Annotated in this window: 57 protein-coding genes and 1 riboswitch; of the genes, 4 read left to right on the top strand and 53 right to left on the bottom strand. The window is 29.7% G+C overall.

The genetic code is table 11. The features are described 5' to 3' along the window. Window positions 1-211: 211 nt before the first annotated feature. The 4 genes from codY to ACFWTK_RS02330 all read right to left on the bottom strand — a co-directional run bounded on the left by codY (window position 212) and on the right by ACFWTK_RS02330 (window position 5,969). Entirely contained in the window at window positions 212-991 is a 780-nt protein-coding gene (gene codY, locus ACFWTK_RS02315) for a GTP-sensing pleiotropic transcriptional regulator CodY (protein ID WP_415874526.1), read from the bottom strand. Between the two features lie 212 nt (window positions 992-1,203). After that, entirely contained in the window at window positions 1,204-3,279 is a 2,076-nt protein-coding gene (gene topA, locus ACFWTK_RS02320) for a type I DNA topoisomerase (RefSeq protein ID WP_415874527.1), read from the bottom strand. A 71-nt stretch (window positions 3,280-3,350) separates the two neighbouring features. After that, on the bottom strand, window positions 3,351-4,430 hold the full coding sequence (gene dprA, locus ACFWTK_RS02325) for a DNA-processing protein DprA (RefSeq protein WP_415874528.1): 1,080 nt from the start codon (window positions 4,428-4,430) through the stop codon (window positions 3,351-3,353). A gap of 18 nt (window positions 4,431-4,448) precedes the next feature. After that, entirely contained in the window at window positions 4,449-5,969 is a 1,521-nt protein-coding gene (locus ACFWTK_RS02330) for a YifB family Mg chelatase-like AAA ATPase (protein WP_415874529.1), read from the bottom strand. Window positions 5,970-6,159: 190 nt separating this feature from the next. Between ACFWTK_RS02330 and ACFWTK_RS02335 the strand changes: the two genes are divergently transcribed. Then, window positions 6,160-6,528, top strand: a complete 369-nt coding sequence (locus ACFWTK_RS02335) for a YraN family protein (RefSeq protein WP_415874530.1) — start codon at window positions 6,160-6,162, stop codon at window positions 6,526-6,528. Window positions 6,529-6,581: 53 nt separating this feature from the next. On the opposite strand, the gene ACFWTK_RS02340 is transcribed toward ACFWTK_RS02335, so the two are convergent. The 20 genes from ACFWTK_RS02340 to pta all read right to left on the bottom strand — a co-directional run bounded on the left by ACFWTK_RS02340 (window position 6,582) and on the right by pta (window position 23,859). Further along, entirely contained in the window at window positions 6,582-7,373 is a 792-nt protein-coding gene (locus ACFWTK_RS02340; RefSeq protein ID WP_415874682.1) for a ribonuclease HII, read from the bottom strand. Between the two features lie 38 nt (window positions 7,374-7,411). Then, window positions 7,412-8,254: a ribosome biogenesis GTPase YlqF gene (ylqF, locus tag ACFWTK_RS02345; RefSeq protein WP_415874531.1), complete on the bottom strand. Its 843-nt coding sequence runs from the start codon at window positions 8,252-8,254 to the stop codon at window positions 7,412-7,414. Window positions 8,255-8,340: 86 nt separating this feature from the next. Next, the gene (gene rplS, locus ACFWTK_RS02350) at window positions 8,341-8,688 is read right to left on the bottom strand and encodes a 50S ribosomal protein L19 (protein ID WP_415874532.1); all 348 of its coding nucleotides are present in this window, start codon (window positions 8,686-8,688) and stop codon (window positions 8,341-8,343) included. A gap of 170 nt (window positions 8,689-8,858) precedes the next feature. Further along, entirely contained in the window at window positions 8,859-9,572 is a 714-nt protein-coding gene (gene trmD / locus ACFWTK_RS02355) for a tRNA (guanosine(37)-N1)-methyltransferase TrmD (protein WP_415874533.1), read from the bottom strand. Next, window positions 9,569-10,057, bottom strand: coding sequence for a ribosome maturation factor RimM (rimM, locus tag ACFWTK_RS02360; protein WP_415874534.1), 489 nt, complete (start codon window positions 10,055-10,057; stop codon window positions 9,569-9,571). The genes trmD and rimM overlap by 4 nt, the downstream gene beginning before the upstream one ends. 82 nt (window positions 10,058-10,139) lie before the next feature. Further along, window positions 10,140-10,367 (bottom strand): KH domain-containing protein, encoded by a 228-nt coding sequence (locus tag ACFWTK_RS02365; protein ID WP_061857472.1) that lies wholly within the window; start codon window positions 10,365-10,367, stop codon window positions 10,140-10,142. A 19-nt stretch (window positions 10,368-10,386) separates the two neighbouring features. Further along, complete coding sequence (gene rpsP / locus ACFWTK_RS02370; RefSeq protein ID WP_415874535.1) at window positions 10,387-10,644, bottom strand: 30S ribosomal protein S16; 258 nt, start codon at window positions 10,642-10,644, stop codon at window positions 10,387-10,389. Window positions 10,645-10,672: 28 nt separating this feature from the next. Further along, window positions 10,673-12,028: a signal recognition particle protein gene (gene ffh / locus ACFWTK_RS02375; RefSeq protein ID WP_415874537.1), complete on the bottom strand. Its 1,356-nt coding sequence runs from the start codon at window positions 12,026-12,028 to the stop codon at window positions 10,673-10,675. 10 nt (window positions 12,029-12,038) lie between these two features. Continuing rightward, window positions 12,039-12,386, bottom strand: coding sequence for a putative DNA-binding protein (locus tag ACFWTK_RS02380; protein WP_415874538.1), 348 nt, complete (start codon window positions 12,384-12,386; stop codon window positions 12,039-12,041). Between the two features lie 75 nt (window positions 12,387-12,461). Further along, on the bottom strand, window positions 12,462-13,373 hold the full coding sequence (ftsY, locus tag ACFWTK_RS02385; RefSeq protein ID WP_415874539.1) for a signal recognition particle-docking protein FtsY: 912 nt from the start codon (window positions 13,371-13,373) through the stop codon (window positions 12,462-12,464). 24 nt (window positions 13,374-13,397) lie between these two features. Next, complete coding sequence (smc, locus tag ACFWTK_RS02390) at window positions 13,398-16,955, bottom strand: chromosome segregation protein SMC (protein ID WP_415874540.1); 3,558 nt, start codon at window positions 16,953-16,955, stop codon at window positions 13,398-13,400. Window positions 16,956-17,169: 214 nt separating this feature from the next. Further along, window positions 17,170-17,430, bottom strand: a complete 261-nt coding sequence (locus ACFWTK_RS02395) for a stage V sporulation protein S (protein WP_061857478.1) — start codon at window positions 17,428-17,430, stop codon at window positions 17,170-17,172. Between the two features lie 62 nt (window positions 17,431-17,492). Next, entirely contained in the window at window positions 17,493-18,584 is a 1,092-nt protein-coding gene (locus ACFWTK_RS02400) for an elongator complex protein 3 (protein ID WP_415874541.1), read from the bottom strand. Then, a complete protein-coding gene (rnc, locus tag ACFWTK_RS02405) occupies window positions 18,577-19,284 on the bottom strand; it encodes a ribonuclease III (RefSeq protein ID WP_415874542.1) in 708 nt (235 codons plus the stop codon). The genes ACFWTK_RS02400 and rnc overlap by 8 nt, the downstream gene beginning before the upstream one ends. Before the next feature lie 62 nt (window positions 19,285-19,346). Then, the gene (acpP, locus tag ACFWTK_RS02410; RefSeq protein WP_061857481.1) at window positions 19,347-19,580 is read right to left on the bottom strand and encodes an acyl carrier protein; all 234 of its coding nucleotides are present in this window, start codon (window positions 19,578-19,580) and stop codon (window positions 19,347-19,349) included. Between the two features lie 89 nt (window positions 19,581-19,669). Next, window positions 19,670-20,668: a phosphate acyltransferase PlsX gene (plsX, locus tag ACFWTK_RS02415; RefSeq protein WP_415874543.1), complete on the bottom strand. Its 999-nt coding sequence runs from the start codon at window positions 20,666-20,668 to the stop codon at window positions 19,670-19,672. An 89-nt stretch (window positions 20,669-20,757) separates the two neighbouring features. Next, on the bottom strand, window positions 20,758-20,940 hold the full coding sequence (rpmF, locus tag ACFWTK_RS02420; RefSeq protein ID WP_415874544.1) for a 50S ribosomal protein L32: 183 nt from the start codon (window positions 20,938-20,940) through the stop codon (window positions 20,758-20,760). Window positions 20,941-20,954: 14 nt separating this feature from the next. Continuing rightward, window positions 20,955-21,455, bottom strand: coding sequence for a YceD family protein (locus tag ACFWTK_RS02425; RefSeq protein ID WP_415874545.1), 501 nt, complete (start codon window positions 21,453-21,455; stop codon window positions 20,955-20,957). Window positions 21,456-21,579: 124 nt separating this feature from the next. Next, window positions 21,580-22,779, bottom strand: coding sequence for an acetate kinase (locus ACFWTK_RS02430; protein WP_415874546.1), 1,200 nt, complete (start codon window positions 22,777-22,779; stop codon window positions 21,580-21,582). 87 nt (window positions 22,780-22,866) lie between these two features. Then, on the bottom strand, window positions 22,867-23,859 hold the full coding sequence (gene pta / locus ACFWTK_RS02435) for a phosphate acetyltransferase (protein ID WP_415874547.1): 993 nt from the start codon (window positions 23,857-23,859) through the stop codon (window positions 22,867-22,869). A gap of 210 nt (window positions 23,860-24,069) precedes the next feature. On the opposite strand from pta, the gene ACFWTK_RS02440 reads away from it, so the two are divergent. After that, window positions 24,070-25,272, top strand: a complete 1,203-nt coding sequence (locus tag ACFWTK_RS02440; RefSeq protein ID WP_415874548.1) for a nucleotidyltransferase — start codon at window positions 24,070-24,072, stop codon at window positions 25,270-25,272. A gap of 91 nt (window positions 25,273-25,363) precedes the next feature. Beyond that, complete coding sequence (gene ylbJ, locus ACFWTK_RS02445) at window positions 25,364-26,581, top strand: sporulation integral membrane protein YlbJ (RefSeq protein WP_415874549.1); 1,218 nt, start codon at window positions 25,364-25,366, stop codon at window positions 26,579-26,581. Here the strand turns inward: ylbJ and ACFWTK_RS02450 are convergent. The 6 genes from ACFWTK_RS02450 to ACFWTK_RS02475 all read right to left on the bottom strand — a co-directional run bounded on the left by ACFWTK_RS02450 (window position 26,561) and on the right by ACFWTK_RS02475 (window position 32,343). Further along, window positions 26,561-27,088, bottom strand: coding sequence for an ATPase (locus ACFWTK_RS02450; protein ID WP_415874550.1), 528 nt, complete (start codon window positions 27,086-27,088; stop codon window positions 26,561-26,563). The two genes, ylbJ and ACFWTK_RS02450, sit on opposite strands and share 21 nt — an antisense overlap. 13 nt (window positions 27,089-27,101) lie before the next feature. Beyond that, the gene (gene coaD, locus ACFWTK_RS02455) at window positions 27,102-27,584 is read right to left on the bottom strand and encodes a pantetheine-phosphate adenylyltransferase (RefSeq protein ID WP_415874551.1); all 483 of its coding nucleotides are present in this window, start codon (window positions 27,582-27,584) and stop codon (window positions 27,102-27,104) included. A gap of 1 nt (window position 27,585) precedes the next feature. Beyond that, window positions 27,586-28,143 carry a 16S rRNA (guanine(966)-N(2))-methyltransferase RsmD gene (gene rsmD / locus ACFWTK_RS02460; RefSeq protein ID WP_415874552.1) on the bottom strand — a complete coding sequence of 186 codons (558 nt, stop codon included), beginning with the start codon at window positions 28,141-28,143 and terminating at the stop codon, window positions 27,586-27,588. A gap of 95 nt (window positions 28,144-28,238) precedes the next feature. After that, a complete protein-coding gene (gene recG, locus ACFWTK_RS02465) occupies window positions 28,239-30,275 on the bottom strand; it encodes an ATP-dependent DNA helicase RecG (RefSeq protein ID WP_415874553.1) in 2,037 nt (678 codons plus the stop codon). 48 nt (window positions 30,276-30,323) lie between these two features. After that, complete coding sequence (locus ACFWTK_RS02470; protein WP_415874554.1) at window positions 30,324-31,982, bottom strand: DAK2 domain-containing protein; 1,659 nt, start codon at window positions 31,980-31,982, stop codon at window positions 30,324-30,326. Window positions 31,983-31,995: 13 nt separating this feature from the next. After that, entirely contained in the window at window positions 31,996-32,343 is a 348-nt protein-coding gene (locus tag ACFWTK_RS02475; protein ID WP_415874555.1) for an Asp23/Gls24 family envelope stress response protein, read from the bottom strand. Window positions 32,344-32,540: 197 nt separating this feature from the next. On the opposite strand from ACFWTK_RS02475, the gene rpmB reads away from it, so the two are divergent. After that, entirely contained in the window at window positions 32,541-32,732 is a 192-nt protein-coding gene (rpmB, locus tag ACFWTK_RS02480) for a 50S ribosomal protein L28 (protein ID WP_415874556.1), read from the top strand. Window positions 32,733-32,958: 226 nt separating this feature from the next. Here rpmB and ACFWTK_RS02485 read toward each other — a convergent pair whose 3' ends face one another. From ACFWTK_RS02485 to ACFWTK_RS02595, 23 genes are all read right to left on the bottom strand, one after another. Further along, complete coding sequence (locus ACFWTK_RS02485; protein WP_415874557.1) at window positions 32,959-33,594, bottom strand: thiamine diphosphokinase; 636 nt, start codon at window positions 33,592-33,594, stop codon at window positions 32,959-32,961. A 1-nt stretch (window position 33,595) separates the two neighbouring features. Then, window positions 33,596-34,246 carry a ribulose-phosphate 3-epimerase gene (rpe, locus tag ACFWTK_RS02490; protein WP_415874558.1) on the bottom strand — a complete coding sequence of 217 codons (651 nt, stop codon included), beginning with the start codon at window positions 34,244-34,246 and terminating at the stop codon, window positions 33,596-33,598. Then, entirely contained in the window at window positions 34,240-35,109 is an 870-nt protein-coding gene (rsgA, locus tag ACFWTK_RS02495; RefSeq protein ID WP_415874559.1) for a ribosome small subunit-dependent GTPase A, read from the bottom strand. The genes rpe and rsgA overlap by 7 nt, the downstream gene beginning before the upstream one ends. Window positions 35,110-35,130: 21 nt before the next feature. Next, window positions 35,131-37,086 (bottom strand): Stk1 family PASTA domain-containing Ser/Thr kinase, encoded by a 1,956-nt coding sequence (gene pknB / locus ACFWTK_RS02500; protein WP_415874560.1) that lies wholly within the window; start codon window positions 37,084-37,086, stop codon window positions 35,131-35,133. After that, window positions 37,064-37,837, bottom strand: coding sequence for a Stp1/IreP family PP2C-type Ser/Thr phosphatase (locus ACFWTK_RS02505; RefSeq protein ID WP_415874561.1), 774 nt, complete (start codon window positions 37,835-37,837; stop codon window positions 37,064-37,066). The genes pknB and ACFWTK_RS02505 overlap by 23 nt, the downstream gene beginning before the upstream one ends. Before the next feature lie 34 nt (window positions 37,838-37,871). Continuing rightward, on the bottom strand, window positions 37,872-38,903 hold the full coding sequence (gene rlmN / locus ACFWTK_RS02510) for a 23S rRNA (adenine(2503)-C(2))-methyltransferase RlmN (protein WP_415874562.1): 1,032 nt from the start codon (window positions 38,901-38,903) through the stop codon (window positions 37,872-37,874). An 11-nt stretch (window positions 38,904-38,914) separates the two neighbouring features. Further along, on the bottom strand, window positions 38,915-40,246 hold the full coding sequence (gene rsmB / locus ACFWTK_RS02515) for a 16S rRNA (cytosine(967)-C(5))-methyltransferase RsmB (RefSeq protein ID WP_415874563.1): 1,332 nt from the start codon (window positions 40,244-40,246) through the stop codon (window positions 38,915-38,917). 19 nt (window positions 40,247-40,265) lie between these two features. Continuing rightward, on the bottom strand, window positions 40,266-40,943 hold the full coding sequence (locus tag ACFWTK_RS02520; RefSeq protein WP_415874564.1) for a zinc metallopeptidase: 678 nt from the start codon (window positions 40,941-40,943) through the stop codon (window positions 40,266-40,268). A 34-nt stretch (window positions 40,944-40,977) separates the two neighbouring features. Beyond that, a complete protein-coding gene (gene fmt / locus ACFWTK_RS02525) occupies window positions 40,978-41,907 on the bottom strand; it encodes a methionyl-tRNA formyltransferase (protein WP_415874565.1) in 930 nt (309 codons plus the stop codon). Between the two features lie 4 nt (window positions 41,908-41,911). Next, window positions 41,912-42,367: a peptide deformylase gene (gene def / locus ACFWTK_RS02530; RefSeq protein WP_415874566.1), complete on the bottom strand. Its 456-nt coding sequence runs from the start codon at window positions 42,365-42,367 to the stop codon at window positions 41,912-41,914. Between the two features lie 40 nt (window positions 42,368-42,407). After that, window positions 42,408-44,609, bottom strand: a complete 2,202-nt coding sequence (gene priA / locus ACFWTK_RS02535) for a primosomal protein N' (protein ID WP_415874567.1) — start codon at window positions 44,607-44,609, stop codon at window positions 42,408-42,410. 55 nt (window positions 44,610-44,664) lie between these two features. Next, complete coding sequence (coaBC, locus tag ACFWTK_RS02540; protein WP_415874568.1) at window positions 44,665-45,855, bottom strand: bifunctional phosphopantothenoylcysteine decarboxylase/phosphopantothenate--cysteine ligase CoaBC; 1,191 nt, start codon at window positions 45,853-45,855, stop codon at window positions 44,665-44,667. A gap of 1 nt (window position 45,856) precedes the next feature. After that, the gene (rpoZ, locus tag ACFWTK_RS02545; protein ID WP_061857507.1) at window positions 45,857-46,078 is read right to left on the bottom strand and encodes a DNA-directed RNA polymerase subunit omega; all 222 of its coding nucleotides are present in this window, start codon (window positions 46,076-46,078) and stop codon (window positions 45,857-45,859) included. Further along, on the bottom strand, window positions 46,059-46,715 hold the full coding sequence (gmk, locus tag ACFWTK_RS02550; RefSeq protein ID WP_415874569.1) for a guanylate kinase: 657 nt from the start codon (window positions 46,713-46,715) through the stop codon (window positions 46,059-46,061). Before gmk ends, rpoZ begins: the two co-directional genes overlap by 20 nt. Beyond that, window positions 46,712-46,987, bottom strand: coding sequence for an extracellular matrix/biofilm regulator RemA (remA, locus tag ACFWTK_RS02555; RefSeq protein ID WP_415874570.1), 276 nt, complete (start codon window positions 46,985-46,987; stop codon window positions 46,712-46,714). Before remA ends, gmk begins: the two co-directional genes overlap by 4 nt. Before the next feature lie 17 nt (window positions 46,988-47,004). Continuing rightward, entirely contained in the window at window positions 47,005-47,886 is an 882-nt protein-coding gene (locus ACFWTK_RS02560) for a YicC/YloC family endoribonuclease (protein WP_415874571.1), read from the bottom strand. A 131-nt stretch (window positions 47,887-48,017) separates the two neighbouring features. Beyond that, complete coding sequence (locus ACFWTK_RS02565) at window positions 48,018-49,169, bottom strand: aminotransferase class I/II-fold pyridoxal phosphate-dependent enzyme (RefSeq protein ID WP_415874572.1); 1,152 nt, start codon at window positions 49,167-49,169, stop codon at window positions 48,018-48,020. 257 nt (window positions 49,170-49,426) lie between these two features. Continuing rightward, a complete protein-coding gene (locus ACFWTK_RS02570) occupies window positions 49,427-50,788 on the bottom strand; it encodes an NCS2 family permease (protein WP_415874573.1) in 1,362 nt (453 codons plus the stop codon). Between the two features lie 73 nt (window positions 50,789-50,861). Next, a riboswitch (purine riboswitch) is annotated at window positions 50,862-50,961 on the bottom strand. Window positions 50,962-51,016: 55 nt separating this feature from the next. Beyond that, a complete protein-coding gene (locus tag ACFWTK_RS02575; protein WP_415874574.1) occupies window positions 51,017-52,033 on the bottom strand; it encodes an asparaginase in 1,017 nt (338 codons plus the stop codon). A gap of 192 nt (window positions 52,034-52,225) precedes the next feature. Continuing rightward, entirely contained in the window at window positions 52,226-53,704 is a 1,479-nt protein-coding gene (gene spoIVA / locus ACFWTK_RS02580; RefSeq protein WP_415874575.1) for a stage IV sporulation protein A, read from the bottom strand. Window positions 53,705-53,840: 136 nt separating this feature from the next. Then, complete coding sequence (locus ACFWTK_RS02585) at window positions 53,841-54,836, bottom strand: NAD(P)H-dependent glycerol-3-phosphate dehydrogenase (RefSeq protein ID WP_415874576.1); 996 nt, start codon at window positions 54,834-54,836, stop codon at window positions 53,841-53,843. A 1-nt stretch (window position 54,837) separates the two neighbouring features. Next, a complete protein-coding gene (gene der / locus ACFWTK_RS02590; protein WP_415874577.1) occupies window positions 54,838-56,154 on the bottom strand; it encodes a ribosome biogenesis GTPase Der in 1,317 nt (438 codons plus the stop codon). 3 nt (window positions 56,155-56,157) lie between these two features. After that, on the bottom strand, window positions 56,158-57,501 hold the full coding sequence (locus ACFWTK_RS02595; RefSeq protein WP_415874683.1) for a DUF512 domain-containing protein: 1,344 nt from the start codon (window positions 57,499-57,501) through the stop codon (window positions 56,158-56,160). Window positions 57,502-57,671 lie beyond the last annotated feature (170 nt).

A 57,671-nucleotide genomic window follows, 5' to 3' on the forward strand; every position in this document is an offset into this window, starting at 1 on the left:
TTTTACCTCCATTGCTCTATTATGGAAAACCTTATATAACAGGCACCATTCCATAAAATAAGCAATGTGTGTTTTTCATCCTTATGTAGTATATCACATGAAATAATAGCGTTCAACAAAAAAATATAAAAAAAGTTTTATTTTATTAAAAAATAAGCATAGTATAAAATAAAGAATAGAGTTATCTCTATCCTTTATTTTATATATTTTCCTATTTTATCTTTTTTAATTCATCTAACAGCTTGTCATTTAATATTTTAATATGAGTGCCTTTCATTCCTAAAGATCTAGATTCGATTACACCTGCACTTTCAAATTTTCTTAATGCGTTTACTATTACCGATCTAGTGATTCCAACTTTATCAGCTATTTTAGAAGCAACTAATAATCCCTCATTGCCATCTAATTCATTAAATACATGTTCTACAGCCTCTAGCTCTGAATAGGATAATGTTCCTATGGCAAGTTGTACTACTGCTTTCTTTCTCGCTTCTTCTTCAAGTTTGTCGCTTTTAGATCTTAATATTTCTAATCCTACTATAGTTGAACTGTATTCGGCTAAAACTAAATCTTCATCGGTAAAACTTTTTTCAAATCTTGTAAGAAATAAAGTTCCTAGTCGTTCTCTATTGCCAACAATAGGAACAATAGTAGAAAGTTTTCCTTCCATTTCTGCTGGTTTAGTTTCATCAAAGGAAGATTTTCCTTCATTCTCTATGTTAGCTATAGTCTCATGAATACTTAATAATTTAGAGTTAAAATTTTCAGGAAACTTTTTTTCGTTTAATACTTTTTCTTTAACACTCTGGCATTCTGCATCTTTAAAGAATTCATATCCTAATATTTTACCTTTTCTACTTATTATATAAACATTGCATTCTAAGACTTCGCTAAGCGAAGCACAAATATCATCGAATACAACTGGTTCAGCTCCTGTTTTTTGCAGTATTTTATTAAGCCTTCGTATCTTGTTCAATAATTCTGAAGCCATTTGTACCTCTCCTTTTTGATACATTTTTAGTTGCAAAGCAAATTTTTATTATTTTTTAAATATTTAGAATTGTTGCAACTACTTAAAATATAATAGCATAGTACAAAATAGATTTCAACATTATCTTTATTAAATTCGACATGAATTTTATTTTACGTTTGCACTAAACTTATCATTTTTTATTAAATTTAGTATTCCAAAATAATATAATTTTACTCTTTTATTTTGAATTTGCACTCTTTGTTTGAGCATTCAATATACTCACCTTGAGACTTGTTTTGCCTTTTCACCATAAAACTTCCACATGATGGACATTTTTTATCAACTGGTTCAAACCAACTTACAAATTTACACTCTGGATAATTACTACATCCATAGAATTTTTTACCTTTTCTGCTTTTTCTTAATACAATTTTACTATTACACAGAGGACAAGGCACATCCAATTCTTCTATTATTGGTTTAGTATTTTTACATTCTGGATAGCCAGGACAAGCTAGAAAATCACCAAATCTTCCTTGTTTTATTACCATATTTCTTCCGCACTTATCACATTTTATATCTGTAACCTTATCCTCTATTGTAATTTTAGCAATCTCTTTTTCTGCTATTTCTATACACTTTCTCAATGGCATGTAAAATTCATCTACAACCTGTTTCCAGTTCTCTTGTCCTTCTTCTATGCTGTCCAACTTATTTTCCATTTCCGCTGTAAATTCAACATCTACTATTTGTTTAAAATATTCACTCATAATATTATTTACAATAAATCCAAGTTCTGTAGGCACTAAAGTTTTCTTTTCTCTTTCAACGTACTTTCTATCTATTAAAGTAGAAACAATAGGAGCATAGGTACTAGGCCTACCTATTCCATTTTCCTCTAGGGTCTTTACTAAGGTTGCCTCAGAAAATCTAGATGGCGGTTGAGTAAAATGTTGTTTACCTTCTATATTACTTTTTATAAGTATTTCTCTTTCTTTTAATTCTGGGAATTTTATGTTTTCGTCTTCTTCATCTACTTCATATTTATAAACTTTCATAAATCCATCAAATTTAATATTAGAGCCAGTAGCCTTTAACATATATGGTCCATTTTCAACATTTATAGACATAGTATTCATTATGCAATCTGCCATTTGACTAGCAATAAATCTTTTCCATATTAGGCTATATATTTTATATTGCTCTGGTTTTAAACTATTTTTAATTTTTTCAGGATCTAATTCTATATAAGTTGGTCTGATAGCTTCATGAGCATCTTGTATATTTTTCTTGCCTTTGTAACTTCTAGTTGTTTTAGGAACATACTGTTCACCAAAATTATTTAAAATAAATTCTTTTCCACTTTTTTGTGCTTCTTCAGATATACGAACAGAGTCTGTTCTCATATAAGTTATCAACCCTATTGTTCCAAGTCCTTCTATATCTATACCTTCATATAATTGCTGTGCTATAGACATAGATCTTTTCGTAGAAAAATTCAACTTCTTATAAGAATCCTGTTGGAAAGTACTTGTTGTGAAAGGTGGTAAAGGCTTTCTATTTTTTAATGACTTCTTTATACTTTTTACCACATATTGACCTTTATCAAGTTCTTCTATGATTTTTATACTTTCTTCTTTATTAGCTATTTCTAATTTTTTGCCATCTTTAGAGTATAACTTAACAATACACGTTTTTTTAGATTCTTCACTTTTTAATTCACATTCAATAGTCCAGTATTCCTTAGGCTCAAATCTTTTAATTTCATCTTCTCTATCACATATCATCTTTAGAGCCACAGACTGTACCCTTCCAGCACTTAAACCCCATTTGACTTTTCTCCACAATATTGGACTAATCTGATATCCTACTAATCTATCTAAAACTCTTCTAGCCTGCTGTGCATCTACTAAGTTTAAATTAATTTGCCTTGGCTTCTTTATAGCAGCTTTTATAGCATTTTTAGTTATCTCATTAAATTCGATTCTGCATTTATCATTTTCACTTATTTTTAAAGCTGTGGCAAGATGCCATGATATAGCTTCTCCTTCTCTATCAGGGTCTGTTGCAAGAAACACCTTTTCGCTTTTTTTAGCTTCTTTTTTTAATGTATTTAGCAGTTCTCCTTTGCCTCTTATTGTTATGTATTTAGGGTTATAATTATTATCTATATCCACTCCTAATTGACTTTTTGGCAAATCTCTAATATGTCCCATGGAAGCTTTTACAATATAATTCTTTCCTAAATATTTTCCTATAGTTTTAGCCTTTGCTGGAGACTCTACTATAACTAATTTCTGACCCATACTATCCCCTCCGTTAATTTAGGTTCTTTATAATAAACGACTTTAAAGACTTTAACACTATTATATTAGCTTTAAATTTTTTTATTATTCCTTACATAGTAGTTTCCACTCAAACACATTATTTCATCTTTTAGCTGCAATTCAAATAATACCTCATATAATTGTTTTATGTCAATCTTAGTTATTCTTAAAACCTCATCAAAATGTATTGGAGAACTTTTTATACTATCATACACTATTTTCTCACTTGGATTCATTTTTTTATTATCATCTACAATAGAATTTACTTTGTCTATTTTTAAAATATCATAGATATCTTCCACGCATGTTAAAACATATGCACCATCTTTTATTAATTTATTTGTTCCCTTGCTTTGATTTGCAAAAATATCTCCTGGAACTGCCATAACATCTTTACCTTGATCTAGTGCTGATCCAGCTGTAATTAAGGATCCACTCTTTTCTCCAGCTTCTACTACAATTACAACATCACTTAAACCACTTATAACCTTATTTCTTATAGGAAAATTATAAGGATAAGGGCTAGTTCCTGGAATAAATTGAGATATGATACATCCGTTATTAACTATATCTTTAGCTAAATTTAAATTTTCTCTAGGATAAATAATATCGATCCCACTGCCCAAAACAGCACAAGTATAAGAATTGTTTTCTACACATTTTTTATGTGCTGCAGTGTCTATTCCTTTAGCCATTCCACTAATTATATTTATATCGTTTTGGCACATATGCTGAGCTATTATATTAGTAACATTTATACCATAACTAGTACATTTTCTGGAACCTACTACAGCTACATTATGCTTTTTATTTAAACTTTTTATATCTCCTTTAAAAAACAGCATATATGGTGAATCATCATATTTCTTTAATCTTTTAGGATATAGATCATCTGTTATTGTAACTGTTCCTATACCCCCATTTATTATGATATTTTTTATATGATTAATCTTTTCTATATCCCAGGCTTTTCTTAATATAATTTTAGTTTCATTACTCATACAGTCATTTTGTTCATCGTTCATACTATAATACCATATATTTTCCACGTTTTTAAAACTATTTAGCAACTTATTTTTAGTGATATAAGATAATTTTGATAAGGCATACCAAATCTCATAATCGTTCATATTCTCTCTCCTTATAGTCTATACAATATTTTTATCTAGAAATTTTCTGTATTGTAAAGCTTCTATTACATCTTCTTTAGAAATATTATTTCTATTTTTTAAATCTGCTATAGTCCTTGATACTTTCAATATTCTACTATAGCCTCTAGCACTTATCTTAAATTTTTCATAAATCTTTTCAATTATTGATTCTGCTTGCATATCAAGTTTGCAGTATCTTTTCAGTAACTTGTCGTTCATTTGAGCATTACAATATATCGCTTCGTTGTTAAATCTATCTTTTTGGATTTTTCTCGCTGCTTCAATCCTTTCTCTAATGCACTTAGACGTCTCACTAACTCTTTTACAGTTTAAATCTCTGTAAGAAACAGGATTAACTCCAATAAACATATCTATTCTATCTAATAATGGTTTTGAAAGTTTATTTATATATCTTTTTATGTCATGATCGCTGCATGTACAGCTCTTTATTCTACTACCATAAAATCCACACGGACAAGGGTTCATGGCTCCAACAAGCATAAAATTAGCAGGATACTTGACACTGCCATTAGCCCTTGATATATTTACAAACTTATCTTCAAGTGGCTGTCTTAAAGCCTCTAAAGCCCTTTTATTAAATTCTAATATTTCATCTAAAAACAAAACACCATTATGAGCCAAGGAAATTTCCCCTGGAATAAGCTTATTTCCTCCTCCTACTAGCGAAATTTGAGATGAGGTATGATGAGGGCTCCTAAAAGGTCTATCTTTTATGAGTCCATCCAATTTATCTATTTTATTGGATATGCTATATATTTTTGTTACCTCTAAAGCTTCTTCATAACTCAACTTAGGAAGTATTGTAGGTATTCTTTTTGCTATCATAGTCTTACCACATCCTGGTGGACCATACATTATAATATTGTGTCCTCCAGCAGCCGCTACTTCTATAGCTCTTTTACAACTTTCTTGACCTAATACATCACTAAAATCATAATTGTAGTTAGTAGATGTAATTACATTTTGACATTTATAAGGCATTAAATCACCATATGTTAAAAATTCCGCTACCTGCTTTAAGTTTTCAAATGGATATATTTGCGCATCTTTAACAACTCCACATTCTTCTGCATTCTCTAACGGAATTACAAACTTTAAGATGTTTTTATTTACAGCATCAATTACGATTGGCAGAGCACCTTTAATTCTTTTTAGTTCTCCTAACAGCGATAATTCTCCCATAAATAGAAACTTTTCTATATTTTTATCAGATACTTGATTAGTAGCTACTAATATGGCTAAAGCTATAGGTAAATCTAATAGAGACCCTTCTTTCTTTAAGTCTGCAGGTGCTAAGTTCACAGTTATTCTTTTTAATGGAAAATCAAATCCAGAATTTATTATAGCTGATCTTACTCTTTCTTTAGACTCTTTCACAGAAGTATCTGGTAATCCTACTATATTAAATGAAGGAAATCCATTTGTAATATCAATTTCTACATCAATTACTGTACCATTAACACCTATAAAAGTAGCTGAATTAATTTTTATTGCCATATAATCACCTCTTATGAGATTATTGACATATTTAATGTTTATATAATTATTAATACTAAAATTTTTGGTTTACATTTTTAATTTAATTTACATAATAATTATTATGTAAATTAAATATTTCAAAATAAATGAATTATAAATATAATTAATGGATAAAATCTAAAGATAACTTATTTTGGAGTGTGATTTTATGAAATGCTATAACAAAAATATAGGTGATTACGGCGAAGATTTATCTGTAAAGTATTTATCAAACTTAGGATATAAAATTCTAAATAGAAATTTTAAATGTAAACTTGGTGAGATTGATATAATAAGTATGCTTGAGAGCGATAATCGAATATGTTTTACAGAAGTCAAAAGCAGATATACTTCCTCATATGGTTTTCCTTTTGAAGCTATAACATATAGAAAAATAAAAAGAATAAAGGCTGCAGCTGAATTCTACATAATGGTAAATAATTTAAAAAATTTGGATTTTAGATTTGATGTAATAGAAGTGTTTTTTAATAATTTGAATGACTCTTATTGTTTAAACTTAATAGAAAATGCCTTTTGAGTTCAATAAAATCACTATGATACTTGTTTTATCTTATCATAGTGATTTTATTTTTAAACCATACTAAGTATATTTTTTAGAAAACTCTTTCTATGTATAGGTGTATATCCAAATTTTCTTATAGCTTCTATATGAGTTTTTGTGCCATATCCCGCATTTTTTTCGAACCCATACTCAGGATACAAAGCCGCATATTCCTTCATTAAATCATCTCTATAAACTTTTGCTATTATAGACGCACAAGCTATAGAGGCACTTTTAGCGTCGCCTTTTATTATAAATTCATTTTTTATATTACAGTTTTTTATACTATATCCATCTGATAAAACTAAGGTCGGTTGTACTTTTAAGTTCATTGTTGCTCTTTTTAAAACTTCATTATTACACCATGCAATTCCTTTATTGTCTATCTCTAAATTATCTAATTCTGAAATACAGTAACTAACAGCTTTTTCTTTAATTATATAAGAAAGTTCTTTTCTAGTATCAGGTGATAATTTCTTTGAATCATTAATTTTCAGTATTAAATCCTTATCATTTTCATAATTTAAATTTAATATAACTGAAGAAGCAACTATAGGCCCAGCTAAAGGTCCTCTACCGACCTCGTCAGCTCCAGCAACATATCCTTGTACTCCAAAACTTCTATCAAAATCATACATATTTTTTACTCTCAGAATTTCATTTTTCCTATTTTCAAAGTTTTTATAAACGATATCTCCTAGCTTTTGAATAGTTTTTCTGCTGTCATTTTTTAGATTGTTTACTAGTTCTATATAATTCAAATCTCCATTCTCTTCTTTTAAAATATAAGAAACATATTTTTTTACTTCTTCAGATTTCATTTTATCTATTTGTAACTTATCAATATTAATCACTCACATCACGGCCTTTCTAAAGAAATAGCTCCTAACTTACCTCCTCTAAATTCATCTAAAATCATAACTGATACCCTATTATAATCTATATTACCACCTGATATGACTGCCCCTCTTTTCCTTCCTATGTTATTCATATTCTCAAGAGTGTCCTCACTTAAAAATTCCAACTTATATCTTTGTTTTAATCTGTCAGGATAATCCTTCTGAAGTCTTTCTATAAGCTTAAATGCTAATGTTTCAATATCCATTATTTCATCTTTTATAGCTCCTGTAAAAGCCAAATTTAATCCAACTTCTTCATCCTCAAATTTTGGCCATAGAACTCCTGGTGTATCTAAAAGTTCTATTCCAATATTAGTTTTAATCCACTGCTTGCTTCGTGTTACTCCTGGCTTATCTCCAACTTTAGCTCTATTATTATTTGCCATTCTGTTTATAAACGAAGATTTTCCTACATTAGGTATGCCAACTACCATAGCACGTGTAGTTATATTGGTTAGTCCTTTTTCTCTTAGTTTGTCATGTTTTTCTTTTAACAAACTATTTATAATAGGTTTTATATTACCTAATCCCTTACCATTAATACTATTAACACTTGTAACTTTTACTAAGTCCGTAGACAACTTATTTATCCATTGCTTAGTTATATTATCTTCTGCAAGATCGCTTTTGTTTAATAAAATGATCCTAGGTTTATTTCTGCATATATCATCAATATCAGGATTAGAACTAGATCTTACAATTCTAGCATCCCTAATTTCTATAACAACATCTACAAATTTTAAGTTTTCTTTTATTTCTTTTCTTGTTTTAGCCATATGGCCAGGAAACCAATTTATTGGCAAGATTCTCATTCCTCCTCTTTTTAATATCATTTTATGTATGTTATTATATTCAGAATATAAAAAAAGGGACTGTTTAGTCCCATTTTTTATCTAATTATTTCTTTAACTTTTGCAGCTTTACCTACTCTATCTCTTAAGTAGTAAAGTTTAGCTCTTCTAGCCTTACCTCTTCTTACCACTTTTATTCCCTCAACTAATGGAGAATTAATTGGGAATGTTCTTTCAACGCCAGTACCATAAGCAACTCTTCTTACAGTAAATGTTTCTCTTATTCCGCCATTTTGTTTCTTAATTACTGTTCCTTCAAATGCTTGAATTCTTTCCTTATTACCTTCCTTAATTCTTACATCAACTCTTACAGTATCTCCTACGTTAAATTGTGGTAAATCTTTTTTCATTTGTTCAGCTTCAATTGATTTTATAATATCTAACATGTGCATTCCCTCCTTCAATATTTTTTGACGTTCATATCTTATATAGATACTAGATAGAGGACCGCCCGTACTAGCACAAAGTATATTCTACCATAAGCAAAAACATATATCAATATTTTATTTAATAATTTGACAATAAATTATTAAATATTTATATAATATCTACATATCTATAACTCTTCATCAATTAGCTTTTTATCTTCTTTAGATAAAGATATTTTATTAAATAAATCCGGCCTTAATTTTTTTGTTATAATAAGAGACTGTTTTCTTCTCCATTTTCTTATATTTTCATGGTGCCCTGATAATAATACTTCTGGTACCTTTTCTCCTTCAAAACACTCTGGCCTAGTATACTGTGGATATTCTAATACTCCATTATAAAATGATTCTTCCATAAAACTTTCACTTGAAGCCAAAACACCTGGAATAAGTCTACAAATACTATCTACAATTGGTATGCAAGCCATTTCTCCTCCAGTCAATACAAAGTCTCCTAATGATATTTCTTCATCTATATATTTGTAAATTCTTTCATCTATACCTTCATAATGACCACATAAAAAAATGATTTCATCCTCTTGGGAAAACTTTTTTGCCATTTCTTGATTAAAAGTTTTACCTCTCGGTCCTAAAAATATTACCTTTCCTTTATTCAATTTTTTTATGCTTTTGACAGCATCAACTATAGGCTGTGGTGTCATAACCATTCCTGCACCACCTCCATAAGGATAATCGTCAACCTTCTTATGTTTATTAGTAGAGTATTCTCTTATATTGTGAGTATTTATCTTAATTATATTGTTCTTTATAGCTCTTCCTATAATGCTGTAGTCAAAAACTTGGAACATTTCAGGGAATAATGTTAAAATATCTATTCTCATTGCCATACATCCACAGGCCTAATTATTATTTTTTTATTTTCTATATCAACTTTAACTATTATATCTTTGATAGCTGGTATTAATAATTCTTTATTTCCTTTAATCCAGTATACTTCGTTACTTCCTGTATAAATAATTTCATCTATTGTTCCAAGTTCTTCTCCATTTTCATCATATACAATACATCCTATAATATCAGCTTCGTAATAAGCATCTTCAGGAAGTTTCACTGCCTGTTCTCTTTGTATCTTTATATACTTATTTTTAAGCTTTTTAGCCTCATCTATAGAATTTATACCTTCTATTTTTAAAATGACTTTTCCTGGTTGAAATTTATAGCCTTCAATTTGAATTAAATTATTATCAATATATGCCTCTTTCAAGTTTTCAAATCTTCTAACATCATCAGTTGCAGGCAATACTTTAATTTCTCCCTTTATTCCGTGAGTATTTATTATTTTCCCTACAGTTAAAAACTGTTCCATAATATCTTATACTCCCTCCAAAATATTTTAAAAAAGAGTCAGGAATTTCCTAACTCTTTTAAATCAAACTAGTTATATACAATTAGATAATTTCTACAACAACCCTTTTATCTTCTTTTACAGCTGCTGCTTTGATTACAGTTCTAATAGACTTTGCTATTCTACCCTGTTTTCCAATTACCTTTCCCATATCTTCTGGGGCAACTTTTAATTCAAGAATTATTGATTGTTCACCAACAATTTCATTTACACTAACCATATCTGGGTTATCAACTAAAGCTTTAGCTATTACTTCTAGTAAATTTTTCATCTACCACACCCCCTGGTTATTACTTAGAAAGCTTTTCAGTTATTCCAGCTTGTGTGAAAAGTCTCTTTACAACATCTGTTGGTTGAGCACCATTCTTTATCCACTGAACAGCTTTTTCTTCGTCTATTTTTATAGTCTTCGGCTCTGATACTGGGTTGTAATAACCTATTTCTTCAATAAATCTTCCATCTCTTGGAGATCTTGAATCAGCAACAACGACTCTATAAAATGGAGCTTTTTTTGCTCCCATTCTTCTTAATCTTATTTTTACTGCCATTAATTTCACCTCCTTAAAAAGAATATATCTATTTCATGAATGGAATTTTTCCAAACATTCCTTTTTTAAATGATTTCTGCTGGTTTTTCATCTGCTTCATCATTTTTTTCATCATTTGAAAATCTTTAAGTAACTTATTTACTTGTTGTACGGTAGTTCCAGAACCCTTAGCAATTCTTCTTTTTCTTGAAGGTGAATTACTAACTAAAGTAGGGTCTTTCCTTTCTTTTGCAGTCATAGAATCAATTATTGCTTCTATTTTTTTTAATTCTTTTTCACTTTGATTTAAGTCAATGCCTTCTAATTGTTTTGTATTTACTCCTGGAACCATCTCAAGTAATTTTGCCATAGGCCCCATTTTTTTTAGCTGAGCCATGGATTCCTTAAAATCCTCTAGATTAAACTCTAGATTCAACATTTTATCTCCTAGCTCTTTTGCCTTATCTTCATCGATAGCTTCTTGAGCTTTTTCTATTAGAGATAATATATCACCCATGCCCAATATTCTAGATGCCATTCTATCCGGATGGAATACTTCGAGGTCATTCATTTTTTCGCCTAATCCTACAAATTTAATGGGCTTTCCTGTAATAGCCTTTATGGATAAAGCCGCTCCACCTCTAGTATCACCGTCTAACTTTGTAAGTACAACTCCTGTTATATCCAATATATCATTAAAACTTTCTGCAACGTTAACAGCATCTTGACCAGTCATTGAATCTACAACTAATAATATTTCATTTGGCTCTACAGCACTTTTTATATTTTTTAGTTCAGCCATTAGTTCTTCATCTATATGAAGTCTTCCAGCTGTATCTATAATGACTACATTTAAATCATTATTTTTAGCATGCTCTATAGAAGCTTTTGCTATATCTACAGGGTTCACTTTGTCTCCCATAGAAAAAACAGGTACATCTATCTGTTTTCCTACTACTTGAAGCTGTTTTATAGCAGCTGGTCTATAAACATCACATGCGACTAATAAAGGTTTTTTATTCTTTTTTCTTAGCTCAAGAGCCAGTTTACCTCCCATAGTAGTTTTACCAGCGCCTTGAAGTCCTACCAACATAATAACAGTTAGTCCTTTTGGAGAAAATTCTATTCTACTTTCTGTATTTCCCATTAATTCCTTCAGTTCATCGTTAACTATCTTAATAACCTGTTGACCTGGAGTTAAACTTTCCATTACTTCCTTACCAAGGCACTTTTCTCCTGTGCTCTTTATAAAGTTTCTAACTATTTTATAGTTAACATCAGCTTCAAGCAAAGCCAACTTAACTTCTCTCATAGCTTCTTTTATATCTTTTTCGGATAGCTTACCTTTACCTTTTAACTTTTTTAAGGTATCTTGAAGTTTTGACGCTAATCCTTCAAATGCCATCTTAATCCTCCTAAATATTTTCAACTATAGTATTCTTTATTTCCTGTAGACAACTTTTAAACGTATCGTTATCGCTTTGCTCTTCAAGTCTATTGATTTTTTCAACAATTATCGCTTTAATCTTCCTTAATTTAGTACTTTTTTCTACAAGCTTCAGTTTACACTCATAATCCATTAACAGTTTATTACATCTTTTTATTAAATCGTGTATCGCCTGTCTACTTGTATCTGTAAGTTCTGATATTTCTGATAAAGACAAATCTTGATTATAATAAAGCTCCATTATGTCTTTTTGTTTATCAGTTAAAAGTTCTTTATAATAATCCATAAGTATTGATATTCTTATTCTGTCTTCCATATAATCACCAACTATCGACAAAAGATATAATATCAAAGTTTTTTATAGGTGTCAAGTATTTTTACTTAACACTTTTTAAAATAATGCTTCTACAAAATCTTTTGTATTAAATTCCTGTAAATCCTCTACTCCTTCTCCTACTCCTATAAGCTTAACAGGAATATTTAATTGGTGTTTTATTGATATTATTACTCCACCTTTTGCAGTGCCATCTAACTTAGTTAATATAATTCCATTTATAGGACATACCTCCGTAAATTGTTTAGCTTGTTGAAGAGCGTTTTGTCCTGTTGTAGCATCTAATACAAGCAAGGTTTCCTTTGATGCTTCACTATATTCTCTATCAATTATTCTATTAATTTTTTCTAATTCATTCATTAAATTTTTCTTATTATGAAGTCTTCCTGCAGTATCACATATTAGAACATCTGCTTTTCTTGCCTTCGAAGCCTGTATTGCATCAAATACTACAGCTCCAGGATCTGCTCCTTCTTGATGTCTTATTATATCTACTCCTGCCCTATCACTCCAAACCTCTAATTGATCAATAGCTGCGGCTCTAAAAGTATCAGCTGCGGCCATAATAACCTTATATCCCTTGTTTTTTAACTTATATGAAATCTTACCTATGGATGTAGTTTTTCCTGCCCCATTAACACCAATTACTAAAAACACTTTTGGAGTGTTTTCAATATTTATTGCATTCTCTTCCTCTCCTAAAATCTCAATTAGGACTTCTTTAAGGCAAGTATAAACTTCTTTTGGATCTTTTACTTTTTTTTCTTTCACTTTTTCTTTTACTTTCTCAATAATCTCCATAGATGTATCAACACCTATATCTGCAGTTATTAATATTTCTTCTAGCTCTTCATATAACTCCTCATCTATCTTTATAGCTAAATTTAAAACCTCCGCTACTTTTTCAGTAAAATTATTTTTAGTTTTTGTTAATCCGTTCTTTAGCTTATCAAATAGATTTCCTAACATATTATCTCCTCTTTCCTATTTATATTATTTACTTAAATCCACAGATACTATTTTAGATACTCCCTTTTCTTCCATAGTAACTCCATATAAAACATCCCCTGCTTCCATACTACCTTTCCTATGAGTAATAATTACAAATTGAGTATTATTGGAGAATTTTTTAAGAAATTCAACATATCTTGCTACATTATAATCATCTAATGCTGCTTCAATTTCATCTAGTATACAAAATGGAGTAGGTTTCATCTTTAGAATAGCAAATAAAAGAGCTATAGCAGCTAATCCTTTTTCTCCTCCTGACATTAAATTTATATTTTGCAGCTTTTTACCTGGCGGTTGAACATTTATTTCTATATTAGCACTTAATTCATCTCCATCTTCTAATATCAGGTCAGCACTCCCTCCTTTAAACAATTCCCTAAAGGTTTCATTAAAGTTTTTCCTCAATTTATTAAAGTTTTCATGAAATACAGTTTTCATTTTATTTGTCATTTCCTTAACTACATCTAATAATTCTTCTTTTGCATTTATTAAATCTTCTTTTTGAGCACTCATAAATTTATACTTTTGCATTAACTCTTTATATTCCTCAATAGCCGCCAAATTTACTACTCCTAGTTTTGATATCTCTTCTTTATATAAAAGAATATCTTTTTTACATTGTTCCATATTTTCATCCTGTAATCTAATTTCCAATGCTTCAGCATAAGTCAATTCCATTTCTTCATTTAACTTTGTGTACATAGATTCTTTTTCTGTCTCATATCGGGCAAGAGAAATTTGTATATTGTTCTTAGCCCTTTCATTTTTATCATATATAATAGCAATCTTCTCTATGTTATCCGTATATTTTTTTATATCCTCTTTAATTTTTGCTCTTTTTATATCACTTTCCTTAAATTTTTCCTCCAGTTTTAATATGGCAGAGGCTATACTCTTTATTTTACTTGCATCCTCTTCTATTTTGTGTTTTGAGGAAAGAATCTTATTATTAGAGTCATTTATTTCATTTTTTATGGAGCTCATTTGCACTTCCAACTCTTTTACTTCATTCTCGAAACGTTCTAACTCTTTACTGCTACTTAAAATATTCTCATCAATTTGAGCCTTCTTTATTCTTAAAGAAGTAATTTCCTCATTAGCATTGTTAATTTTGCTTTTTTCTCTTTCTAAAAATTTTTCTAACTCATCAATTTTGGATAAGTTTTGTTTTTCTAATTTTTTTATTTCTATAACCTTTTGTTCTTTAGAGCTTAGGTCATTAAAGTTACTATTCAAACCTTCTCTAATCATATGAATTTCATTGCTAGTTATATTTAAATCTCTTTTTAACTTTTCTGTTTCATTATCTATAGCACTAATCTTCCCTTTTATTTTAGTTTTTTCTATATTTTCATAGTGAATTTTATCTCTTAAGTTTAGACAATCATCATCTAATTCTTTAATCTTCCTTTTATTTTCATTTATATCTTGATTTATATTTTTGATTTCATTATCATAGCTTACTAATATATTTTTTAATTCTTGTATTTCTCTTTTTCTTCCTATAATATTAGAACCTTTATTATATAAGCTTCCTCCTGTTAAAGCTCCTCCAGGATTTATAATTTCACCGCTTAAAGTTACAATTTTAATACTATAGTCTACTTTCTTAGCTATATTTAGTGCACTATCCATGTCTTTTGCTATAATGGTTCTTCCTAATGTATACTCTATTGCATTTGTATATTTTTTATTAAAACTTACAAGTTCACTAGCTATACCTACATATCCATCCAAATTTTTAATTTTATCTGGCAGGCTTATTTTTTTTCCCTTTACTATAGTCAATGGTAAAAATGTTGCTCTTCCTAAGTTATTATTTTTTAGATAGGAAATTAATTGTTTTGCTATTACTTCATCTTTAGTTATAATGTTAGATATGGCCGCACCCAGAGTGACTTCAATAGCTACTTCAAATTTCTTGTCTACTTGTATTACTTCTCCTAGTATGCATACATTTTCTGTATTTTCACCTATTTTCCCTTGATCAATGTGCTGCATTACTGTCTTTACGGCCCTATTATACCCTTCATGCTGTTTCTCTAAATTGATTAGTGCATTGCAATTAGCTTCAGCTTTGCTATGTTTCGTAGAAACTTCTTTAAATTTATTTTCATTACTTGCTAACTTCCTATTTTCTAATGACATCTGTTTTTTATATTCTTTTATTTTTCCTTCATATTCATTAATTTTTTTGTCTAATTCCACTATTTCATTTTTAAGTACTTCTTTAGTTGTATGATTTATTTTAATTGAATTTATATATGCTTCCTTTGAAGCTTGAAGTTCTTCGAGTTTACTCTCTAACATGGATATATCATTTTTTAATATGGTTATTTCATTTTCATTCTGTGTGATTTCACTTACTAATTCTATCTCATAAGACTTTGTTTGCTTTAACGAATTATTAGCCTTCTCTATACAAATCTCTTTTTCCATAATTAATGATTCTAGTTCTTTAATATCTTTAGCTAAATTACTTTGAACTTCTAATAACTGTTTATTTTTTGATTCTTCATCAAGCTTTTGTTTATTGGCTAATTCAGCTTTTTCTTTAATATAATTTAAGTTCTTTAAAGACTTATCAGCAGAATTTTGTAAATTTTCTACTCTTTCATTTAGCAAATCGATTTCTGATAATAATCTTTGACTCTCAGTTTTTCTGTTATAATACTCTTTTCTTTCCTCATTATTTTCTAATTCAAATTTCTCTAATTCTGCATTTAATGCCTGTAAAGTTTCTTTATACATATTACGCTCTATATATAGCTCTTTCAATTTAAGTTCATTATCACTCAATTCAGCTTTTAATCCATGAATTTTATTTTCTATAGTATCAATATTATTTAAAATTAAAGTTACTTCTTTAGCTTTCAATTTCTCTGATATTTCTAAAAACGTTTTAGCTTTCTCACTTTCTTTTTCTAGAGGTTCTAATCTTTCCTCATATGTACTAAAAATATCATTTATTCTCTGAAGATTCTGTTCTGTATTAGAAAGTCTTTTTTCAGCTTCTTCTTTTCTTGTTTTAAATTTTACAATTCCAGCTGCTTCCTCTAAAAGACTTCTTCTTTCTTCTGCTCTTCCACTTAAAACAGCCTCTATTTTACCTTGTCCTATTATAGAATATCCTTCTTTTCCTATCCCCGTATCCATAAACAATTCTTGAATGTCTCTAAGCCTACATCTAGTATTATTTATATAGTACTCACTTTCTCCAGATCTAAAAAGTCTTCTCATTATGGTTACATCTGTATATTCTATAGGTAATTGTGAATCACTATTATCTAATACAAGAGTTACTTGAGCTAATCCAACAGGTTTCCTAAATTCTGTTCCAGCAAAAATTACATCTTGCATTTTTCCTCCCCTTAGATTTTTTATGCTTTGTTCTCCTAGAACCCATTTAACAGCATCTAATATATTGCTCTTACCACTTCCATTTGGTCCTACAATGACTGTAATTCCATCTTTTAGAACTAACTCTGTTTTGTCTGCAAAAGATTTGAATCCCCTTATCTCTATTGATTTTAAAAACATGTGTACCTCTCCTAATTTAAACGTTAATGAAGAATCATTTCCTATATGTATGATAAAGCTTATCCTATCTAAATAAAAAAACATGAAATCTATATAATCTATTTAAATTTATGATAGCACTTTATAATTTTAAAGTATATCATTGAAAATATCAATTCTCATATGAATAAATAAACAAAATAAAAAAACCGTGTTCTCCACGGTTTAATTTTGTTTATCTAGGTTCCACTATAAACTTTATAGCTGTTCTTTCTTCTCCATCAATTGATATCTGAGAAAATGCAGGAATAACTACTAAATCGATACCATTAGGTGCTACAAAACCTCTTGTAATCGCTAATGCCTTAACTGCTTGATTTACTGCTCCTGCTCCTACAGCTTGAACTTCAACGCTTCCACATTCTCTTAAAACTGCTGCAAGTGCTCCTGCTACTGATTTTGGTTGAGACTGAGCTGATACTTTTAATACTTCCATTTTAAATCCTCCCTACAAAAATTATTATTACATATTACTACATCTTTCATAGGGAATATATTCTATAAAACATTTAATTTTCCTTCTTTATACTTATTCTTTAAATATTCTTTTATACATATCTTTTTACATTTTTCATCAATTTTCAACAGCAAATTATTTCTTTCCAAAGAATTATCTTGTAGAACTTTTAATTTATTTATTTTATTTTGAGACTTTATGTCGTTAAAAAATTTCTTTTTATATGCATATAGTTTAGATATATCTTTATTATTGATAACTATAAAAATTTCTTTATTCTTATAATCTCTTATTTGTTCATATATAATATCATTATATATACTTCCTTCAACCAATTCTCTAAAAGCTGGATGAAAAGGACCAGCGATTAATTCTTTACCATAATTAATTTCTTCAGTAGGCTGCAATCCAATTCTTATTACATTTATATCATTAGCTATAAACATGGCATATATTATTTTACTTATGCTCATAGCCTCTTCTAAAGTATATGGACTATATATATTATGTTTATACATTTTTTCCATTGGAGTATTTTTTACAACGAGGGACGGATAAATTCTAGCTATATTAGGCTCTAATTCTATAATTTTTTTTGCTGTATCTATATCCTTTTGAAATGTATCTCCTGGTAATCCCAGCATAATTTGATGTCCTAATGTAAATCCATATTCTTTTATAAGCTGAGAAGCTTTAACTACATCATTAGAAGTATGTCCTCTTCCAGATTTCTTTAGGACCTCATCATCCATAGACTGAACTCCTAATTCAATTATATCTGTTGAATATTCCTTTAGATTCTTAAGTATTTCATGATTTATATAATCTGGCCTAGTAGATAAATGAATAAAGTCAATAGCGCCTTTGTCTTTATATTGTTTTGCTACACTTAATAATTCCTTTTGCTTATTCATATCTATAGCTGTAAATGTTCCGCCATAAAATGATACTTCTACAATGGAATTTTCCCTCTTTATAGTGCTTAAGTATTCTTCTATAATATTTTTTACAGTTTCTGAATTAACCTTATTAGTAGTTACTCCAGTTATACTGTTTTGATTACAAAATACGCAATCATGAGGACATCCTTCATGGGGTACAAAAATAGGAATAATATAATGTAACTTACTCATGTGTCTCACCTAAATTTTCTAATGCTTCTTTTGCAGCATTTTGCTCAGCTTCTTTCTTAGTATATCCCTCGCCTACCCCCTTTACTAGAGGTGGTACTATAACTTCAGTAAAGAATTTCCTTCTGTGAGGCGGACCTTCAAATCTAGATAGATTATATTCTATATTATATTCTCCAAATTTTTGAATAGTTTCTTGTAATTTTGTTTTATAATCTAATATTATTTCATCGTTATCTGCTTTATCAATTAATTCCTGAAAATTATCTATAATAAATCTCTTTGCATTCTCGTATCCTTGATCTAAATATATAGATGCAATTATAGCTTCTACACAATCTGAAAGTATTGAGACCCTAGTTCTTCCTCCAGTCATTTCTTCACCTTTACTCATATTTATATATTCACCTATCTTCCATTTCATAGCCACATGGTGTAGTGAATTACCACAAACAATTAATGCTCTTTTTTTTGTCAAAAATCCCTCTGGTTTATCCTTGTACTTATTATAAAGCAACTCTGATATACATAACTGAAGAATAGAATCTCCGAGAAATTCTAATCTTTCATTTGATATAATGCTCTTATTTTCGTTTACAAAAGAACTATGAGTTAAAGCAGTATCTAGTAATTCTATATTATTAAACTTAACATTAAGTCTATTTTCTAGTTCATTAAGGATAACTTTTCTAGATTCTTTCATCAAAACATCTCCTATAATTATATAAATTTAAAGTCCCGTAGTAACGGGACTTTTATCAAATATTATTCCTCTATATGAGAACTTATATACTCCACTACATCTCCAACTTTAGTTGCCTTTTCTGCATCTTCATCTGGAATTTCTATATCAAACTCCTCTTCTAAAGCCATTATAAGTTCAACTACATCTAGTGAATCTGCTCCTAAATCATCTACAAATAATGAATCCATAGTTATTGTATTCTCATCAAGACCAAGTTGGTCTGCTATAATTTTTTTTACCCTTTCAAAAACCACCACTTTCACCTCCAATACAAATTCTACAATATGATAATATTACATAACTTATACATCGTCAATAACATAATACTATTTTTCCAACTTCCTTATACCATTTTTTCTTCAATATGTACCTTTATCTTTTCAATCACTTTGTTATCATAAAATATTATAGCCTGTTTTATAGCGTTTTTAAAAGCCTTGCTATCTGAACTTCCATGAGCCTTTATACATATACCATCTACACCAAGAAAAGCTGCTCCTCCGTATTCCTTGTAATCAAAATCCTTTTTAAACTTCGCAAATACGGGTTTAAGCAACACTCCACCTAATTTAGTTCTAAAGGATGACATTATCTCTTCCTTAAGTTTAGTAAATATTGTTCCAGCCACTCCCTCATACATCTTTAACACTGTATTTCCAACAAACCCGTCGCATACTAGAACATTAACTTTCCCTTCAGGAATTTCTCTTGGCTCTACATTTCCCACAAAATTGAAATCACATTCCTTTAATAATTTGTGTGCTTCTTTTGTAAGCTCATTTCCTTTTTCTTCTTCACTGCCAATATTAATTAACCCTATAGTAGGTTCTTTTATATTTAAAATATTTTTAAAATAAACCTCACCCATTTGCGCAAATTGAACTAAGTTAGCAGGTTTACATTCAGCATTAGCACCACAATCAATTATCATAAAAGGACCATTTTTGCCTGGCATTATAGGAGCTAAAGCCGGTCTATTTATTCCTTTTATTCTTCCTATAACTAAAGTTGCTCCTGCTAAAAATGCTCCTGTACTTCCTGCCGATATAACAGCATCAGCTTCTTTATTTTTAACTAATTCTAGAGCTTTATATATACTAGAATTTTTTTTACGTCTTATAGCCATTACAGGATGTTCATTATTGCTGATTATCTCTCTAGCATCTAGCATAGTTATTTTTTGCTTATTATATTCATACTTAGATAATTCTTGGCTTATCAAATCTTTGGGACCTGTAACTATTATATCTATATTTTTATACTCTTTAACAGCCTCTACACACCCTTCTATGACTGCATTAGGTGAATAATCTCCTCCCATTCCATCTACAGCTATCTTCATATTCTTTCCCTCTCTTTTAAATATGTAATAATGAGATTAAATTTATTATTTTAAATTCAAAAAAAGAAAGTCATATGACTTTCTTTTTACTATTTTTCATTTGAAACTATTTCTTTACCATCATAATATCCACATTCTTTACATACTCTATGAGCAAGCTTCATTTCATGACATTGTGGACATTCAACAATTCCAGGTAAGCTTAACTTAAAAGTTTGAGCTCTTCTTGAATCTCTTCTAGCTTTTGATGTTTTTCTTTTTGGATGTGCCATCTATTTTCACCTCCTTAGTTATTTGAGAAAAAGTCTCTCAACTTTGCAAGTCTTGGATCAACATCATCCTCTTTACAATTGCATTTAGAATGATTTAAGTTTGTGCCACATACCGGACATAGCCCCTTGCATTCTTCGCTGCAAAGTTTTTTCATTGGTAGTGACAAAATGATGTTAGTTTCAATGACTGGCGAAAAATCTACCTTATCATTATTTATAATGATAATATCATCATCTTTACCATGATTAAATTTAGAAAACTTCTCATGAATTTCAACTTGTATGGACTTGTCAAAATTCTCGAGACATCTGGAACATACAAGATTTAATGTAGTACTCATTGTTCCATCAAAATTTATTATATCACCTATTAATGTAAAAGTTCCCTTTATATTAACAGGTTCTACAAAAACAACCTTTTCATTTTCAAATGTAATATTATCGCCTTCAAAAGATATATCGATTTCTTTTCTTGTATTTCTCTTACCTGTTAAATCAGAAATATCTAGTAGCATATATACACCTCAATTATTATAAATGGGCTAACAAATATCTACGATATCGTAGAATTCATTAGCCACAACCTATTATATAAACATGCTAATAAAAAGTCAAGTATTTTATTATAGCTTTGCTATTTTATGCTTGTTTTTCAACTATTTCTTTAGTGTCTTTAGCTATCATTAACTCTTCATTTGTTGGTATAACTAATAGTTTAACCTTAGAATCATCTGCACTTATTATTGAAGCTTTTCCTCTTATATTATTCTTTTCTTTGTCTATTTTAGCATCTAAGAAACCTAGAGCATTTGCTATTTCTTCTCTAACTTCTATTCCATTTTCTCCAAGTCCAGCTGTAAATACTATAGCATCAACTCCACCCATTATGGCAGTATATGCTCCGATATATTGAACAACTTTATATTTAAATATATCTAAAGCCAATTTTGCTCTTTCGTTTCCTTCAGCTGCAGCAGCTTCAATATCTCTGAAATCACTGCTTACTCCTGATATTCCTAGAACTCCAGATTTCTTATTCATTAAGCTATCAACTTCATCTATTGAAAGATTTAATTCTTTCATTAAGAAAGTAACTATTGCTGGGTCTATGTCACCACATCTTGTTCCCATTGTTAAACCAGCAAGTGGTGTGAATCCCATAGTTGTATCTATGCACTTTCCATCTTTAACAGCAGCTAAACTAGCTCCATTTCCTAAATGGCAAGTTATAATTCTTAAATCTTCAATATCCTTTTCTAATATCTCAGCAGCAACTCTAGATACATATTTATGAGATGTTCCGTGGAATCCATACTTTCTTACACCATGACTCTTATATAATTCATATGGCAATGAATACATATAAGCATGCTCAGGTAATGTCTGATGAAATGCTGTATCAAATACTGCAACCATAGGAGTATTTGGCATTAATTCTTTGCATGCATTGATTCCTATTATATTTGGTGGATTGTGTAGCGGTGCAAGTTTTACAAAGTCATCTAAAGCTTTCATAACATCTTCATCTATAAGAACAGATTGTGCATATTTTTCTCCACCGTGAACAACTCTGTGCCCTACAGCAAATATTTCAGACATATCGCTTATTACACCATGTTCTTTATTGATTAGAGCATTAAGTACTAATTCAATTGCCTTTTTATGATCCTTCATTGGCTCCTCAATAACATATTTGTTTCCATTAACTTTATGAGTCAAAACAGATCCTTCTATACCTATTCTTTCTACTAAACCTTGTGCTAAAGGTTCTTCAGTAGTCATATCAATAAGTTGATATTTTAAAGATGAGCTTCCACAGTTTATTACTAGTATCTTCATGAATCTTCCTCCTAATTAAAATTCTCTTATTATATTTTAACTTATCTATGTCTTATAGATCAAAAATTAATTATTTACGCATTTATATTATTGAGCTTGAACGGCCGTTATTGCTACAACGTTTACTATATCTTCTGAACTGCATCCTCTTGATAAATCATTTATAGGTTTTGCAAATCCTTGGCAAATAGGACCTGTAGCATGAGCTCCTGCAAATCTTTGTACTAACTTATATCCTATATTTCCAGCTTGTAAATCTGGGAATACCAATACATTTGCTTTTCCTGCTACTGGACTATTTGGAGCTTTTAAATCTGCTACTTCTTTAACTAAAGCAGCATCTAATTGTAATTCTCCATCTATTGCTAAATCTGGTCTCTCTGCTTTTGCAATCTCAGTTGCTTTTCTTACTTTATCAACAAGTTCGTGATCCGCACTTCCCATAGTTGAGAATGAAAGCATAGCAACTCTAGGCTCTATTCCACATAACTTTTTAGCTGATTCTGCTGTTGAAATAGCTATTGAAGCTAATTGCTCAGCACTTGGATTAGGATTTACTGCACAATCAGCAAATAAAAGCAATCCGCCTTCGCCATATTCAGAATTAGGAACTTGCATTACAAATGTACCAGATACTATTGATATATTTGGTGCTGTTTTTACAATTTGTAATCCTGGTCTTAATAAGTCCCCTGTTGTATGTATAGCACCTGACACCATACCATCTGCATCCCCTACTTTGACCATAACAGTTCCAAAATATAAAGGATCCTTAACTATTTTTAATGCCTTTTCTTCTGTCATTCCCTTATTTTTTCTTAATTCATATAATTCTTTGGCATAGACTAATGTTCTATCAGATGTCTCTGGGTCAACTATCTTTACTCCTTCAATATTTGAGTTTAATTCTTTTGCTCTTTTTCTTATTTTTTCTTCATTTCCTACTAAAATTATTTTTGCAAGAGAATTATCATTTATTTTTCCAGCAGCAACAAGATTCCTATCTTCTTCTCCTTCTGGAAGAACAATTGTCTTTAAATCTTGTTTTGCTAAATCCCACATTTTTTCTATAAATCCCATTTATAATTTCTCCTTTCGTTTTTATAAACAAATATATTTAAGCTATATAATATACCCTACATAATAATATACACCGATTTTGATATGATTTTCAATAAAAAATAAAGTTTTTTTATAATTGTTTATTATTTTTGTTTTATTTTGTAGCATTTTACATTAATTCGTATATAATTTTAATATGAATGTCTAAAAATATTAAGAGGTGATTAAATGAATTTAACAGCAATCATAACAGAGTATAATCCACTACATATGGGACATTTATATCACATAGAATCTTGTAAAAAATTAACAAATTGTGATGGAATCATTTGCGTAATGAGCGGCAATTTTACTCAAAGAGGAATTCCTTCTATTATTTCTAAATGGGATAGAGCAAAAACTGCGTTAAACTGTGGTGTAGACTTAGTTATAGAACTTCCTCTTATATACAGTTTATCTTCAGCAGAATTTTTTGCATTTGGTGCAGTAAGTCTACTTAACAGTTTAGGAGTTGTAAATAATCTGTGTTTTGGCAGCGAAAGCGGAAATATCAAATCAATATATAAAATAGCCTCAGCATTATATGAAGAACCCGAAATTTTTAAAGACTATTTAAAATCTTATTTGAACAAAGGACTTTCTTACCCTGCTGCTAGAAGTAAAGCTCTATCTCACATTTTCAAAAAAGATTTAGATATAATAGAAACTTTAAAACACCCTAATAATATACTAGCTATAGAATATTGCAAAAGTTTAATAAAATTAGGTAGTCCTATAGTTCCATATACTATTACAAGAGTTGGCTCATCTTATAATAGCCTAAATTTAGAAAAACAATTTTCAAGTGCTACATCAATACGCAATCATCTTAAAAATAAAAGAAACATTGAACTTCTTATGAATACCTTACCTTCATCTTCCTACAATATATTATATACACATTACAATAATAAAAACTTAGTATTTGAAGAATCTATTTTTAAATATATTAAATATAAAGCTCTTACCTCAAAAAATAATCTTGAAAATCTACCAGATGTTTCAGAGGGAATTCATAATAAGTTATATTCAGCTCTATCTTCATCTAGTTCATATGAAGAATTAATTAATGCCGTAAAAAGCAAAAGATATACATATAGCCGTATAAGCCGAATACTGTGTCAATATTTTATAGGCTTAGAAGAATATAATACCGCTGAATTAAGAAAATTACCAGCTCAATACGCAAGAATTCTTGGATTTAATAATCGTGGTAGAGAAATATTGAGAGAAATTAAGAAAGTTACCTCTATCCCTATATATACTAAACTTCCTAAAAATTTGAATGATATGCTTGAAGTAGATATACAGGGAACTAAAGCCTATAGTATTCTTAATAAGTCTGTATCTTTTAATAGTGATTTTACAATTTCACCTATTCGATTATTTTAAAGTAATATTAATGACCTGCCCTAAAATATAATTATATTAGCTTTTAGTATTAAATTTCTGAAAGCTAATTAATAATTTCGAGGGGATATATATGATTATAATTTTTTGTTTATCACTAATTTTATTTCTAATAGCCTTTTTTATATTTAACCTTATTAAAAGTAAAGAGGTCAGTTTAACTAAAAACTTTATAGCAACTTCTATTTGTACAGTTTTTATACTAGGTATTGTATTTAATCCTAAAATATGTTTAAATTCAGCCTTAGAAGGAAGCAAATTATTTATTACTTCAGTATTTGTATCTATATTTCCATTCTTAGTGCTAATTAACATTATGTTATCTTATGATGGTATTAATATTTATTCTAAACTTTTTGGTAATATATTATGTAAGCCTCTTAGACTTCCAAAAAGTTGTTCTGTAGTTATAATTATAAGTATCTTATGTGGATATCCTTTAGGTGCTAAATATGCTTCAGATTTGTACGAAAAAGGAATTATAGATTTTCAAACTTGTGAAAGGCTTATTAATATAGCATCTAATCCTAGCCCTCTCTTTATTCTTGGTGCTGTAGGAACATCTATGCTTAATAGTTCGTCTATAGGATTTCTACTTTTAATATCTTGTTACTTATCTTGTATTATAATGGCTATAATTATACCTCCTGGTAACTCTTTATATCGTGTTTATAAAGGAAAAAAAGGATTTTACAATCATGCTTCTATGCATTATCCAAATTCCTTAGGAGATATTCTGAAAAATAGTGTAGATAATGCCTTTAAAACTTCATTTTCCATAGGAGGATTTATTATTTTCTTTTCAGTTTTAACAGCAATAATAAAAAACAATATCCTATTCGATATTGTTTTTCAAAAACTTTCTTTAATTTTTAATTATAAAAAAGAAGTATTTCAAAGTTTTTTTCTCGGATTATTAGAAATGACAAATGGATGCAGCCTAATTTCAAAATTAAATATAGGCAGCATATATAAAATTATTATTATAAGTTTTCTACTAGGTTTCAGTGGTTTGTCCATAATTTCTCAAACTTTTTCTGTTACATATAAAACTAGTATTTCTGCTAAAAAATATATTAAAAGAAAACTTATACAGGGTATCATATGCAGCATATTAGCTTTTCTATTATATAATTTGAATATATTTAAACTATCAATATCAACTTCTGCTTTAGGTAATTTTACATATAATAATCTTAATCTAATTGCTATATTTACTATCCAAATTATACTTTTATTACTTCCTATTCTTATAGCAAAGCTAATTAATCTATTTCACCGTATCCCTTAACTCTTTAATATTTTCTCTTATGGTATTAGTTATAGATGAAGTACTAGCTTCTAAGTTTTTTATATACTCCTCTGTTCCCTGCTTAATACTTAGAAGCATTTGTTCACTTTTTATACTTATTTCTTTTTCTAATTCACACAATATTTCATCTGCATACTCTCTTGCGCCTATTCTTATAATTTTAGAATCCTTTTTAGCTGAAGTAATTATTTCTTCTGCTCTAATTTCTGCTTCTTTTGTTATGCTATGTTTTTCTATTTCCTTTTTCAACATTTCATAGCTTTCTATCTTTATTTGTTCAGCCTGATCATGAGCATCCTTTAGAATTCTTTCTTTTTCATTACATATCCATTGAGCTTTTTTAAATTCATCCGGCAAATAATTTATAATTTGTTCAATAATATCTATAATTTCTTTTCTATTTACCACTACTTTCCCAACAATAGGCAAACTATGCGATGTTTCTATTATTTCTTGAAGATACTCTAATAATTTTATAATCTCCATATTGTTCATCATCCTACTTTTTATTAATTTTGTTCACAATATCGCTCACTATTTCATCTGGAACCAGATCTTCTATACATCCTCCAAACATCACTACTTGCTTTATAGAGGATGAACTTAGATATGAATATTTAGCATTAGTCATCATAAAACAGGTTTCTATGGATGGATCTAATTTTTTATTCATAAGTGCCATTTGAAATTCATATTCAAAATCAGAAACTGCTCTTAATCCTTTTATTATAACTTGAGCATTTTTTTCTTTCATATAATTCACAAGAAGCCCATAAAAACTTTCAACCTTTACGTTTTTTATATTTTTAGTGACTCTTCTTATTAATTCTACTCTTTCTTCTATAGTAAAAAGTCCTTTTTTATCTGGGTTTATCAATACTGCTACAATTACTTCGTCAAATATTTTAGCAGCTCTTTCTATTATATCCAAATGTCCTTTAGTAACTGGGTCAAAACTTCCTGGGTATACTGCTATTTTCATTTTACTCCTCCTTATATTTATAAAAACAAACAGTTGTGTTTCCATATTTTCTATGATCTACTATTTTAATTTTTTCGTCACCTTCATATATTTTTTCAGAGGAGTCTATCTTAGTAACTATTAAACCATCTTTATGCAAAAGCGATTCTTCATGTACTATTTTTATTGCTGGAGGAATCATTTCCTTAGCATAGGGTGGATCTATAAATATCAAATCAAATATTTTTTTCTTTTTGCCTAAATCTTTTAGCGCCATATATGAATCTTTATTTAAACAAACACATTTATCTTCAAACCTCAAATTTTTCACATTTTCTTTTAAGTTTTTAAATGTGGTAGGATGTTTATCAACTAGGTAACATTCCTTTGCTCCTCTGCTTACAGCCTCTAACCCTAGACTTCCTGTTCCTGCAAATACGTCTATAACAACTGCGTCTTCAATTCTATTTTGTATTATATTAAATATGTTTTCTTTAACTCTATCTAAAGTTGGTCTTGTCTGCATACCATCTGGTGGTAAAAGTTTTTTACCTTTAGCTATTCCCGCAATGATTCTCATTTTTATCCTCCCTTATAAATGGATACATCCCATCTTATTTCATATTTTAGCATATATCAACTTATTACACCAAAATATTTTAATTATTTTACAAATTAATTGAAACAAATATATCTAGAAGTATTTTTAAGTCTCTTTAAAATTTGATTTTTTATAAATATGTCTTCTTTTTTATTACTATTAATTAATATTTTTGCTTCATAATTTGCATATCTAAGTAAATTAGAGTCTTCTATAAGGTTAGCTATAATTAAACCATCATCCCCATGTTGATTTAATCCAAAAATTTCTCCAGTTCCACGTAACTTTAAATCTTGTTCTGCTATAAAAAACCCATCGTTGCTGCTGGTCATAATTTCCATCCTCTTTTTTGAAATTTCACCCTTTAAATCACTTATTAAAATACAATATGATTTCTTACTTCCTCTTCCTACCCTTCCTCTTAACTGATGAAGCTGGGAAAGTCCAAACCTCTCTGCATTTTCAATTATCATGATCGTTGCATTAGGAACATTTATCCCGACTTCTATAACAGTAGTAGAGATTAAAACCTTTATATCTCCATTCTTAAATTTTTCCATAATCTCATCTTTTAACTTAGTTGTCATTTTACCATGAAGTATTTCTATATTTATATCCTTAAAATAGCTTTTCTTTAGCTCTTCATATAGTTTCTCTACAGATGCAATTTTTATTTTTTCATTTTCCTCGACTAGTGGACATACTATATATACTTGAGCCCCTTTCTGTATTTCACTTAGAGCAAAACTATAGACTCTTTTTTTCTGACTTTTATTTATATAAAAAGTATCTACTTTCTTTCTACCTGGAGGTAATTCATCTATAGTTGATACATCTAAATCCCCGTATATTGACAGCGCTAAAGTTCGAGGTATTGGAGTTGCTGACATAACAAGTACATCTATATTATTATTATTATTATTCTTATTATATAAAGTAGTCCTTTGCCTTACCCCAAATCTATGTTGTTCATCCGTAACAACCATGCCCAAGTTACTAAACTCCACATCATCTTCTAATAATGCATGTGTCCCTATTATTATATCAATATTTCCTAATTTTAAATCTTCCTTTATCACTTTTTTATTTTTGTCAGTAGTACTTCCACATAATAATTCAATATTTAGATTAAAATCTTTAAATATCTTTTTTGCTTCCTCATAATGTTGATTAGCTAATATTTCTGTAGGAGCCATAAGAACTCCTTGATATCCGTTCTTAACTACATTAAAAAGAGCTATTAATGCTATTATAGTTTTGCCACTTCCAACATCTCCTTGAACTAATCTGTTCATAGGCTTATCTTTTTTTTCATCTATAAGAATCTCTCTAATTACTCTACTCTGAGCAGAAGTTAAAGTAAAAGGCAGCTTCTCTTTTAATAATTTTAGCTCTGGAACTATAGAAAAACTTATTCCGTTACCATTTGTATACTCCTTTATCATAAGCAATTTTAAAGAATATGTAAAAAGTTCTTGAAACTTTAATCTTGTTATGGCTTTTTTTAGAAGTTCTTCCTTTTGGGGATTATGTATATTTCTAATTGCTTCATCTAAAGAACACAAATTATACTTTTTTATAATTTGACTAGGAAGATTTTCTTTTATTTCTATGCTGTTTAATATACTTGATATAGTCTTTACAAAAAAATTATTAGTAAGGCTTCCTTTTAGAGAATATCTAGGTCTTATTGAAAGATTAATGTTTTTAGGGTCAACTATAACTGGATTTACTAAAATTTTTTTATTTTTGTATAGTTCAACATTACCAGATAAAAAATACTCTTCTTTAAGTTTAAATTTGCTTTTCATATAAACTTGATTAAACCACTTGCACTCAAAAGCTGATTTATTACTTCTAAAAACTGCAGTAGAAATTATCATATTTTTTTTTATTTTAACATCTTTGTTGATTTTAATTACTGCAGCTCTTATCACGATTTTTTTATTTTCTACGGCTTCTTCAATATCATCACAATATGTAATTTTCTCATAATCTCTAGGAAAATATAATACAAAATCTAATATTGTATATATTCCACATTTGTTTAAAGTTTCTTTAGTTTTTGGGCCTACACCTTTCAAAATGCTTATATCATCATCAATGTACATACATCTCTCTCCTAAAATCCTGTAATAAAAAAAGCCCTAAGGCTTTTTTTATTCAACAGATACAATGAAATAGTATAAAGGTTGGTTACCACTATAAAATTGTATATCTATGTCTGGATATTCGTCTTCTAACCTGTTTATAAATTCTTCAACCTTATCTTCATCACAATCTTTTCCATAAAATAATGTAATAAGCTCTGTATCTTCATTAACCATATTAGAAAGCAATTTGTCGCAAACCTCATAAATGTCTTTTCCTACCTCACTTATTTTACCTTCTTTTAGACCTAATATATTTCCTTCTTTTATAACCTTACCTTCCATCTCTGTATCTCTTACAGCGTATGTTACAGACCCTGAAACAACACTTGATATTGCTTCCTTCATAACCTCTATATTTTGTTCAACACTGTTATCTCCATTGAATAGAGTGACAGCTGTTATTCCTTGTGGAATTGTCTTTGTCGGTATTACTATAACATTCCTTTCTGAAAGTTCAGCTGCTTGTTCTGCAGCCATAATTATATTTTTATTATTTGGTAATACAAATATATTTTTAGCATTTAGTGAATTTATACATTCTAAAATATCCTGAGTGCTAGGATTCATAGTTTGACCGCCCTCAATTATGGAATCTACTCCCAAATCCTCAAAAATTCTTTTCAAACCTTCTCCCATTGATACAGATACAAAAGCATATTCTTTTTCTGGTTTGCTTTCTTCTTTTATGTTATTTTCTTCTCCAATTTGAGTTGGTGCATATTCTAATTCAAGGATTTGTCTGTGCTGCTCCCTCATATTATCTATTTTGATTTTAGATATCTCTCCTAATTTTACAGCTTGAGATAATATCCATCCTGGATCATTTGTATGAATATGAACCTTTATAATATCTTCTACTCCTACAACTATCATTGAATCTCCCATAGGATCGAATAACTTTTTTAAATCTTGAACCTTATCTTGAGCATTCTTAGTTAAAATAAAGAATTCTGTGCAGTACCCATATTTAATATTCTTAACATTGATACTAGATTGTGCTGATTTACTAATTTTTTCTCCAGAGTTCTCTATATTTTCAACTTTTGCTTCTATATGTTCATTCAAAGCTTTATACATTCCTTGTAGTATGATTAATAGCCCCATACCACCTGCATCAACTACTTTAGCCTCTTTTAAAGCAGGAAGCATGTCTGGAGTTTTATTAAGAATATTTTCACTATGCTTACATACTTTTTCTAGCAGTTTTATAATATCAGTTTCATTTGAATTCACTGCACTTTCAGCAGCAGCTCTTATTATAGTTAATATAGTTCCCTCAGTTGGGCGCATAACTGCTTTATATGCAGACTTTGAGCCTTCAGCTATGCTTTTTGCAAAATCTATAGCATCAACTTCATCTTTTCCTTCTAGACCTTTAGCTATTCCTCTAAAAATTTGGGAAAGAATTACTCCTGAGTTTCCTCTAGCTCCCATAAGGGCACCTCTTGCTATACGTTTAGCTACTTCAGAAATAGATTTTTCCTTAGCATTTTCTATTTCTGATACTGCACTTTTAAAAGTCATAGACATGTTTGTGCCTGTATCTCCATCTGGAACAGGAAATACATTTAAAGAATTTATAAATTCTTTCTTTTCTTGAAGATTGTTCGATGCAGTAATGACCATATTACGCATATCATGCCCATCTATTTTAAAACATTCCAATTTAAGTACCTCCTTAGATTCTTACACCTTGAACATTTACTGTTATACTAGCTACTTTTAGTTCTGTATAGTTTTCTACATTATATTTTATTTTTTGTATTACATTATTTGCTATAACAGAAATCTTAGTACCATATTGAACTATGATATATAATTCTATATTTAATTTATTATGTTTACTATTAATTTTAACTCCTCTACTTAAACTTTCTCCCCTAATTAATTCCCAAAGTCCATCCTTAGCATTTCTAGAAGCCATTCCTACTACTCCATAGCATTCCATAGTTGAAACTCCAACTATGTTGGCCAATACTTCCTCAGAGTAATTTATACTACCACATTCATTGGTAATTGCTAGCATATTTATTCCTCCTTAATAACTATACATAATATTTATTTTATAATATATAAGAAATATAATCAAGAAAATTAATGATATAAATGCTAATTCTTACTATTAACATTATATTTTACTTGCCAATACAATATCATTATGCTAAAATATAATACGTTCTATTGTATGGAATTATTATCTTCAATTTTAGGAGGTGTTATTAGATGGCAAAAAGATGTGAAATATGTGGAAAAGGCGTTATATCTGGTGTTCAATACAGCCATTCTCATCGTCAATCAAAGAGAAAATGGGCTCCAAATATAAAAAGTATTAAAGCTATAGTTAGTGGAGCACCTAAAAAAATAAATGTTTGTACTAGATGTCTTCGTTCTGGAAAAGTTCAACGTGCTATATAAGATTTAAAAAATGCAATTGAAAATCAATTGCATTTTTTATTTTTAGCTTCTTTCTAGCCCTTTTTAAAAATCCTTATAATTTTTGATATTACCCTAGGTACTTTTATTGCTATTATTTTCATAGCGACCTCCTTATTAATAGCTGTCAACTATATCGTTTCATAGTCATTATATTCTTAATACTTTTTATCTGTTACCAAGAGCATATATAAATTCAAGCTTTCTACTAATCTTTTGAACATATAACTATTAAAATGCCATTGTTAAATTCTATGGATATTTCTTCTTTTAAAAATTCATTAGATATTCCAAGTGAACTTCCAAGCTTCAGCTTATAATTGCGTAATGGATATTTAGCACCATATATACTTAAAGCTTCTATAGTTTCACAATATGGAATCAATGAAAACGTATCTCCTATATTTCCCTTTAATTTTATAGGTTTATCAATTAATCTTATTATATTATTTTCATCTTTTATAGTTGAGTTAACTCCTAATTTCAAGCATTTTAATAGTATACCTACATTACCTAATATATGATCTATCCTGCTTCCAGTTGCCCCTAATATGGTTATCTCTTTAGCTCCTAATTCAATAGCCTTATCTACAGCGGCCTCTGTATCTGTAAAATCTTTCTCTCTAGGGTATTGTATTATATTGATGTTTTTTTCCATAAAAAAGTTTAAAGCATCATGATTTATAGAATCTAAATCTCCTACTATAATGTTAGGATAGATATTATATTCATATAAACAATTTGCACCACTATCAGCACATATTAAGCAAGAACCATCTTTTAGTTCCTGCTTAATAATCTCATATGAAGGCGCTCTCCCACCTGATATTATAACTACTTTCATATTAAAAACCTTCTTTTAAGTCTTTTATATTTTTTTCTATATCACCGTTCTTAAATACGGCAGAGCCAGCAACAATTACATTTGCACCACATTCTACTACTTTTTTAATATTTTCTATCCCAATTCCACCATCAACTTCTATTAAAAGATCTTTATTATATATCTCTGATAAATTTTTAACCTCTTTTATTTTTTCTCCACAGTATTCTATATATTTTTGTCCTCCAAACCCTGGATTAACAGACATTATTAATACCATATCAACTTCGCTTATTATGTGTTTTATATTGCTTACTGGAGTAGCGGGATTAAGTGCTATACCTGCTTTAATACCAAAGCTTTTTATATAGTTTATAGTTCTATCTAAGTGTTTATCAGCTTCATAATGTATTGTTATTATGTCTGCTCCTGCTTTTACAAAGTTTTCTACATATCTTGCTGGTTCTTCAATCATTAAATGTACATCAAAAGGCAAATTAGTAATTTGCCTTATACTTTTTATTACAGGCATACCAAAAGATATATTAGGAACAAACATACCATCCATAACATCTATGTGTATTAAATCCGCTCCGTATTTTTCTAAACTTTTTACTTCTTCCCCCAACATTGCAAAATTTGCTGATAATATAGACGGTGATATCTTTACCATTTATTTCTTCCTCCTTTAGTAACTTCTTCTAACGTCTTTAAGTAAAATGTATATCTACTTAAATTGATTTTTCCTTCATCCACTGCATTTTTTACTTCACATTGTGGTTCTTTATAGTGCAAGCATCTGTTAAATTTACACCCTTGCTTATAGCTAGAAAACTCAGGGAAATACTCTTGAATCTCTTCCTTATTATCAAACTCTAATTCTAATGTGGAAAATCCCGGTGTATCAACTACAAATCCTCCATACGCTTCTACTAGTTCACTATGTCTAGTTGTATGTTTGCCTCTTTTCAATTTGTCGCTGATATTTCCAGTCTCCATTATCTCTCTGCCCATTATACCGTTTAGTATAGTAGATTTTCCTACTCCTGAAGGACCACAAAAAACAGTAACGTTATCTTTTAGCTTTTCTTTTAGTTTATCTAATCCTGTTTTGTTCTTAGCATTTAGAAATATATATTCATATCCAGCACTGTTTATCATTTTAACAGCTTCATGTTCTTTATAATTATTTGTTAAATCAATCTTGTTAAAACAAACTACAGACTTTATATTTTTTACCTCACATTGCAGCAAGAACTTATTTAAAAGCTCTAGATTTATATCAGGATTTTTAAGTGCAAATACTATAAAAGCTTGAGATATATTAGCCACCGCTGGTCTTATAAGCTCATTTTTTCTTTCTTTTATCTCTTCGATGGCTCCATTGTTATTTTTAACAGTAATTATCACAGAATCTCCTACCATTGGAGTTAATCCTTTATTTCTAAACTTTCCTCTAGCTTTACACTCATATACACCGTTATCTGTTTTTACATAATAGAATCCGCCTATACCTTTAATAATTGTTCCTTCCATGTTTCCTCCTATGAATGCTCATTATGGATTTGGCTCACTTGTTAGAATTATTACTGTTCCTTCCTGTACTTCCCTGCCTGGTGCCTTATCTTGTGATGTTATTATAAAGTCATCTCCACCTTTAACCTTTATTATTAAGTTATTTTCAGCAGCTAAATTTCTTGCTTGCCTTACAGTCTTATCAACAAAACTTGGTACTATTGTCATAGCTTTATCACCATATACATAATAGCTTATATCCACTGCCGTACCTTCTGGCACCTCTTTACCTGACTTAATGCTTTGAACTGTCACTATACCATCCAAAGACTCATCTGATGTATCGATTTTGGTAATATTCCCTAATTTCAAATTTGCATCTCCTAATAGTTGTTGAGCTTCATCTAAGTTTTTATTCACTAAATTTGGCACAACTGTAATCTTCTTATTTGGTCCTTTACTTACAACTAAGTCAACAGTTGTATTTTCACCTATTACAGTTTCAGGCTTAGGATATTGGTCGCAAACTTTTCCTTCATCAATAGTATCACTATATGCATAAGATACTTTTCCAAGCTTTAAATTATATGTTTTTAAATACTCTTTTGCAGCTTCTAATTCTATTTCTATAAGACTTGGTATAGTAGCTACTTTTGGGCCAGAACTTATTATTGCTCTAACCTCATCTTTTTCACTTAAATCCATTTCTGTACCTGGATATGGATAACATTCAATTACAACTCCTGCAGGCTTATCACTGCTTTGAGTTGTAGTTACAAATTTTAATCCTTGCTCTTCAACTAAACTTTGTGCCTTCTCTTTACTTAATCCGATTATATTAGGTACTACAGCCTTTCCTGTTTTATGTCCACCGAACTCTTTATTTAAAATCATAAAGGCTGATATAAACCCAATTATAATAACCCCTAATGCAATTAGGCTAGTTACCATCTTTTTATTTTTTATTTTATTTTTGTTTCTATGATTATTTTTAACTTCATCATCCTCGATATCATCCATATCCTCTATATCATTTATATCATTTATATTATCTTTATCATGCTTATATCCATATTGATGTTCATCTACATCTTTTCCTTTAACTTCGTCATATCCAGTTATAGGCTTCATAATTTTAGTATATTCATTTTCGAAATTATTCATAATAATATCAACATCTGGATTTTGTTTGATTTTTTGTAAATCCATTAATATCTCATGAGCACTTTGATATCTTCTATACTGCTCTTTTTCTATTGCTTTAAGTATTATTTTATTTAAACTTTCAGGAATATTAGGATTCACTTCAATAGGAGGTATAACTTGTTCTTGTATATGCTTTAAGGCAACAGATACTGGACTATCTCCATCATAAGGAAGCTTTCCCGTAACCATTTCATACAGTATAATACCCAAAGAATATATATCTGTTCTACAATCTACAAAATTTCCTTTGGCTTGCTCTGGTGAAAAATAATGAGCTGATCCTATTATCCTATCAGAGTTTGTTATAGTTACTGAGGATGTAGCTTTTGCAATACCAAAATCAGTTACTTTTACCACGCCTTCTTTTGTTACCAATATATTATGTGGTTTTACATCCCTATGTATAATATTATTGTTATGGGCGCATTCTAAAGCTTTAGCAATTTGAATAGCAATAATAATTGCATCATTATATTTTAGAACTTTTTGTTCGTTGATGATTTGTTTCAAAGTTTTCCCATCTATATACTCCATAACGATATAATTAATACCATCTTGAGAACCTACATCATAAATACTAACAATATTACTATGAGATAAACTTGCAGCAGCTGCAGCTTCTTGCTCAAACTTATTAACAAACTCAATATTATCTGAATACTGAGACTTTAATATTTTTATTGCCACAAATCTATTTAATAGATGACATTTGGCCTTATATACTTCTGCCATGCCACCCTCTCCAATCTTCTCCAATAATTCATATCTATTACCTAGAATGGTCCCCGTCATTTTTGCACTCTCCTCCAAATACAATAACTGAAATATTATCTCTTCCACCTTTATTTTTACACAAATCCACTAAAAGCCTGCATGCTTCCTCATTATTATTTTTTATTGCTATATCAAACATTTCTTTTGTGCTAACCTCATTTGATAGCCCATCTGTACACAGTAAAAACTTTAAAATCTTATCTGTCTTTATTCTAAAAATGTCTACCTCTACATTCTCTTTGGTACCTAGAGCTCTTGTAATTATATTTTTATTAGGATGAGTTAAAGCTTCCTGCTCTGTAATACTTCCCTCATCTACTAGTTCCTGTACTAAAGAATGATCTTTTGTAATCTTCTTTATAGTATCAGTATATATAGCGTAACAGCTGCTGTCACCTACATTAGCAATAATCGCTTCTTCTTCATCTATTAAGCATGCTGTAATGGTTGTCCCCATGCCATTTAATCCGCTGTTTTCTTTAGACTTGCTATATATTTTTTCATTAGCATAGCTAATTGCTGACTTTAATAAAGCTTCCTTGTCATTTATTTTATCATGATTTTTTATATATTCTATACAAGACTCCACTGCAGTTTTACTTGCTACATCTCCTGCATTGTGTCCTCCCATACCATCTGCCACAACATAAAGTCTAATTTTGTCATTTTCGTAGTAATCAATGTAATCTTCATTTATATCTCTTATATTTCCCCGATCCGATAGATATCCTACCCGATATTTATCAGAACAAAATTTATTACCACCCATAAAAATATACCCTCCATCGCATACTATAAATAACTTAATTACTTTCAATATAGTTTTTTCTTAATTGACCACAAGCTGCATTAATATCTGAACCCATTTCTCTTCTTATTGTAGTTTCAATTCCACATCTTGTCAAAATATCTTTGAATGTATCTATATCTTTCATATTTGATTTTTTATAGTCATTTTCTTTTATTTCATTTATAGGTATTAAATTCACATGGCATAAAAGTCCCTTTAATAAACTACACAATTCTTTAGCATGCTCTTTTTTATCATTAACTCCTTTTACAAGAGCATATTCAAATGTTATTCTTCTGTTAGTCTTAGCAGAATAATACCTACAAGCATCTATTACTTCATTTAAAGAGTATTTATTTGCTATTGGCATCATGGTTTTTCTTATGTCATCACTTGGAGCATGCAAAGATATTGCTAAAGTTATTTGTAGTTCCATATCTGCAAGTTCTTTTATTTTAGGAACTATTCCACAAGTTGATAATGTAATATGCCTTTGGCCTATATTTAGACTTTCCTCAGAGTTTATAAGTTTAATAAACTTTATTACATTATCATAATTATCTAGAGGTTCCCCACTTCCCATTAATACCACATTAGATATTCTTTCATCGATCTCTGACTGTGCTTTTAATATCTGTCCTGCTATTTCTCCATGAGTCAAATTTCTTACTATTCCTCCTATAGTAGACGCACAAAACTTACATCCCATTCTACACCCTACTTGAGTGGATACACATATAGTGTTTCCATGTTTATACTTCATAATAACAGATTCAATAATATTTCCATCCCTATATTTAAAAAGAAATTTTTGAGTTCCATCAATATTAGATATATACTTATCTACCGTTTGTGGAACTCCTATATAAAAATTGTTTTTTAATCTATTCTTCATGTCTTTTGATATATTAGTCATATTATCAAAATCAAATATTCCCTTTTTATATATCCATTCAAATATCTGTTTTGCTCTAAACTTTCCCTCATTGTTTTCTTCCATCCATAACTTTAAATCTTGTAAACTAAAATCTAAAATATTTTTCATGTTATTTGCACCTACCGAATTCTTTTAAGTTTAGTAATAAAAAATCCATCCATATATTTGTTAGGTAAGATAGTTACAGATCCGTTATCATTATATATAATGTTTTCTCTCTCTCCATAATATAATTTTTCTAATGAGTATTGAGGAAACTCTTTTAGAAACCAATTTATATTATTCTCGTTTTCTTTTTTGTTTATTGTACAAGTTGAGTATACCAAAGTTCCTCCAACCTTTACATACTTTGATGCATTCTTCATTATTTTCCTTTGCACTCTTATTATATCTTTAACTCCATTTATCTGTTTAGTATATTTTATCTCAGGCTTTTTTCTTATTATGCCTAGTCCTGAACAAGGTACATCGATTAAAACTGCATCAGCCATATTCTCTAGATCTTTATTAAATATAGATGCATCCATTTGATAACAGGTTATATTATTTATTCCTAGTCTTTTTGCATTGGCTTTTACTAGTGAAAGTTTATTTTCATGAATATCAAAAGCTCTTACAATTCCATTATCATTCATTAGCTCAGAAATATGAGTAGTTTTTCCTCCTGGTGCACTGCACAAATCTAGAACCACAAATCCTTCTTTAACTCCTAAAGATGGGGCTACTAGCATAGCACTTTCATCTTGAACAGTTATTTTTCCATCTTTGAATAAAGGATTCTCTTCTATACTTTTTCCTTTATTTATTATAATAGCTTCTGGGGATACATAGCCTTCATCCACATTATAACCATACTTTTCAAGACTCGAAAAAGCTTCATCATATGTGGTCTTTAAATTATTTACTCTTACAGTAACTGCTGATTTTTCATTTAATCCTTTTAAAATCTTTTCAGTTGTTGTAATTCCATACTGATTAATAAACATATTCACTAACCATTTATCAAAAGAGTAGTTAAAGCATAATGCCTCAACTACATTTTCCTTATTATAATAACACTTATCTAAATTTCTAAGATAATTTCTTAAAACTCCATTCACAAGTTTAGATGCTCCTACAGACTTATATTTTTTGGCTATTTCAACAGCTTCATTTACCGCTGCAAAATTAGGTATTTTATCTAAAAATCTAATTTGATAAATAGCTGTTCTTAGTATATTTAATACGTAGGTATCTATGCCTTTTGTTCCTTTTTTTAGATAATGTTCTAATATAGCATCAATAGTATATTTATATTTAATAGTTCCATATACAATTTCAGTTATTAAAGATTTATCTTTATCTTCAAATTTAAATTTGTTTAAATTGTTTCTTAAAACTATGTTTGAATAAGCATTTTGGGTTAATACCTGTTCTACTATATCGACACATACTTTTCTACTTTTCTCCATAGATTTACTCCAATCCTAGTTATTCATCTCTACTTAAAGCTATAAGTCTTACTAACTGCAATATAGCTGTAAGAGCGGCAGCCACATATGTCATTGCGGCAGCTGATAGTACACTTTTTGCTCCTCTTACTTCATCTCCATATAATATATTCCTTTGTTTCAATATACTTAAAGCTCTATTTGACGCATTGAACTCTACTGGCAAAGTAACTAATTGAAAAATTACTACAGCTCCAAATAAGAGTATTCCTATATTAACCAAGTATCTTAATCCCATAAAAAATCCAAGTAAGAAAATTAGCCATGAAGCATTAGAACTAAAATTAACCACTGGAACTATAGAGTTTCTTATTTGAAGAGGAGCATAATGCCTTTGGTGCTGAATTGCATGACCAGTTTCATGAGCCGCTACTCCTATAGATGCTACAGAAGTACCATAGTATACATCTTTTGACAGCCTCATCGTCCTGCTTCTTGGATCATAATGATCAGTTAGTCTTCCAGAAATTTGTTCCACAGGAACATCATAAAGGCCTTCCGCGTCTAATAGCATTCTTGCAACCTGAGCACCTGTATACCCATTTATACTTCCCACTCTAGAATATTTGTTAAACGTAGAAGTGACTTTCATCTGAGCCCATGCTGATACTATCAGAGCTGGAATAAGAATAATATATGTCCAGTCATAAAAAAACATTCATATCCCTCCCTAATATAATTATATATAAAATCTAATTTAGAATAGTACCTTCTTCAATTTTATTTCCTTTTATATATTGTTCAACTTTTAATACCTTTTTACCTGGAAATTGAATTTCTTTTACTAATAATACACCTTCTCCACAAGCTACTTCTATTCCTTTATCGGAAACAGAAAGTATTGTTCCTGGAGCTTTTTCACTTTCTTTATCTAAAACGCTAGATTTATATATCTTCATAATCTGGTTTCCATAATTAGTGTACGCTATAGGCCAAGGATTTAATCCTCTTATTAGATTGTGAATTTCTCTTGAAGATAATTTCCAATCTATCCCAGCCATTTCTTTATTCAACATAGATGCATAGCAAGTTTCAGAGTCATTTTGTTTCTCAGGCTTTATCTCTCCCTTATATACTCCTTTTACGGTTTCAACTAAAAGTTCAGCTCCATCTTTCATTAAAATATCATGAAGTTCACCAGCGGTCATATCTTCAGTTATTGTAACCTCCTGTTTTAACAGCATATCACCCGTATCTAGTCCCACATCCATTAGCATAGTAGTATTTCCACTCTTTTTTTCTCCTTTTATAATGGCCCAATTAATAGGAGCAGCTCCTCTATACTTAGGAAGAAGAGAAGCATGAAGATTAATACATGCATACTTTGGTATATCTATAACTTCCTTAGGTAAAATTTGCCCATAAGCAACTACTACTATAAAGTCAGGTTTCATATTCCTTAGCTCTTCTATAATTTGCGGTTCTCTTTTCAGCCTTTCTGGTTGGTAAACCTTTATGCCATGTTTTAATGCCAATTCTTTTACAGGTGACATAGAAATTTTCTTGCCTCTTCCCTTAGGTTTGTCTGGTTGAGTAAACACAGCCTCTACTTCAAAGTTATCAATAATAGCCTGAAGTGAAGGAACAGAAAATTCTGGGGTTCCCATAAATACTATCTTCATAAGCCTATTCCTCCTCTTCTTCTTTTATTACTTTGTCTATAAACAATACACCATCTAAATGATCAACTTCATGACAAATAGCTCTTGCTAAAAGTTCTTCTCCAACTATCTCTATTTCTTCTCCATTCTCATTCAAGGCTCTTGCTGTAACTCTAAAAGGTCTTTCAACTTTACCTTGCTCTCCTGGTATACTTAAACAACCTTCAAAATCTACTTGACATCCCTCTTTTTTTATGATTTCTGGATTAATTAGTACTATTGGACCATCTCCTACATCTATTACAACTATTCTCTTTAAAATACCTACTTGAGGAGCAGCAAGACCTACTCCGTCTGCAGCATACATAGTTTCTTTCATATCCTCTATTAATGTCAAAATTCTGCTGTTTATATCATCAACCTTTCTGGATTTTTTTCTTAAAATTTCGTCTCCCTCAACTCTTATATTTCTTAATGCCATTTATACCTCTCCTTTTTTTAAATTAATGTTTTCTAATCTTTTATAATAAATTATTTGGATTAATATCTAAACTTATCCTTATATCACTATAACTATTTTGCAAGTTTGTGTAAACTATATTTTTAATATTATTAGCTAAGTCTATATCCACTTCTCCTTTTACTAATATTTGCCATCTATAATACTCTTTTATTTTAGATAATATACAAGGAGATGGTCCTAATATACTTATTTTATTATTGTTTTCCAATTTATTCTTTAATATTATACCAACTTTTTGTATATTTTTTATTAACAGATCTTCATTTTTACTGCTAATATTAATAGATAATATTTTTGAAAATGGAGGATAATTCATATTATATCTTATACCAATCTCTTCTTTAAAAAAGTTTTTATAATCATTTAAAGATGAATACTTTATGCTATAATTATCTGGATTATAAGTTTGCACTATAACGCTTCCTGCTTTCTTACCTCTCCCTGCTCTGCCTGCGACTTGAGTTATAAGTTGAAAAGTTTTTTCTCCAGCTCTAAAGTCTGGCAAGTTCAGAGACAAATCTGCTGCTATAACCCCAACCAAAGTAACATTTTTAAAGTCCAATCCCTTAGTTATCATTTGAGTTCCAACTAATATATCAGCTTCTCCATCTTTAAAGGCATTATATATATATTCATACGAATTTTTTTTTCTTGTTGTATCAAAATCCATTCTTAATACTTTTGCATCTGGAAAATTGGACTTTATTTCTTCTTCAATTTTCTCTGTTCCAATCCCAAAATGTTTTACATATCTGCTTCCACATTTTGGGCAAACTCTTTTTATTGGATACCTTCGTCCACAATAATGACAGCTCAAATAATTTCCGCTGCTGTGGTAAGTTAAAGATATATCACAATTATCACATTGAAATACATATCCGCACTTTCTACAAGATATAAATGTTGAAAATCCTCTTCTATTCAAAAATAATATTATTTGTTCTTTATTGCTTAAAGCATTATTTATGCCATTATATAAGTCTCTACTAAATATGGATTTATTATTTTTTAGCAGTTCTTCCCTCATATCAACTATTTTCATAAACGGCAACTTTGCACCATCTGCTCTTTTTTCTAAAGTCAATAATTCTATTTCCCCATTCATACATCTATAATAGGTTTCAATAGATGGAGTAGCCGAACCTAATACTAACTTACAATTTTCAATATTGCACTTAAGTTCTCCAATTTCTCTGGCATTATATTTAGGATCACTGTCAGACTTATAACTTGATTCATGCTCCTCATCTATTATTATCATCCCTAAATTATCAAAGGGTAAGAATATAGCAGATCGTGCACCTATAGCAACCTTTACCTTTTTATTTTTTATTCTAAGCCATTCATCATATCTCTCACCATCAGAAAGTCTACTGTGAAAAACTGCAATGTCATTTCCAAATCTTCCTTTAAATCTTTCTACCATCTGAGGCGTTAAAGATATTTCAGGAACTAATATGATACATTCTTTATTTTGATTAATCATATGCTGTACCATATTCATGTAAACTTCAGTTTTTCCACTTCCAGTAACTCCATGAATTAAAAATATATTCTTTTTAGAATCTAGGATGGAGTTTACCACTATCTCCTGTTCTTTATTTAATTTTTTTTCTTCATAATTAGAATAATTTCTATTATCAAATCTTTCAATTATCTCTTGACTTTTACGAAGAAATCCATGTTTTATCATTGTGTTTATAGAAGACAAAGATACAGTAAACTTATTACTAATTTCTGTTTTAGAATATATTCCATTATTTTTTTCAACTATTTTATATATTGTAATATAAGGTTCTTTACTAAACTTACCATAAAGATTCTCTCCAAGGCATATAACTTCTTTTATCTTATTTTTAATGCCCTTAGTTATCCCTGTAGGTATAATTACTTTTATACATTCTAAATATGTACATAAATATTTTTCTCTCATAATACCTATAAGTTTTATATCTTCTTTTCTTAACACAGTAAAGTCATCGCATATATCTATTATAGACTTAATACCTTTAACATCTTTACAATTTTCACATAATTCTAATACAAATCCATCAATATTCCTATTTGATCTTCCAAAGGGAACTTTTACTCTATGTCCAACCTTCAATTTATTCATTAAATTTTCAGGTATTTTATAGGTAAAAATTTTATCAACTTGAACAGATTCGTTATTTACTATAATTCCTGCATATCGATTCACAAAATTCACCCTTTATGTATTAACGTAATTTTCATAATTACAAGAAAAAAGCGCATTAGCGCTTTTTATTAATCAAATTAAATAATTCCCTTGCTACCATTCTTTTGCTCATTTTAGGAAGAGATATACTTTCTCCATCTTTACTCAATATAGTAACTCTATTATCTTCTGATGCAAAGCCAGTATCGCTGCAAGTTATATCATTAGCTATAATAAAGTCTAGATTTTTATTATGTAATTTAGCAACTGCATTATCAACTACATTATTACTCTCTGCTGCAAAACCTACTAAAATCTGATTTTTCTTCATAGAACCTAATTTTTTAAGTATATCATTATCTCTTGTTAGTTCCAATGTTAAATCATTATTGCCTTTTTTTATTTTTTCATGTGAATAGTTTTTAGGTTTATAGTCAGCTACTGCAGCAGCCTTTATAACTATATCAGCTGCTTGAAATTTCTCTTCAACAGCCTTAAGCATTTCTTCATTAGTGTTTACATTTATTACATTGATTCCAAAAGGTTTCTCAAAATTACACGGTCCAGATACTAAAGTAACATCTCCCCCCCTATCTCTTGCTTCTTCAGCAATGGCATAACCCATCTTTCCTGTAGACCTATTAGTAAGATACCTTACAGGATCAATAGGTGCAATAGTTGGTCCTGCTGTTACTAGAACCTTTTTGCCCTTTAAATCTTTAATATCATAAAGCATACTGATAACTATATCACTTATTAACTTTGTATCTGCTAGTTTTCCTGCTCCTGTATCACCACAAGCAAGTCTTCCTTCATCTGGATCAATGAACTTATATCCATATTCCCTTAATTTTTTTATATTATTTTGAACTATTGGATTCATGAACATATTAGTATTTGCAGCTGGAGCAAAAACTACAGGCGCCTTTGTAGCCATTATAGTAGTCGATAGCATATCATCTGCAATACCATTTGCAACTTTCCCTATAATGTTTGCTGTAGCAGGAACTATAAGCATTAAATCTGCTTTTTTGGCTAAAGATATATGTTGAATCTCCCAAGCTTTTGGCTCAGCAAACATATCAGTTATAACCATATTCTGACTTAAAGATTGAAATGAAAGAGGACTAACAAATTTTGTAGAGTGTTCAGTCATTATAACATTCACATCTAAATTTGCCTTTTTTAATCTGCTAATTACATCTAAAGCTTTATAAGCAGCTATTCCTCCTGTTACACCAACTACTACAGTCTTTCTATTTTCCATGTTATTTTATTCCTTTCATTACTGATTCATAAGAGACTTTTCCTTCATTCACTTCATTAATAGCTACTGTAAGAGGTTTAATTGTATCTTGTATATTTACTAAAGCCTCATCACCATCTATTATTTGCCTAGCTCTTTTAGCTGTTACAATAACTAAGGAATATCTGTTATCAACTTTATCTAATAAGTCCACAATTGATGGATTAATCATATAATTGTTCATGCATAAGTCCCTCCTTAGAAAAAATATTTTGTTGTATCCTTTCAACGCTACATTTTTCAGCTGTAATTATACTTTCTATCTTTTTAACAGCTTCATCAACTTTATCATTAATAATTGCATAATTATATTTTGATACATAATTGATTTCTTTATATGCAGCCTTGAACCTTGTCATCAATGATTCTGGAGTTTCACTTCCCCTTTTAATTATTCTATTCTTCAGCTCTTCCATAGAAGGAGGAAGAATAAAAACAAATACGCCTTCAGGATACGCCTCTTTAACCTTTAGCGCACCTTGAATATCTATCTCTAGTATAACATCTTTTCCTTCTTCAAGTTTTTCTATAACCTTTGATTTTGGAGTACCATAATAATTGCCATAGACTTCTGCATATTCTAAAAAGTCACCCTTATTAATCTTATCTATAAATTCATCTCTGTCTAAAAAGTAATAATTAACTCCATCTATTTCTCCATTCCTTGGCGCTCTTGTTGTAGCTGAAACTGATAGCCAAAGACTATTTTTGTTTAACAATTCCCTACAAATGGTTCCTTTTCCTGCCCCAGATGGTCCTGATATAACAAGTAAAAGGCCCTTCCCACATTTTTTAAACTCATTATTTTTAGTATCACTCATTGTTCATCGACCTCATCAATACTTACTTCACCTTTAGCAGATAGCCTATGTGCTACGGTTTCTGGCTGAACAGCTGACAATATAACATGATCACTATCAGTAATTATTACAGCTCTCGTTCTTCTTCCATATGTAGCATCAATTAACATTCCTCTATCCCTCGCTTCTTGTATAATTCTTTTTATAGGGGCAGATTCTGGACTTACAATAGCTACTAATCTATTAGCAGAAACAATGTTTCCAAATCCTATATTTATTAATTTAATACTCATGCTAGTCCTCCTGATTTCTATTCTATATTTTGTATTTGTTCTCTAATTTTTTCTATATAGTTTTTTATATTTATAGTTAAATTTAGAATTCCTAAATCATTAGCCTTCGAAGATATAGTATTGGTTTCTCTATTCATTTCTTGAACTATAAAATCAAGTTTTCTACCAATAGGCTCATCTTTATCTAAAGTTTGCTTTAATTGAGCAATATGGCTTTTTAACCTTACTATTTCTTCATCTATGGCTGCTTTATCTGCAAACAAAGCCACTTCCATTGCTATTCTAGTTTCATCAACTTCTGAAGTATTTAAAAGTTCTGCTATCCTGTTATTAAGTTTGTTTCTATAATCTTCAACTACTAAAGGAGATTTTTCTTCAATTTGAGATACTAATGCTCCAATAACAGTACATTTAGCAATAATATCTTCTCTTAGTTTTGTTCCTTCATTTTCTCTCATTTTTATCAATGAATCTATAGCCTCATTTAAAGGCTCTTGTAAGTTGCTCCAAATTTCTTCTAAGTTTTCTTCTTTCTTTTCAGCAGTAATTACATCTGGAAATTTTGCAATTAAGGATACAGATATATCATCTATAACTTCATATCTGTCTTTTATTTTTTTCAAGCAAGCAAAATAACTATCTCCTAGTTTTTCATTAAAATATACTTCTACATCATCATTTTCATAAATATTTTGATTGATAAAAACATCTACTTTACCTCTATTAACTTTTGATTTAATAGTTTCTCTAATCTTGTTCTCTAATGACAACAGATTTCTTGGTAGCTTAACATTCAAATCAAAATATCTATGATTTACGCTTTTTATCTCAATAGTAAAACTGCGATTTATTCCTTCTCTGGTCATTCCCCTCCCAAAGCCTGTCATACTTCTTACCATTTTTATCATCCTTCCGCAGTACATTATAAGTTTATACTAATTATACATAAATAAGGATTGAAATTTCAAGCTCAATTTCAATTCAGCATATAAAAATCATGATAACACATTTTTTATTATATTAAAATAGATTAATTGTATACTCTTAATCTATTTAATGATTTATATACAATATCTTTATCTTTTGTAAGTGCAATTCTGAAATATCCATGACCTAAGTCTCCAAAAGCATATCCTGGAGTAACAATAATTCCATATGAAGATAAAAATTCTTGACATAATTCGTCCGTGGTATAACTTCTAGGCACTTTACACCAAATATAGAATGTACCATCACCTCTATAGAAGCTTATTCCTTTTTTCGTTAAAATCTCCTCTGCTATATTCCTTCTATCATCATATATTTTTCTAATATAATTTATATAATCCCTACTGATATTTAGTGCACTTACAGCTGCATATTGAATTGCCTTAAACTGACTAGAATCCAAATTGCTTTTTACATTCAAAAGAGCCTTTAAAACTTCTCTATTTCCTACTGCATAACCAATCCTAAATCCCGTCATATTAAAAGTTTTTGAGAAAGTTCCAAATTCAATTGATTTTTTTCTCAAATCAGTTTGTAATAAACTAATAGGCTCCTTATCTTCTCTAATTATTTCATTATAAGCACTATCGTTGCATAATACAATATCATTTTGAATACAATATTCTAATACCTCACTATAAAATTTATTGTCAGCAGTAGCTCCTGTTGGGTTATTCGGATAATTTATTATCATGAGTTTACTTTTTTTTCTTACTTCATCAGGTATATTTGATAAATCCATAAGATAGTTATTCTTTTCTTTTAATGGAACTTTATAAGGCTTACATCCCCAAAGATATGAGCACATTTCATAAACTGGATATCTCGGATTTGGTATAATAACATAATCTCCTATGTCACATACTGCTGGTATTATATTGCTAATTCCTTCTTTAGATCCTATTAATACAATCACTTCATCCATATCTAAATAAACTTGAAAAACTTCTCTATAGTACTTTATAATTGCCCTTTTTAATTCATTTATACCGTCATAAGGAGGATATCTGTTAAAATCATTATATTGTAAGCTATCTACTAATCCTTTTATTATATCTTTGTGAACACCTATATCAGGATCACCTATTCCAAGATCTATTATTTCCTTACCTTCAGCTATCATTTTATTCTTAATGTCATCAATTTCCTTAAAATGATATTCTCTAATGTTGCAAAGTCTGTTATTTATTTTCATTATATTTCCCCCATAATATAATTTTTTAGTTTATATTATTCCTAGCTTTATCTCAATGTTACTTATTTTTAATATATAAAAACTGTTATCTTAAATCTTATATTGGGTGTAAATAGCTTTGCAGAGTGTAATGAGAGTCTTAGGTTCGACTAGATATCAAACAAAGAAGAAAACCCCGCATTTTAGCGAGGTTTTGTTAAATAGAATAAACTTATTTAAAATTATATAGAAACAACAATTTCTTAAAACATAAACTTTTAATTAAGACCTGTCATTATCAATTTTATAGTAAACAATATAACAAGTACGTATACTACTATAGACACCTTTTTTTTCTTAGCTTCATCCCTTATAAACATATTATTAATAAAATTCAATACTGCATAAGATAAGATTCCTATAGTTAGTCCATCTCCAATACTGTATGTTAAAGGCATTAAAGCTATTGTCAAAAATGCAGGAACTCCTTCTGTAAAATCAGAAAAATCAATTTTAACTACATTCTCCATCATGAAAAATCCTACTACAATAAGCGCTGGCCCAGTAGCACAGGCAGGTATAGCTATAAATAAAGGCGATAGGAACATAGCTACTAAGAATAATATTCCTGTTACAACAGATGCTAATCCTGTTCTTCCTCCTTCTGCAACTCCTGCAGAACTTTCCACATATGTTGTTACTGTTGATGTTCCTACTAAAGCTCCAAAGGTTGTCCCAATGGCATCTACAAGCAATGCCTTTCCTGCATTCTTTACTCTTCCTTTTTCGTCCACCATTCCAACTTTTGTAGCTACTCCTACTAAGGTTCCTACTGTATCAAAGAAGTCTACAAATAAGAAAGTAAGAATTATAGTAATAAATGACCACATTTTATCAGGATTAGTTATATAAGAGAAATCTAATTTAAAAGCTATGGAATTTAATGATTCAAATTTAAAAATTCCATTTGGCAGATATATTTTATAAGCTTCTGCAGCTATTTTAGGATTAGTCAAAGCATAGCCCCAAGCTACAAGTGTACTTATAACTATTCCCCAAAGCAAAGCTCCTTTAATATTCTTTTTAGACAAAATTACTATTACTATTATCCCAATAACTGATATTACAACTGGTGGAGTAGTAAAATTACCCATTTTAACTAGAGTATCAGGGTCCTGAATTACTATACCTGAATTCACAAATCCTATAAAGGCTATAAATAAGCCAATACCTGCTGTTACAGCTAACTTCAAAGTATTAGGTATTCCGTTTACTACAGCTTCCCTCACATTAGTTACTGATAAGATAATAAATATAACGCCTTCAACAAACACGGCAGTAAGAGCTACTCTCCAATCAACTCCCATCTGTTTAACTACACTAAAAGTAAAGAAAGCGTTAAGTCCCATTCCTGATGCTAAAGCAAAAGGTAGGTTTGCATATAATCCCATACCTATTGTGGTTAATCCTGCTGATAAACATGTTGCAGTAAGCACTGCTCCTTTAGGCATACCTGCAACAGATAAAATATCCGGATTTACGGCTATTATATAAGCCATAGCTAAAAAGGTCGTTATTCCTGCAATAACTTCCCTTCTTATATCTGTATTGTTTTCTTTTAGCTTAAAAAAGTTTTCCATATATTCTTCCTCCTAAAATGTAATATAAATAAGCCACTTAGATATGAGTAATCTTAAGTGACTTATTATTTATATATACACTCAGACTACTCATAGTCAAATATTTACGGTATTTGGTAGAAACGCCTAGACCTTATTTCTAAGCTTATATGAGTTAGTGGATATTAATATTCTGTTTTCAAAATAATATTATCATACTTTAGAATATATGTCAACACGTATCGAATATTATTTGTATATATTTTTATTATAATTCGCAATTTTATAATTATGTCCTTCAAATATTCTTTTAATCTCTAATTTATCATTAGTCTTTCCTAAAGCAAGCATTAATTTTATTTTTGCCTTTTGTCCCGGTAGAGAATCTCCAAATATTGCTCCCATATCTTTTAACATTTTTCCTCCGCCTTCATATCCATAAGTATCTAAAACCCTTCCTCTAAAACATCTTGATACAATTACAACAATAACTCCCTTTTCTATAGCATTTCTTATTCCCGATATCATTTTAGGAGGAACATTTCCTCTTCCTAGAGCTTCAATTACTATTCCCTTAGAACCGGTTTCAACAAGAAAATCTATAATCTTAGAATCCATACCTGCAGCACATTTTATTAGATCAACTTTAATTTCAATTTTGTCTGTGAAAATATGTGTTTTCTCTAATACATTTCTATAAAATAAAACTTCATTATTATCTACAATTCCAATAGAACCAAATTCAAGACTTTGAAAAGTGTTAAGTTTCATAGAGTGAGTTTTTGTAACCTCGCTAGCACAGTTAAGTTCATTATTCAAACAAACCAGTACTCCTCTTCCTCTGGCGCCTTTTGATATAGCAGTGCAAATAGAAGCAGATAAATTTGCAGGTCCATCATATCCTAACTCTGAGCTATTTCTCATAGCTCCTGTAACTATTATAGGTTTTTCATTTTTTATTGTTAAATCTAAAAAATAAGCTGTTTCTTCAAGAGTATCAGTTCCATGAGTAATTACCACTCCATCTATATCATCTCTTTTTAAAACTTCTTGAACATATTTAGAAAGCTCCATCATCTTTTCTGGTGTTATATGTGGACCAGGTAAATTTGAAAACGTGAGGCATTCTATTTCAGCATATCTTTCAATTCCCGTTACCATAGCCATAATCTCTTCTCCACTCAATTTAGGGACTGCTGCATGTATCCTTGGATCCATTTTCATAGATATAGTCCCTCCATTAAAAATAACTGCAACCTTAGGCATAAATACACCCTTTCCTTAATTAAAATTTATATTTCTGAAATATAGTTTTGTATATAGCAAATTATTAAATTCATCAATTTTCTTATTTACACGAAAGAGATAAATATTACCAAGCGAATAAATATATATGCTAATTTTTTCATAAAAATAGCCGATATATAGCATAATACTATATATCGGCACTTATAATTGTTATAAAATAATACAAATCAAACCACCATTGCCTTCATTGATTATTTTTTCTAGAGTTTTTCGTATTTTAATCTGAACATCTTCAGGCATCTTATATAACTTATTTTGCAATCCGTCTTTAACTAATACTTCCAGAGACTTTCCAAACATATTGCTCTCCCAAATCCTTGAAGGGTCACTTTCAAATTGTTCAAGAAGTGATTTAACTAATTCCTCACTTTCCCTTTCTGTACCCATTATTGGAGATATTTCTGCTTGTATATCAGCCCTAATCAAGTGAAGAGATGGAGCACTCGCCTTAAGTTTAACCCCATATCTAGTACCTTGTCTTACAATTTCAGGTTCTTCAAGTCTCATTTCACTTAGCTGTGGAGATACAAGACCATATCCTCTTTCTTTAACATCTCTTAAAGCATCTGCTATCTTATCATATTCCGTTTTAGCTTCACTTAATTCTCTCATTATGCTTAAAAGTTCATTTTCTCCACTAATACTTCTTTCACACACTTCACTTAATACTTTGTAGAATAATTCTTGCTTTGGATGTAATTCTATTCTAGCAGTCCCCTCTCCCATATTTATCTCATTTAATTTAGAGTTTTCAAGGAAGTCTATGTCTTTGAGTTCTTCTGTAAACTTCTTAATATCCCTAACTTTATAAATATTTTTGCACATATTTTTCACTAATGATATAAAATTATCTTTAAGCCAATGAGTTATTTCTAACTTTTCTATCCATTCAGGCATATCTATGTTTATTTCTTTTATAGGGAATTCCTTTAATACTCTCTCAAACACATTTGTTACATCACTTTCTTTCATGTTAGCTACATCCATTACCTGTACTGGGACATCATATTTTTCTTGCATTTCTCTGCCCAATTGTAAAGTTTCCTCAGCATCGGAATTTCTTGAATTTAAAATCATTATAAACGGCTTATTAATAGCCTTTAATTCATTTACTACTCTTTCTTCTGCCTCAATATAATCAGCTCTATCTATGCCAGTTATGCTCCCATCAGTAGTTACTAAAAGTCCTATAGTAGAATGTTCATTGATAACCTTTTTTGTCCCAATTTCAGCCGCCTCTTCAAAAGGAATCTCATAGTCATACCATGGTGTAGTCACCATTTTAGGCTGATCTCCCTCATTATATCCTAAGGCAGACTTAACGATATATCCTACGCAGTCTACCATTCGTACTTTAAACTTGGTTCCTCCACTTAAATCAATTTCTATAGCCTCATTAGGAACAAACTTAGGTTCTGTAGTATGGATTGACTTTCCTGATGCACTTTGAGGAAGTTCATCCTGAGCTCTCTGCTTTTTATAAGTATTTTCTATATTTGGGATTACCATAAGCTCCATAAATCTTTTTATAAATGTAGATTTTCCGGTTCTTACAGGCCCTACTACACCAACATATATGTCCCCTTGTGTTCTATCTGCAATATCTTTGTATATGTTGAAATTTTCCAAAACCTTACCCTCCCACTACTTACTTAACTTTAACAGTACATATATATTATTGCACATAGAAAATATTACAAAAAAAATAAAAATCAATTCATTTTTTATGAACTGATTTTTAAAATTATGTTTTTTATAATAAAACTTAATAAACTTCATCCTTCTTATCTCTAGCCATTAATTCGTATACTCCATACTTAGGATCTTTGTTTTCAAAAAGAACCTTATACAAAGTGTCTGTAATAGGCATTGAAACATCTAGCTGCTCCTTAAGCTTATAAAAGGCACTACAAGATTTAACTCCTTCAACTACCATACCTATTTCTTCGCAGGCATCCTCAACCTTGATACCTTTGCCTATTAGGATTCCAGCTCTTCTATTTCTGCTGTGCATGCTAGTGCATGTTACAATCAAATCTCCTATACCGGATAGTCCAAAAAAAGTTTCTTTTTTAGCTCCTAGCTTAGTGCCTATTCTTACGATTTCGCTCATGCCTCTTGTCATTAATGCTGCTTTTGTATTATCTCCATATCCTGCTCCATCAGAAACTCCTGCAGCAAGTGCTATTATATTTTTTACAGCTCCCCCTATTTCTACTCCTATAATATCATCGTTAGTATATACTCTGAATTTATTGGTCATGAACATATCTTGGATTTTCTTTGCATGTTCTATATGTTTAGATGCTACTACAACTGTTGTAGGTATATCTAAAGCTACCTCTTCTGCATGGCTTGGTCCTGACAAAACTACTACAGGATTATTAGGAAGCTCCTCTTCTATAACCTCTGAAAGCCTTTTAAGAGAGTTTTCTTCTATTCCCTTTGCTATACTTACTATTATTGCATCTTTATCAATATAGTCTTTTATATTTTTACTTACTTCTCGTATAGCATGAGATGGGACGGATAACACTATAACCTTATTTCCTTCCACAGCTTTTCTTAATTCTAAAAAAGCTGTTACATTTACTGGTATAGTTACGCTGGGAAGATACTTTATATTCTCTCTCTTTACATTTATATCATGAACAATATTTTCATTTCTATCCCAAATATTAACTTTATATCCGTGCTTTGATAGCATTATGCTTAAAGCTGTTCCAAAGCTTCCCCCTCCTATAAAAGCTATATCACTCATACTATTCTTTCCTTTCTCTAAATTCTAATTTAATGCCAGTACCTTCAAAGTCAAAACTTTGTCTCAACTGATTTTCTAAATATCTTTCATATGAAAAATGCAGCAATGCTGGATTGTTTACAAAAAATACGAATGTAGGCGGTTTTATTCCTACTTGAGTTACGTAATAAATCTTCAATCTATTTGTGCCTACAACTGGAGGTTCTTTCATCATAACAGCTTTACTTATTACATCATTTAATATTCCTGTTTTAATACGCTTTGAATAATTATTATAGCACTCTTTTGCCATACTTAAAACTTTATTTACTCTCTGACCAGTTTTAGCAGATATAAATAAATATTGTGCATAAGGTAAAAATCCTAATTTTTCTCTTAAGTCATTTTTAAATTTATTCATAGTTTTATCGTCTTTTTCTATTAAATCCCACTTATTTACGATTATCATTATAGCCTTATTCAATTCATGTGCATATCCTATTATTTTCTCATCTTGTTCTGCTATACCTTGCTCTGCATCAATCATTAATATGCATATATCTGAATTTTCAATAGCGGCTAAAGTTCTTACAGCACTATATCTTTCAATCTGCTCCTTAATCTTACTTTTTCTTCTAAGTCCTGCAGTATCTACTAAAATAAATTTGCCTTCTTCACTTTCTAAATAGCTATCTACAGCATCTCTAGTGGTTCCTGGAATGTCACTAACTATATGCTTTTCTTCTCCTAATAATCTATTTATAAGTGAAGATTTACCTGCATTAGGCCTACCAACTATAGCTATTCTTATGTATTCATTATTTTCTTCATTTTCATCATACTTAGGAAATTTTGCAACAACCTCGTCTAATAAGTCTCCAAGTCCTAAGGCCTGTGATGCTGAAATAGCTACAGGATCTCCCAAACCTAAATTATAAAATTCATAAATATTCTCTTCTAGTTGTTTTCTATCTATCTTATTTACAGCTAAAATTACAGTTTTTTGTGCTTTTCTCAACATCTGAGCCACTTCATTATCGCTATCAGTTAAACCTTGTTTTCCATCTACAACAAAGATTACAACATCAGCCATTTCTATTGCTATTTGTGCTTGCCTTCTCATTTGAGAAATAATAACATCTTCGCTTTCTGGCTCTATTCCACCTGTATCGATTATAGTAAAATTCTTATCTAGCCACTCTGCATCCGCATATATTCTATCCCTTGTAACTCCTGGTGTATCTTCTACTATTGCAATTCTCTTTCCTGCCAGTTTATTAAATAAAGTTGATTTTCCTACATTAGGTCTACCAACTATAGCAACTATCGGTTTAGCCATTATTTATTCCTCCATACTATTTTTATTTATTATATCTATCAAATCTTCTCCTGTGTAATCGCAAACTAAAATCTTTGAATTTAATTCGGTTTCTAGCTGCTTCACTGTTATATCATCGAGCATAACAAGTTCTTTACTATCACCTAGCTCATATCCTTTTCTAAACATATTATTTGCCATTACAACATATTTATGGGCTTCCTCCTTAGATAACTGCTCTAGTATATCTCTTCCAGTTAAAAGACCAGCTACAGTTATAGTATCTCCGAAGAAATTATTTATTATTTTTTTTACATCTATAGTTATATTTTCATTGACACTCATTATCTTTTTAGCAGCAGCTAAAATTTCATCATAAGCAAGAGTACCTGTTATTAATGTATACTTACCTTTAATATTTTTTTTCAAATCTTTTAAACTTCTATCTATATTATCTCTAAAAGATCTTATCATACCAACTCCATCTTCTAGTTGTTCAAATCCACTGTAGAACTTATCACTTGGAATTTCTGCTCCGGATAATACATAAAATTCATCAGATAGTCTTACAAAGGGCTCTCCAACTTCTTTTATATACTTTTCTTGAAGTTTTCCAATCATAGCTATCTGTTCAGCAGCACTTTCTTTATCAAATAATTTTAGATCTACTAAATTATTTTGCTTCCTGAACTTTGTTACTCCAACAGGTACTACTGCTACATTGTTTATATAAGGATATAATTTATATAGATCTTCTATGGTTTTCTTAAGTTCTTCACCATCATTATATCCTGGACAAAGGACTATTTGACTATTCATTTTTATCTTAGCATCTGCTAATTTCTTAAGCCTTTCATATATATTCCCAGCGAATTTGTTCTTCATCATCCTTCGCCTTAATTCAGGGCTTGTAGTATGAACAGATACATTTACAGGACTAATTCTATACTTTATAATCCTATTTATATCTTCATCGCTCATATTAGTCATTGTTATAAAATTTCCTTGTAAAAAGGATAATCTGGAATCATCATCTTTAAAATAAAGCGTATCTCTCATGCCTTTTGGAAGTTGGTCTATAAAACAGAATACACACTTATTATGACAACTTCTAGGCCTATCCATCATAGGATCCTTGAATTCTATGCCTATATCTTCTCCATAATCTTTTTCTATTTCTATTTCCCAAATTTCTTCTTCTTTTCTCTTTTCCACTTCTAAAACTACATATTCATCTACTATTAAATACTTATAATCTATAATATCTTTTACCTTATTATTATTAATGCTTAGTAACTTATCGCCTACCTCTATTCCTACTTCTTCAGCAATGCTTCCACTTACTACCTTTGAAATTTCATTTAGCATTTTTCCCTCCATATATTTTTTACCATTTGCTATTTCATTAAAATATCTTATCATTAATGTGATTATTACGTCAAGATTTGACAAGCTTAATTGAAACATCATTAATCGAGTAGGAGGTGAATGATTATTTCATTCACCGACCTCTCACACCACTGTACGTACCGTTTGGT

The sequence above is a fragment of the Clostridium sp. genome (genome assembly GCF_047777555.1).
Classification (GTDB): domain Bacteria; phylum Bacillota; class Clostridia; order Clostridiales; family Clostridiaceae; genus Clostridium_H.

Coding starts and splice junctions, on each gene's coding strand:
- coaBC (WP_415874568.1), bottom strand. CDS start 45,855: ATGGAAAATAGAAAGACTGTAGTAGTTGGTGTAACAGGAGGAATAGCT.
- trmD (WP_415874533.1), bottom strand. CDS start 9,572: ATGAGAATAGATATTTTAACATTATTCCCTGAAATGTTCCAAGTTTTT.
- ACFWTK_RS02330 (WP_415874529.1), bottom strand. CDS start 5,969: ATGGCAATAAAAATTAATTCAGCTACTTTTATAGGTGTTAATGGTACA.
- ACFWTK_RS02565 (WP_415874572.1), bottom strand. CDS start 49,169: ATGAAAATAAATAACAGACTTTGCAACATTAGAGAATATCATTTTAAG.
- rpmF (WP_415874544.1), bottom strand. CDS start 20,940: ATGGCACATCCAAAAAGAAAAACATCAAAAGCTAGAAGAGATTCAAGA.
- remA (WP_415874570.1), bottom strand. CDS start 46,987: ATGAGTATTAAATTAATAAATATAGGATTTGGAAACATTGTTTCTGCT.
- der (WP_415874577.1), bottom strand. CDS start 56,154: ATGGCTAAACCGATAGTTGCTATAGTTGGTAGACCTAATGTAGGAAAA.
- smc (WP_415874540.1), bottom strand. CDS start 16,955: ATGTTTTTAAAATCAATAGAGATAAGGGGATTCAAATCTTTTGCAGAC.
- rpsP (WP_415874535.1), bottom strand. CDS start 10,644: ATGGCAGTAAAAATAAGATTAAGAAGAATGGGAGCAAAAAAAGCTCCA.
- rplS (WP_415874532.1), bottom strand. CDS start 8,688: ATGTTAGATATTATAAAATCAATTGAAGCTGAACAAATGAAAAAAGAT.
- rpmB (WP_415874556.1), top strand. CDS start 32,541: ATGGCAAAAAGATGTGAAATATGTGGAAAAGGCGTTATATCTGGTGTT.
- gmk (WP_415874569.1), bottom strand. CDS start 46,715: ATGAGTGATACTAAAAATAATGAGTTTAAAAAATGTGGGAAGGGCCTT.
- pknB (WP_415874560.1), bottom strand. CDS start 37,086: ATGACGGGGACCATTCTAGGTAATAGATATGAATTATTGGAGAAGATT.
- ACFWTK_RS02570 (WP_415874573.1), bottom strand. CDS start 50,788: ATGGAAAACTTTTTTAAGCTAAAAGAAAACAATACAGATATAAGAAGG.
- codY (WP_415874526.1), bottom strand. CDS start 991: ATGGCTTCAGAATTATTGAACAAGATACGAAGGCTTAATAAAATACTG.
- coaD (WP_415874551.1), bottom strand. CDS start 27,584: ATGAAAATAGCAGTATACCCAGGAAGTTTTGACCCAGTTACTAAAGGA.
- ffh (WP_415874537.1), bottom strand. CDS start 12,028: ATGGCATTTGAAGGATTAGCGTCAAAACTTCAAGATACCTTAAAAAAG.
- ACFWTK_RS02380 (WP_415874538.1), bottom strand. CDS start 12,386: ATGGAAGACAGAATAAGAATATCAATACTTATGGATTATTATAAAGAA.
- rpe (WP_415874558.1), bottom strand. CDS start 34,246: ATGGTAAAGATATCACCGTCTATATTATCAGCAAATTTTGCAATGTTG.
- ACFWTK_RS02595 (WP_415874683.1), bottom strand. CDS start 57,501: ATGCTAAATGAAATTTCAAAGGTAGTAAGTGGAAGCATTGCTGAAGAA.
- ACFWTK_RS02340 (WP_415874682.1), bottom strand. CDS start 7,373: ATGAAATCTGAAGAAGTAAAAAAATATGTTTCTTATATTTTAAAAGAA.
- ACFWTK_RS02520 (WP_415874564.1), bottom strand. CDS start 40,943: ATGTTTTTTTATGACTGGACATATATTATTCTTATTCCAGCTCTGATA.
- fmt (WP_415874565.1), bottom strand. CDS start 41,907: ATGAAGATAGTATTTATGGGAACCCCAGAATTTTCTGTTCCTTCACTT.
- ACFWTK_RS02365 (WP_061857472.1), bottom strand. CDS start 10,367: ATGAAAAATTTACTAGAAGTAATAGCTAAAGCTTTAGTTGATAACCCA.
- ACFWTK_RS02505 (WP_415874561.1), bottom strand. CDS start 37,837: ATGGGTGGTAATAAATTTTGTTCTGATAAATATCGGGTAGGATATCTA.
- ACFWTK_RS02475 (WP_415874555.1), bottom strand. CDS start 32,343: ATGCTAGCAATTACCAATGAATGTGGTAGTATAAATTACTCTGAGGAA.
- rsmB (WP_415874563.1), bottom strand. CDS start 40,246: ATGGAGAAAAGTAGAAAAGTATGTGTCGATATAGTAGAACAGGTATTA.
- rimM (WP_415874534.1), bottom strand. CDS start 10,057: ATGGAACAGTTTTTAACTGTAGGGAAAATAATAAATACTCACGGAATA.
- ACFWTK_RS02395 (WP_061857478.1), bottom strand. CDS start 17,430: ATGGAAGTATTAAAAGTATCAGCTCAGTCTCAACCAAAATCAGTAGCA.
- ftsY (WP_415874539.1), bottom strand. CDS start 13,373: ATGTTAGGAAATCTATTTGATAAGCTAAAGAACGGATTAACAAAAACT.
- ACFWTK_RS02585 (WP_415874576.1), bottom strand. CDS start 54,836: ATGAGTGATATAGCTTTTATAGGAGGGGGAAGCTTTGGAACAGCTTTA.
- ACFWTK_RS02335 (WP_415874530.1), top strand. CDS start 6,160: ATGAAATGCTATAACAAAAATATAGGTGATTACGGCGAAGATTTATCT.
- rpoZ (WP_061857507.1), bottom strand. CDS start 46,078: ATGAACAATTATATGATTAATCCATCAATTGTGGACTTATTAGATAAA.
- ACFWTK_RS02485 (WP_415874557.1), bottom strand. CDS start 33,594: ATGAAAGTAGTTATAATATCAGGTGGGAGAGCGCCTTCATATGAGATT.
- pta (WP_415874547.1), bottom strand. CDS start 23,859: ATGGGATTTATAGAAAAAATGTGGGATTTAGCAAAACAAGATTTAAAG.
- rsmD (WP_415874552.1), bottom strand. CDS start 28,143: ATGAGAATCATTGCGGGAATAGCTAAAGGTAAAAAACTTTTACCACCA.
- ACFWTK_RS02450 (WP_415874550.1), bottom strand. CDS start 27,088: ATGGAGATTATAAAATTATTAGAGTATCTTCAAGAAATAATAGAAACA.
- rlmN (WP_415874562.1), bottom strand. CDS start 38,903: ATGAAAAATATTTTAGATTTTAGTTTACAAGATTTAAAGTTATGGATG.
- ACFWTK_RS02400 (WP_415874541.1), bottom strand. CDS start 18,584: ATGAGTAAGTTACATTATATTATTCCTATTTTTGTACCCCATGAAGGA.
- ACFWTK_RS02560 (WP_415874571.1), bottom strand. CDS start 47,886: ATGGTAAGAAGTATGACAGGCTTTGGGAGGGGAATGACCAGAGAAGGA.
- ACFWTK_RS02575 (WP_415874574.1), bottom strand. CDS start 52,033: ATGCCTAAGGTTGCAGTTATTTTTAATGGAGGGACTATATCTATGAAA.
- rnc (WP_415874542.1), bottom strand. CDS start 19,284: ATGAAAGAATCTAGAAAAGTTATCCTTAATGAACTAGAAAATAGACTT.
- rsgA (WP_415874559.1), bottom strand. CDS start 35,109: ATGGAAGGAACAATTATTAAAGGTATAGGCGGATTCTATTATGTAAAA.
- ACFWTK_RS02425 (WP_415874545.1), bottom strand. CDS start 21,455: ATGCTACTAGATATTTCTGATTTAACAGGTAAGAGAAATACAAGAAAA.
- def (WP_415874566.1), bottom strand. CDS start 42,367: ATGGCATTAAGAAATATAAGAGTTGAGGGAGACGAAATTTTAAGAAAA.
- recG (WP_415874553.1), bottom strand. CDS start 30,275: ATGTACATTGATGATGATATAAGCATTTTGAAAGGTGTAGGCCCAAAA.
- topA (WP_415874527.1), bottom strand. CDS start 3,279: ATGGGTCAGAAATTAGTTATAGTAGAGTCTCCAGCAAAGGCTAAAACT.
- ylbJ (WP_415874549.1), top strand. CDS start 25,364: ATGATTATAATTTTTTGTTTATCACTAATTTTATTTCTAATAGCCTTT.
- plsX (WP_415874543.1), bottom strand. CDS start 20,668: ATGAAGATAGCTGTAGATGGAATGGGAGGAGATTATTCACCTAATGCA.
- dprA (WP_415874528.1), bottom strand. CDS start 4,430: ATGAACGATTATGAGATTTGGTATGCCTTATCAAAATTATCTTATATC.
- ACFWTK_RS02440 (WP_415874548.1), top strand. CDS start 24,070: ATGAATTTAACAGCAATCATAACAGAGTATAATCCACTACATATGGGA.
- ACFWTK_RS02430 (WP_415874546.1), bottom strand. CDS start 22,779: ATGAAGATACTAGTAATAAACTGTGGAAGCTCATCTTTAAAATATCAA.